This window comes from Acinetobacter sp. YH12041, assembly GCF_013419975.1.
Classification (GTDB): Bacteria; Pseudomonadota; Gammaproteobacteria; order Pseudomonadales; family Moraxellaceae; genus Acinetobacter.
Window position 1 is genome coordinate 115,343 of sequence record NZ_VOZC01000004.1, and the last position, 57,671, is coordinate 173,013.

Here is a 57,671-nt window from a genome sequence, read left to right on the forward strand (position 1 = left end):
GTTCCTTGGCATTCCCGCTTCCAGTTCTCATACTCTGATCGGTTCGATTCTAGGGGTGGGCATCATGAACTACCTGCTGAATTCAGGCGGTGGTGCTTCTGGTGTGGATATGGAGCAGGTGCTGAAAGTTGGTAAAGCATTGCTGTTCTCACCTTTGATCGGTTTTGCTTTTGCTGGGGTGCTATTCCTGCTGGTGAAAAAGATCTTTAGAAAGCAGCTTGAACTGTTTAAGCCACCTGAAGGCAATAAGCCACCGCCACCGCTGATTCGTGCCATTCTGATCTTTACCTGTACAGGTGTGAGCTTCGCGCACGGATCAAATGATGGTCAAAAAGGTATGGGCCTGATCATGCTGATCCTGATCGGTTGTGTACCTTTGGCATATTCATTAAACAAAAATCTGGATGCAGCGCATATCCAGTCTTTTGGTCAGTTGTCTGCGCAAACGGCTGATGCGATTTATCCGCAGCATGCAGATATTCCGGATGAGAAGGCTCGTGCCATCATTACCACATACATTCAAACTAAAGAATTGAATGCTGAGGTTGTTCCTGCATTGGCAAGCCTGACGGATCACTTGGGTGATAAAGTCGGTAGCTATAGCAATATTAAGGATGTTCCAGAAGCGCAAGTTTCAGAATTCCGTAACGACATGTACCTGAGTACCACAGCGTTTAAACGTCTGGATAAAGCAGAAGCTTTACCGGCAATGAGCGAGGCTCAGGAACAAACCGTCGATGAATACCGTGACAATCTGGATTCATTCCTGCAATACATTCCGACCTGGGTGAAAGTGGCAACGGCTCTGGCACTTGGCCTGGGAACGATGGTCGGCTGGAAACGAATTGTGGTGACTGTCGGTGAGCGGATCGGTAAAGAGCACATGACTTATGGTCAGGGGATGTCTGCCGAATTGGTAGCGATGTCTACGATTGCGGCTGCTGATGGCTTTGGTATGCCGGTGTCTACCACTCATGTCCTAAACTCTGCAGTTGCAGGTACAATGGTGGCGAATAAGTCTGGTCTGAATTTCAAAATGGTAAAATCGATTCTGTCTGCCTGGGTATTTACACTGCCAGCAACGATCTGTTTATCCGGTGGTTTATACTGGCTGCTGTTGAAAGTATTCTAAAAAGATTTGATGTGAAAAACGCTGCTTAGGCAGCGTTTTTTTACGGGTGATTTTTTACCTCTCCCTAACCCTCTCCTGAGAGGAGAGGGAACTTCCTTTATAATTAAAAATAATTATTAAATTCACAAAGAAAGCTCCCGCTCCCTGAGCGAGTTTAAAGCACTGCTTTAAACGAAGCGTAAGAGAGGGCTGGGGTGAGGTGAGGGTAATCAGAAGGCTAAAAGTACTTTCAATAGAAGGATTAATAGCTAATTTCAACTAAATGTAAAAAATGAGTATTTCTTAGTCTTACTTTTGAAAGATGAGAAGTGCACTTCGCAAGGTAACAAAAATCTTTTGTTAGGCTGATGATATGTCCCTATATCACAGCCTAACGGCGACATCCATGTCGCCTGACCAATAAAATTGATTTCATCTTTATTTCAGAAAAAATTACTTCTTCAACTTACCCAATAATTTTTTCGGCAGTTTATCCGTTGCAAAACCATACAGCGCAGCAAACGGTAATGCTGTACGCGCCAGATAAGCCACACGCCATAAACCACCATGATTCGCCCCAGACATCATTAACTCAAGTGGATGGTTGAGTTGTACATCAGGATTGGCCACAGATTCAGGATTACGCAGGTCGTGAATCCACAGTGCCGCCATAATCGCATTGGTGGTTTCGGGTGCAAACGCTTCTACATCAAACAGGCCGGCACCGTTAAACGCGGCTTTTAACAATGGATTCTTTGTCACTGAATAAGTCGTTGTTGAAGGGGCGATATTGATGCTCACTTGCTGCCCGTTAGCACGAGCCAATGTTGCACGCCATTGCTGAATGCGTTTAGCCAGTGCATAGTTCGGACCTTGCTCAATGACCAGACAGTCACAAACACCATAAGACTTATCGCCAACCTTAAACAGATCCTGCTTATTTGTCTGGAAAAAATGCTTGCGTGAAATCAGTGAAATGCCTTTGGTTAAAGTACTTTCCAATTTCGACAACTGCTGGTATTTGCTTTGTGAAGCCTGAACGACTTCTTCTGGAACTGCATATACATCCGTCGGGGTGCACATATACATCAGGCTGGTATTGGCTTTCTGCTCACTGACATATTTCATAATGGCATCCATCGCCATGGAAACACGTACGTGCTTTTCACCATCCAGATAAGCAATCGCCGCGAGATCCAGATCCTGTTCAAATTGAATCAGCCATTGGGCAATTTCTGGAATCTGAGTGAGCAGGTTAGTCCCCAGTTTTTCTTTTAAAATGTCCAGTGAAGTATCAGCAGGAAGCGCTTCAACTGATGGTGCATATAAAGTGGCGTTGCCTTGACTTACTGTATCCAGAATTTTACCCCAGACACGGGTATTCGGCAGGTCAATTGCGACGATATTGGCTTTCCATTTCGACAACCAGGTCAGTGGACCTGCTTCAGAAGCGGCACCAAATAGAACAGTGGTACGATCGGATAGGTCAAACCATTCCGGATGGGCAATACATTCACGCAAGGCATTGGCATGACTGGGTTCGACGATGCCAAGTTCTTCCCAAGACTGGATCTGATCTAGTAGTTCTTGTCCTTGCAACTTCTTGCCATGATAAGGTACATACCATTCCGGGGCTTTTTCTGACTGACCTTTCAGCTGGAAAGTATGCAGTTTCTGCGCAGGCAAGGACATCACATCTTTTAGTAGATGCTTTTGTCCATCACGATAAAACTCAAAACTGGCATGTGCAGTTTCCAGACCTTGCTTGGCAATACTCAGTGCTGCACCTGCGGAGCGTAATCCATCTTCAACCAGATGTTTAAAGTGTAGTGGATATTGCTTACGCCAGTTCTTTTCCTGTTGTGCTGCAGTAGCATGTACAGGATCGACTGCGCCTAAGGCTTCAGAAATAATGTTACGGCCGATTTTCGATGTGCTTGGTTTTTGTTGTGAAGCAGAAATGGGAAATTGAAGACCGTCTAGGGAAGTGGACATGCAAAATATCTCGCGACTTACAGCAATTAATATACAGATGTATACATTATCGCTGCTAAGTTGCTTCCTGGGTTGGCATTAAATTCCAGTCTTGGGTCTTAATTTATTACGAGATGTTTCAAATAAAAAGGAAGCTTGAAGCTTCCTTTTTATTAATGGGTTAAAAATTAATTCGCTGTGCCTTTGATCAGTTCTTCCAGCATGAAAGCGGTATTGTCCAAACCCGCACCGGTAATGTACCAGGCATCAGCATTCACATAGATCACTTTTTTCTCTGCCAAGGCTTTGGCATTTTTCAATACAGAGTGTTTCTGAATATTATCCTGAGCGGTGTATTTCTGGGTATTCACTGCACCACGATCCAGGACAATGATGTAATCTGGATTCTTCTCAATGGCTGCTGTAATACGCTGAATATTTTTCTCAGCTGCTTTCAATGCTTCTGGAGAGCCGGCTTCTGGACAGGGTGCATCCGACTGTTCAGAGGGATCCAAGACTGGTTTAAAACCTGCTAATTCATAGACAAAGCCAAAACGGTCATTTTCTGCATGTGGCATAAAATTTTCACCGACCGCAAACAGCATCAGTGCAGTTTTGCCTTCAGTCTGCTTTTTAAGCTGTTGCTGCAGCGTTGCGATTTTACCGAGCTTTTCAGTAGCAATTTTCTCTTTACCAAATGCACGAGCCAAGACATGGGTACGTTCCGTCAGATTGGCAATATATTGGCTAGTATCTGGAGTAAGATCTAAAGTCGGAGCAATACCTTTAACTGCCTCGGCTTTAGAAGCCGAACGGCCACCGACAATAATCAGGTCGGGTTTTGCAGTTTTTAGTACATTGAGATCCGGTTCGAACAGTGAACCAGCTTTGGTGAATTTGTCCTGCTGGTACTTGCTTAAGTTGCCTGCAAAGCTTGCTGCAGGTACCAGTTGAGCTTCCAGCCCTAGTGCATTCAAGGTATCCAGTGCAGATAGGTCATATACTGCGATCTTTTTCGGAGCTTTTTTAAGTTGAATATTTTGGTCTTTATAGTCGAAAGTGACCTGTGCAGAAACTGTAAAAGAAGTTGTCAGTCCTAATATTGTGGCAAGTACTAAAGTCTTAAATTTCATATTTATTCCTCTAAATTCGCGACAAGATTAGCATAATTTATAGAAATGAAAATCATTTTCATATGTGAGTTATTAAAAAGGGATATTTGCTATCCCTTAATCATTCAAAACTTTAGAAGGGGATTTGGGTTAGTTTATTTAGGAAATGCGGAATAAGTCGTGGTTCCAGAATAATCGTCATCACCACACCATAAGCCGCACCCCATAGATGGGCACTGTGATTGATATTGCTGTTGCCGCGCTTGCCCGACCAGATGCTATAGGCCACATATAAAACAGCAAAAATAATCGCAGGGACTGGAATAAAGAACACGAAAATCAGTTTCCATGGCTCAAATAGAATGTAAGCGAACAGAACGGCTGATACTGCACCAGAAGCACCCAGACTGGCCCAGCGCGCATCATTTTTATGTTTCAGATAACTTGGCAAAATTGCTGCAACCAGACCACCGAGATAAAACAGAATAAAGCCCAGATCATATAAATACTGGCGATAAAAACTTTCAATAATGCTGCCGAAAAAGAACAGCGTGATCATATTGAACAGTAAATGCGTGCCATCTGCATGGATAAAACCATGGGTAATGAAACGGTCATATTGACCACGTTGCATGGCAGGCGGCCAGAAAATCAGACGATTCATTACCGTTTCTTTTGAAAAAGCAATAAAAGAAACAATACAGGTGATCAGAATAATAGTGACAGTATGATTAAAAGGTAAATCAAGCATATAAGTAATTCTGGTTCTATCTATTTGACAATGATCATGCCATTAAAACAAATCTAAAGTGCGACTTTTATAATAAATCCGACAATTTTGGTTGAATTTTTATAATTACCCCGCATCTTCAGTTAAAATAGCAGCTTCAGCTTGAGGAAATTATTGTTATGTCGACTGAGAACAGCAACACTCCGGTTGCAGAAGAAATTCCAAATCTTTTGATTACACCGACAGCACAAGAGTATTTAAAGGATCTATTGGACAAACAGAATACACCAGGTATTGGCGTACGTGTGTTTGTAGAAAATCCGGGTACACCACGCGCTGAATGTTGCATGGCTTATAGTGCACCTGATGAGGTTGTACCTACAGACTATAAGCAGGAATATCCAGATTTTCCGGCCTATATTGACTCTCCGTCAATTCCATACTTGCTAGATGCAGTTATTGACTACAATAAAGACCGTTTTGGTGGTCAGCTGACTTTCCGTGCACCAAACTCTAAAGTGCCACGTGTGGGTCCTGATGCCTCTGTAGAAGAGCGTATTACATACGTGCTTCAGTCAGAAATTAACCCGGGTCTGGCAGGTCACGGTGGTAACTGTGCACTGGTCGAAGTGGTTGAAGATCCTGAACATGGCTTGACCGCAGTTCTTAAATTTGGTGGTGGTTGCCAGGGTTGTTCAGCAATTGATGTGACTTTAAAACAAGGCGTTGAAACAACCTTGAAACAGCATATTCCTGAATTGGCACGTGTAGTTGACCAGACTGACCATACCCAAGCTGAAGGTGCTTATTTCAAATAAGTCTCTAATAAAATTTAGCTTGTAAAAAATACCTCGAATGCTCGGGGTATTTTTTTATCCAAATTTAATAATGATAATAATTATCAATACTAATTGTATTTATAGTTACATTTGATACAATGCGTGACAATTTCAACATGATTTCTTCATCAAAATGACTTTGGGGCGTATAAAGCATGACTAAGCCATTCATAAAATCGACTATAGCTTTTGCTGTATTTACAGCGATGACGGGTAATACATTTGCAGTAGAAGAAACAGCTGTTCCGCAAGCTGAAGCAACAAAACTGCAAACGATTGTGGTGACTGCAACAGGCTATGAGCAGGATCTTGCTAAAGCGCCAGCATCCATTACAGTGATTGATCGTGAAGAATTAGATAAACGCGAATATAACGATATTACGGATGTATTACGTAATGCCCCAGGGGTAGTAGTTTCAGGTGCGGGATCTGCACAGACCATTAGTATCCGCGGGATGAGCTCAAACTACACTTTGTTCCTGGTAGATGGTAAACGTCAATATGGCAAGGATGTGAACCCGAATGGTGATGATGGCGGTTTTGAAAAAAATATTCTGCCACCGATTGCTGCCATTGAGCGTATTGAAATTATCCGTGGTCCTGCTTCAACGCTATACGGTTCAGATGCGATGGGTGGGGTAGTCAATATCATTACCAAAAAAGTATCGGGTGAATGGTCTGGGAATGTTGAATTAGGAACCATCGTTCAGGACAGTAACCGTTCAGGTGACATTAAAAATGGTTCTGCCTATCTGACAGGCCCTTTAATTGCAGATAAGCTTGGCTTGCAACTGGCAGTTAATAAACAAGAACGTACAGAAGATAATTATGTGGGCGGTTTCCGTGGAACAGAACGTGAAAGCTTAAATTCACGTCTGACCTATGCAATTAATGATGATCATGATGTACAGCTTGAAGCCAATTTTGTTCAGCAGGAATCGACGACATCAGTAGGAAAAACTGTAGAGCCAGTTCAAGGGGCAGAAGACTCTTTCTCGCGTAATTACCGTAATGTTTATTCAGTGACACATAATGGCCGTTATAGCGATAATTTGGACAGCTCATCCTATATTCAGTATGAAAATTCAAAGAACCCGGATCGTGGCAATACCGAGCTGGGGACTAAAGGAATCACGCTGGATACCTGGACGGCGAACAGTCAGTGGAACTGGTTATTAGGCGATCATACCTTGTCCTTCGGAGGATATTTCAAGGATGAAAAACTGGTCGATAAAGCAACGAACCGTAATCCAAATGCGCCTGAATTTAGTGAGCTTACACGCTGGTCTGCTGCTGCCTTCCTCGAAGATACCTGGAGTATGACGGATCGTTTCGATTTAACGGCTGGCTTACGTTATGACCACGATGAAAACTATAGCGGCCATTTATCACCACGACTTTATGGCGTCTATTCTGTAAATGATAATTTCGTTGTAAAAGGCGGTGTAGCAACCGGTTATAAACAGCCTGATATCCGTGCAGCTACTGAAGGCTTCTATAGCGTAACGGGTGGTGGCGGTTCTCCATTACCAACAGGTCGTGGCATTATCCGTGCCAATCCAGACTTGGAACCTGAATCAAGCGTATCGACTGAATTAGGTTTTAACTGGAAAAATGATTATATCAATACATCACTTACGGGCTTTATCACCAAATATGAAGACAGGATTACGGAAGTTCGTGCCTGTGAAACCGATACTGATGGTACAACCACAAACCGTAATAACTGGCAGAGCTGGAGCTGTTTCGAAGGGGATATTCCATTCTACTTTATCAGTGAGCGGATTAACGTCGATAAAGCAGAAATTCGCGGTGTAGAAGCAACTGTAGAAGCTGACTTGAATGATTACACGACTTTAACTGCCAACTATACCTATACCGATTCAGAGTTTAAATCAGGTGATTTTAAAGGTCAGCCACTGAACCAGATGCCGGAACATATGTTTAATATTGGCATGGATTATGATTTAAATGATGCACTGAATGTATGGAGCCGTTTGCATTATCGTTCTGAAACCTCAGCTTACCTGAGCCGTACTTCTATGGCTGAACCTAATCCTGGTTATCAGTTTGTAGATGTGGGTTTTAACTATAAATTTAGCCCGAACTTAACAGGTAAATTTGGCGTATATAACGTTCTTGATGAAAAAGCTGAAGATATTGATGGCGATCAGCTTTTGGATGGCCGTCGTTACGGTATCAGCTTGAATGCAAAATTCTAAAAATACCTAATAAAAAAAAGCCGCTTTCTAGCGGCTTTTTTTAGTCTTCAATCTTTAAAATTTTTAAAGTATTTTCTGCATAGTAGAATTTTTCCAGATAAGCACGGGCACGTTCATGCAAATAGCCCTGATGAATCATCTGCTGAATAATCGGTGTCAGCAATTCATTCAATTCATGTTGAATCAATGCTTCATCAATATTTAGATCACGCAATAACTGGTCAAAGGTATGTTCCTGATTGTGTACATACCAGGTATAAATCCCGTCATGCAGTTGCTGCTGCATATATTCTGTCTGGCGCATATGATCCCAGATCTCGTGCCCTAAACTTACCGTCTCGTTCAGATCCTGGGTTTCAATATAGTTTTTAAGCACAGAAAGTGGCATGTCTTTGATCTTATGCCAGAGATTGGCCTGAAAATGGTACAGCTTGTCATCATCAAAGTGCTGGTTCAGGACATGTTCACTCATCTGGCTAAGTTTTAAAATATTTTTTTGCAAATAACGGGCGACCGTGTTGTCCAGACTGGAATCCGTGACATTTTCCAGTACAGATTTCCCCATTTTCATAAAACGGGAAACGCCCGGCACACTCTTGGCTATTACAGAATTGTCCAGATAATCCTGAATCGAATGTTGGATCAGTTGCGTAATCATGGCCGAGAAAGCAGGGTTATTCACCACCGCTTTGATCAGGCGCTGACGGTGACCACTTTTGCTAGCCACATATTGTGCAATTTTATCAATGGTCAGTACCGGAATGACATCTGCAATTTTGGTTGTATCATTCGCTGGATGGACCAGTGCAAAACGAATATGTTCGGCAATCTGCTCAATCAGAAAAGAACTGGCAGCAGTATCCAGAATCTGCTTTTGTAGCAGCTGATTGATCAGTTCACAGCTCCACAGATCTTTAAGCGACTGCTTGCGCAACCAGAGATAAAACTCATGAAACTCGCTTTGAATGGTTTCAGATTGAGAAAATACCTGATCAAGAAAATCAAGTTGAGCATCAATCAACTGCTCAATCATCGGGTGTTTCTGCATAACTTCTCTGAAACTTAATTGAAAGGAATGAGTTTATCAGCTAGTGGATTTTTTAGGGTCTGTGTCTTGGCCAGGAAAGGCAAATAATGTTGGGCAACCTGTTTCTCTGCTTCCAGAATCGGCATATGACCAACATTATTTAAAATTACCGGAGTTTCAGCACGTTTCAATAAAGAATATAGCTCTTTCACCACTTCGACATTAATAATTCGATCCTGTTTTCCCCATAAAATTAAAGTCGGGGCTTCCACTGTACGGGTCAGACGGGCAAAGGTATCAGGCGTATACAGCCGGTTGAGCATTACCACCTGATCAATCGATTTGCTGGTTTGTTCCGAACGGGCAATCAACAGTTTTTCCTGCGCATGTCTTAACTGGTAAGGCATCGCTGGTGGATTCTGCATCAGCTGTTTGGAGACATCTTCCAGATCACCCGGTTTACTGACAATCAGGTCTTTGAGTGCATGCGGGTCTTTGGTATAAGGTGTATTGCCCATTTTATAGATGCCAGCACTATTCACTAGAAACAGGCTTTGGGTATCGAAAGGGTATTGGGATGCATAAACTGTCGCAATTGAGCCGCCTAGAGAATGGCCAGCGACATGCAGATTTTTTTCAATCTTCAGGGTTTCGACAAAGGTACGTAATTGCGAAGTGACATTGGGGACAGACAAGTCAAAATCTGCTGGAACCCGGGTATCGCCATTGCTCGGCAAATCCGGAATGATGACATGATAATAAGGTGTCAAAAACTGGGCGACACGATTCCAGTTGTCGCGTGTACCTGCCAGTCCATGAATCAGGATAATCGAGGGTTTGTTTTTTGCCCCGCCTTCACTATAACTCCAGGTCACATCACCGATTTTTAAGGTTTTAGATTGTAGACCCGCCTGGATGCGTTGCTGGCTCAGATACAGCTGTAAAACTTCGGCAGACTTGGTTTTCGGCGGCGTAAACAGATATTGGCTATGGCTCAGGCTAGATAGGCTAAGACCCAAAGCAACTAAAGTGGAATAGATAATTTTTGAGCGCAATTTTATTATTTTCTTCATTAGCACTGTCCCCTGAAAAAACTGAGCAAAAACGCTCAAAATACTTCCGTGTTATCGATTTGCAATTTATAGATGAATCAAATCGTAATCTTTCACTCATTTTAAAGCATTCCTTAATATTGTACATCTGTTAATTATTAGCTTAAGCAGAAAAACTGCCCAAAAAAAGTGATGAACTTCACAGAAAAATTCCCAGAACAAGAAATCATCAAAGAGCTAAAAATTTTACAGCTAATTTTTTTTGCAAGTGACATTCAAAAAATCTAGCAGTAAGATATTCCCACTAAAAACATCGATGGTAAAAAAGAATGCTCACAGCTCAGGAAGCTATAGATCGTCTTAAAAAGGGTAACCAGCGCTTTGTCAATGGTGAAACGCAGCATTTAAAATTATTATCGCATCAGCAACGTGCTGAAATGGCAGAAAGTCAGGAACCATTTGCTATTGTTTTAGGATGTTCAGATTCACGTGTACCTGCAGAAATGGTCTTTGACCAGGGTCTGGGTGATCTGTTTGTCATTCGGGTAGCAGGTAATATTGTTGCACCGTCTCAAGTCGGCAGTGTCGAATTCGCAGCAGAAAGCTTTGGTTGTCCGATTGTGATTGTTTTGGGTCATACGCATTGTGGCGCTATTCATTCAACAATTGAAGCATTAACCAATCCGGCAACACCGCCATCTGCAAATCTGATGTCAATCGTGAACCGTGTACGTCCATCAGTTGAGATTCTAATGCAGACTGAACTGAAAGATGACCTGAATAAACTGTCTAAACATGCAGTGCGCTCAAATGTATTTGCTTCAGTAAATCAATTACGTCATGGTTCTGCAGTTCTGGAAAGCCTGATTGCTAAAGGTAAGTTACAGGTGATTGGTGCAGAATATTCACTTGAAACCGGTGAAGTGACGTTCTTCGACTTCTAAGTAAATTTCAAAATTTGATTCAGTTAAAGGCGCCTTAGAGGGCGCCTTTAATATAAGGATAAGCATTATTTAATAAAATAGTCTGGGCTTTGGTGTTGGGATGAATCTGATCCTGTTGCATCAGACTTTTATTACCAGCGACGCCTTGCATAAAGAAGGGTAGTAGTTTGACCTTATACTGCTGACTGACCACCTTATAGTTATTTTCAAAAGCCTTACTATATGCCTGGCCATAATTTGGTGGCATTTTCATTCCAAAAACAACCACATTCGCCTTGGCTTTCTGACTTTGTTGTACCAGAGCTGCTAAATTTTTTTGAATCATTTGGGGTGGCTGTCCACGCAGGCCATCATTCCCGCCAAGCTCAATCACCACAATATCTGGACGGTGCGTCTGTAGCAGTTTCGGCAGCCTTGCCAAGGCACCACTGGTGGTTTCACCGCTCACACTTGCATTGACCACTTTATGCTGTTTCGGATAGTGTTGGTCCAAACGCTTTTGTAATAAATGTACCCAACCTTGCTGTGGTTGCATGCCATAACCAGCACTTATACTGTCACCCACAATCATAATGGTCTTTGCCGACAGACTAAAAGGAATCAGGCACAGTCCAAAGAATACCAGGCAAGGCAATACACGATTTTTCTGATTTAGATCTTTCATATAGGACACGTATGATTCAAAGCAGCAACGATTCGACCATCATGCCACAAGCGATTATTTCTGCCCAGAAATTGACACAAAAGATACAACTTTCACAAAAACAACTGACTATTTTTGAAGATCTTTCGCTGGAAATTTTGACTGGAGAACAGGTCGCCATTACTGGGCGTTCCGGTTCAGGAAAGTCAACTTTACTGGGCATTTTGGCCACTTTGGATCAGGCTAGTTCCGGGCAGTTAACGGTTTGTGGAGAGCTGGTATCGAACTTGAATGAAGAACAGCGTGCTTTAGTCCGGCTAAAAAATATTGGCTTTGTATTTCAGTCTTTCCAGCTTTTACCTCATCTTACGGCACTTGAAAATGTCATGCTGCCTTTACGTTTACAGCCAGATTTTAAATATAGCCATGCCGAACAAAAGGCGCTGGCATTGCTACAAAAAGTCGGATTAGACCGTCAGGCTCAGCAAACACCCAAAGTGCTCTCGGGTGGGGAGCAGCAACGTGTCGCCATTGCTCGTGCACTGGTCAGTGAACCCAAAATCATTTTTGCTGATGAACCGACAGGTAATCTGGATGGGGAAACTGCTCAAGAAATCGAACAGTTGCTCTTTCAGTTAAATCGTGAATTAGGCACCACGCTGGTTCTGGTTACTCATGATCCTGATCTGGCCCGACAATGCCAGCGTCATTTTGAACTGGTCAATGGTCAGCTGATTGAACATGCGAGTGGAGGCTGATATGCAGCATCTGTTTCGTCCTTTACTCAGACAAAGTTTTAATACGACAGGGATTTATCTGCTAATCATCGCGCTGACCTTAGCCATTAGTGCCACTACGGCGCTGAAGTTTAGTAATGAACAGATTCAGAACGCCGTTGCTTTACAGGCAGCCGAAATGCTGGCTGGAGATCTGGTGCTATCTGACAATGAGCCGTTGGCACAGGAATGGCGTGATCAGGCCAGGCAGCTAGATTTACAGCAGTCTGAAGTCACATTTTTCAGTACGATGGCTTATACCAATGATCAGTTTGTCATGGTGAATGTTAAGGCCATTGATCAGGCTTTTCCTTTACGAGGAGAGCTACGGGTTGAACCTGCAGCAGACAAAATCCAAGCGGGGGAAATCTGGCTAAGTTCACGGGCCATGGATCTGCTCAAGGTCAAACTGGGTGATGAGCTCAATATCGCCGATGCTAAATTTAAAGTTACTGCAAAAATTGAGCAGGATTCGAATCAGGAGCTGGGTTTTTCTGGCTTTTCGCCGACTGTGATTATTGCTCAGTCAGAAGTGGCGCGCACCAATGCGATTCAGGTCGGTAGCCGGATTGATTACCGTTTATTAATGGCGGGTAATCCAGCCGATACCCGGCAATATGAAGCTTGGTTCAAGCAGAAGATAAAATCTGAAAATGGGACTTCAGATGAAGCAGATGCTGAGGTTGAGGGACAAGAACTGGAACAGCAGGGCAGTCTACGCTTGCGTAATGCCAGCGAAGGCAATACCCGTTTAATGAAACCAATTGCCAATCTGGATACTTTTCTGCAACTGGCCAATATTCTCACCATTTTATTATGCGGGATTGCCATTGCTTTAACCGCACAACGTTATGTACAGCAGAACCAGGATCATATTGCCCTGATGCGTTGTATTGGCGCGACTAAAAATCAGATTCTAGCCGCTTATCTGGCTTTGCTGGGTTTAGTGCTTTTAATCGCCATGCTGATTGGTAGCGTGATAGGTGTTGCATTGGGTTATGGCTTGCTGCAGCTCATGCTACAGCTGATTCCAAACTTGCAGCTTGAGTTCTCTGCTACGGCGATGCTGCTGGGGCCCTTGCCAATTGCCATGCTGACCAGTGCAGTGGTGTTACTGGGCTTTGTCATGCCGAGTCTGTTTCAACTCTTAAATACTCCTCCGATTCGGGTCATTCGTCAGCAGGAAAAATCCGTCCATTCGATGTTGTGGATGTTACTGACCGGAACCTTAAGTCTGATTCTTTTCAGTGTGATTTTAACGGAAAATATCGTGCTGACAGCTTGGGTGATTGGGGCCATTATTCTGCTTTGTACTGTTCTGTATTTTACGGTCTGGAGTATTTTAAAACTGCTGCGTAATCTGAAATTCAATCTATCTGCCTATGTGCGGACACCGTATCAGACCGCTTTACAGATTACTGCCTTAGCTTTAGGACTCAGTTTGATTAGTGTGCTAGCTGTGCTACGTACCGATCTGCTCGATCGCTGGCAGCAACAGTTACCGGAAGGGACACCCAACCAGTTTGTCTATGGTCTACCGCCTTTTGACATGCCTGACTTAAAAAGTCAGTTAGAACAGAATGGCTGGAAAAGTACGCCCTTGTATCCCAATATTCGTGGGCGTCTGGTAGCGAAAAATGATCATCCTTTTGCTGCTGAACTGGTCAAAAAGAGTAATACCTTAAGACGTGAACTGAATCTGACCCAGTCGGATCGCTATCCTCAGGATAATGTGATTGTTCAGGGGGAGGCAGGATTGAAACAGCCGGGTGAGGTTTCGGTCGAAGCCAATACTGCACAAGAGCTGGGCATCAAACTGGGAGATAAGCTCAGCTTTAGCCTGCCTGAAGGCATACTTGAGGCCAAGGTAGTGAACATCAGAACGGTAGAGTGGGAAAGTTTTAGTCCAAACTTCTTCTTTATCTTTGCACCGAATACCATGGATGCCAATGCGGGCAGTTATCTGGGCAGCTTCTATGTACCGGAAACAGATAAAGATAAACTGGTGAATCTGGTTCAGCGTTTTTCCAATACGGTATTTATTGATGTCAGCCTGATTCTGGAAGAAATCAAACGGATTGTGAATGTGCTGGTACAGATCATTACTATTCTGGCTGTGCTGGTCAGTGTATCCGGTTTTCTGGTACTGATGGCCTGTCTAAATCTGCTCATGGATGAACGTAAACGTGAAGTGGCTTTGCTCCGGTCTTTTGGTAGTTCCAAACAGAAGCTGAAAACCATGATGAGTCTGGAAATTGGTTTTATCGGACTATTCGCAGGGATTGTTTCATGTCTGTTTGCGGAAGTGATCAGCGCCATTGCCAGCTACAAAATGGATCTGATCATCCAGCCTCATTGGGAAATCTGGATTATCCTGCCTGTGTTTATGACTGTATTATGTACCCTGATCGGGCGTTATCGTCTGAGTTATCTTTCCGAGATTCCACCTTTACAAAGCCTGCGTGAGATGAATCAATAAGATTCATTTCGCAGGTTGATCGGCCAACTGCTGTTGTAGCATTTGTAAAATCTCTTGCCAGAGTGGGCGGATCGGTTCAAGCAAAGCCAGATTATATTGATACAGCACGATACAGGCAGCGACGCCGAGCAGTAAGGCAACCAGACTGACCAAACGGCCACGCTGCATTTTCTGACCAAGATACCAGAGCGCTGTTAGTCCGGCCCCCATGATCATGCCGCCAATATGTGCGGCATTGTTAATTCCGCTGATCATAAAGCCCATCGCCAGGTTAAGGCCCATGATCATTACCAGCGTTTTTTTATCCAGAATAAAAGGCTGACGGGGCAACATTGGCAGTAAAGATAGAACAGTCAGGGAGGCACCGAGACCCATGACTGCACCCGAAGCACCCGCACTAACACCCGGCAATAAGCCAGGATTGGCTACACCGCCTTCGATTAAGGCATAACTGTCCTGGATACTCATATAGCCACTGAGCAAGCTACCCATCAGGCCGGCACAAATATAAAGACCTGTAAAATAGACCCGGCCAAAAATTTGTTCAGCGACACTACCAAAAATATACAGTGCCCACATATTCAACATCAGGTGAATTAAGCCAAAATGAAAAAACATGCTACTAAACAGGCGTATGGGTTCCGCTAAATACGTTAAAGGTGCATAATCTGCTCCCCAGCGAATGGCATCTGGAGAACTTGGCTGTGTGATGTCCATTCCATTCAGAACCTGCCAGCCAAACAGGCCGACATTGATACAGATCAGGAGTGCGGTCATCCACCAGAGCTGCATTTCCAGTTTGCGATGTGTTGTTGGGGGAGAATATTCAGGCATGCTATTTTTTTGCTGTGATTGTATATTTCGAATAAGCTTAACACGAAAAATTGAATTTTCAGGAGTAACGCACTGACATGAAAGCCTTTCTGACCCGCACCCTTCTCGTGATTGTCAGTGTGATTCTACTTGTTCAACTGTGGATTTTTGCAAGTTTAGCCTGGTGGCGAACCAATCCAGTGAATACCACCATGATGATGCGGATCGATTATTGGATTGAACCCTCCAAGCCCATTCAACATCAGTGGCGCCCTTATGATGAAATCAGTACCAATCTCAAGCAGGCGGTAGTGACGGCAGAAGATGGAAAATTCATGCACCATCATGGCTTTGACTGGGATGGTATTCAGACTGCACTCAGCCGTAACAAGAATGAAGGCCGTGTTGTGGCAGGAGGGTCAACCATTTCCCAGCAGCTGGCTAAAAACCTGTTCCTCGTCAACAAGCGTTCATTCCTGCGTAAAGGTCAGGAAGCTGTCGCGACCTGGATGATGGAACGCATGTGGTCTAAAGAGCGTATTCTGGAAGTGTATTTAAATTCGATTGAGTTTGGAGACAATATCTATGGAGCAGAAGCGGCAGCCAAACATTATTTTGGTAAGACTGCAGAGAGCCTGACTCGTGATCAGGCCATCTTCCTGGCAGCGATTCTCACCAATCCAAAATATTTTGAAGATCATCGTAATGCATCAGCCCTAAAAGCACGTAAACGTATGATTCAGCGTTATATGCGCTATGCTGAAATCCCTTAAATAAAAATATCAAGATAAAGCCCAAATATTTGGGCTTTTTTTATGAAAATGTCATTAATTTGAAGCATACTAAAAGCAATAAGCAAGACTTGAAAATAGCGTAGGTTTAATATGAATACGGCAGCCAGTACGACTTCGGCACCAACCGAATATACTTATAATGATCGTTACATTAATCGTGAACTGTCTATTCTGGATTTCCATTTGCGAGTGCTGGAACAGGCGGTTGATCCTCTGCATCCTTTGCTGGAACGCATGAATTTTCTACTGATCTTTTCACGTAATTTAGATGAGTTTTTTGAAATTCGTGTGGCTGGCGTCATGGAACAACTGGATTTGGGCAATGAAAGCCGCAGTCCGGATGGTTTGACGCCAAAACAAGTATTAGAGCAGATTGCCGAAACTGCACATGCCGCCATTGAACGTCAGTACCGTATTTTAAATGAAGAGATTTTGCCTAAACTGCGTGAGGAAGATATCTGCTTCTTGCGCCGTGGAGAGCTAACACCGGCACAATCGGCCTGGGTGAAAAAATATTTTCAGGAACAGGTTGCTCCAGTTCTTACGCCTATTAGCCTTGATCCGGCACATCCATTCCCACGTCTGGTGAATAAATCCCTGAATTTTATTGTGACGCTCGAAGGGAAAGATGCCTTTGGCCGTCAGATTGATCTTGCGGTTGTTCCTGCGCCACGTTCATTGCCACGTGTTGTGCGTTTACCGGATGAACTGACTGATGGTAAAGAACATCATGTGATGTTATCCGCCATCATTCATGAACATGTGTCTGACCTGTTCCCGGGCATGACCGCGACTGGCTGCTATCAGTTCCGTGTTACCCGGAATGCCGATCTGGCCTTAAATGAAGATGTTGAAGACCTGGCCAAAGCCTTAAAAGGCGAGCTAAGTTCGCGCCGTTTTGGTCGTGCAGTCCGTCTGGAAGTGACTGAAAATTGTCCGCAGCATATTTATGAATATCTGCTGGAAGAATTTGATCTGGATGAAGAACAGCTCTATAAAGTGGCAGGACCGGTTAATCTGGCGCGGTTACTGTCCAACTTCAAACGTCCACATCTACGTTATGATTCACATACGCCAATTCTGCCTAAAGTACTGAAGAAATCTGAAAATGTTTTCAGTGCCATGCAGAAGCAGGATATTTTGCTACATCATCCATTTGAATCTTTTGCTCCAGTGATTACGCTGTTACGTGAAGCGGCACGAGACCCTCAGGTGCTGGCGATCAAGCAGACACTGTACCGTAGTGGTCCAGATTCCGAGATCGTGCAGGTGCTGGCAGAGGCGGCCCGTAACGGTAAGGAAGTGACTGCAGTCATCGAGCTGCGTGCACGTTTTGATGAAGAATCTAATATTGCAGTTGCCAATGTGCTGCAAGAAGCGGGTGCTGTCGTGGTCTATGGCATTGTTGGTTATAAAACCCATGCCAAAATGATTCTGGTGGTACGCCGAGAAAATAACAAGTTGGTGCGTTATGTGCATCTGGGAACCGGGAATTATCATGCGGGCAATGCACGGATTTATACAGATTATGGCTTGTTAACCACAGACAAGGATCTGTGTGAAGATGTGCATCGTATCTTCCAGGAATTGACTGGAATGGGGAAAATGGCCAAGCTGAAAAAGCTGCTCCATGCGCCATTTACCTTGCATGCCCAGCTCATCAACTATATTGATAATGAAATAGCCAATGCCAAAGCGGGCAAGAAAGCCCAGATCATCGTGAAGGTCAATGCTTTAACTGAGCTGCAACTGATCAATAAACTTTATGAAGCTTCTCAAGCAGGTGTACAGATTGATCTGATTATCCGTTCAATTTGTTGTCTACGTCCAGGCTTGCCGGGACTTTCAGAGAATATTCGGGTACGTTCAATCGTCGGCCGTTTCCTGGAACATACGCGCGTATTTTATTTTAGCAATAATGGCAATTCCCGCATTTATTGCTCAAGCGCAGACTGGATGGATCGTAACCTGTTTAATCGTGTAGAAGCCTGTTTTCCGATTGAAGATGAAGCATTAAAGAAACGCATTTACCAGCAAGGCTTATTAAATTACCTGAAAGACAATCAGCAGGCCTGGTTGTTACAAGGAGATGGAACCTGGGTGCGTGCCCAAGTTGCAGAAGGTGAACAACCGCATAATGCACAGCGTACCTTGTTAGAAACCTTTAAATAACTCTATGCAAACTAAAAAGGCTGATAATTCAGCCTTTTTTATATTTTGTTAATTTTGAGAATGGATAAATGGATTCGCGAGTTTTTGATAGATTTTGCGAATAGCAGCATAAATCTGGTAATCGTGCAGACTTAATCTGTTTTGAATTTCGGCCAAAGTCAGGTCTTGGCTGAAATACTTTAAAATCTGTACTTCAGTCTGATTTAAAAAATGTATTTTTGTTTCCTGACTCACTAAATAACGGGCTAATTCAGGATGTAAATCGGAACCACCGCGTAGGATAATTTTCAGGCTCGCTACTATTTTTGAAACAGGATGCGATGCAATCAGATATCGATCTACGCCAGATGACAAGAATAAATTAATCATTTCAGGTGAATCATCAGCTAAAACTGCAATCAGATGAGGAATCTGGATTCGTGCTTGAATTATATTAAGATTCTTAAGTTGTGCTTTCTCATGAATCTCATATAACACTAGATTGGGAAGATACTGTTCAATATGGGATTGAGCAGACAGATGATCGGTATAGGACAGCATATCCGGTTGATAACCGAGCTGTAGCAATGCAAGATCAAGATTGGAAGAGAGCGGGGGTGGATAAGGTTGCACCAATAATACCGGTGCAGGCAAAAATGAGGCCAAAGAAATCTTATCCTGAGAGTAATTAATATACAGATGTATTTTGGCTTAAATTAGTTTCAATGCCAATCCCAAGAAATAGGGATTTAATTTTTATATATTATAAATAGTTAAAGTTTAAAAATTGGTTTTGAATCATTTTAATTGACTGAATTTATAAAAATTAAATTTATCAGAAGACACAGGCAATAAAAAAGGAGCAATCTAAGTGCTCCTTTTTTATTAGGGCTTAATTAAGCTGCATCGTGAGCAGTAATTTTTTGCAAAATTTGTAATAACACATCGAATTCGCTTTGTAGCGGTGTGCTCTTACGAGTGACCAGCGCCAGAGTACGGCTTGGTGCAGCATTAATTGGATTGATGCGCAGATCCGGATTGGCTTTGATCATATTGGTATGCAGTGCAATTTCTGGCAACAGGGTAAAACCAAGATCAGCAGACACCATTTCGATCAACGTCGGTAATGAACTTGCTTTCAGGCGATGATCATTTTTACGCTCACCAATCGGGCAGGCACTCAATGCATGATCACGCAAGCAATGGCCTTCTTCAAGCAGCATCAGGCGAGACAGATCCAGATCTTCCAGAGATTTGGCTTGAGCCGCATTCTGGTCAGATTTGTGATGTACCAGATACAGATTCTCTTTGGCAATTTCAGCAACTTTCAAGCTACGGGTATCGAAAGGTAGAGCGAGCACCACCATATCCAGATTACCATGCTCCAGTTTCTCTACAATTTTCTCACTTTGAGCTTCATGTAAATGTAGCTGGATTTTCGGTAGCTGCTGATGCACTTCATCCAGAAATTGCGACAGGATGAAAGGGGCAATGGTTGGAATAACGCCAAGATGCAGATCACCGGTTAATGGTTCACTCATTTCACGACTTAAACGCATTAAGTCCTGAGCATCAGCCAGTAGAACACGGGCACGTGCAACCACTTGTTCACCAAGCGGCGTTAAACGTACATTCTGGCGATCGCGTTCAACAAGAACGCCACCGAGTAAACGCTCCAGCTCCATAATACCGCCAGACAAAGTTGACTGGGTAACAAATGAGCGGCGAGCAGCTTCTGTAAAATGCAGCGTCTCAGACAGTGTTACGAGGTATGACAGCTGTCTTAGGGATGGTAATGCAGCCATAGTGTCCTAATGTTTATGATTTAAAATGATCAGCAAATAATTCGCTAAGATATGGAATAAAATGCGGAGGGATATCATGCCCCATTCCATCAATTAATTCAAATTTAGCCCCTGAAATTGCTTTTGCAACAGCCTTACCATGACTAGGAGGCAGCAATCTGTCACGAGCACCATGAACCACCAGGGTCTCTTGTTGGATTTGCTTGTCCAGTTGCAGCAATGAACCCGTACATAATATTGCTAAAAACTGTTGAAGTACACCCGCTGGATGGTAACTTCGCTTATATAACTTACGGGCGGTCTGAATCGCTTCCAGATGATTCACATAACCCGGCGAGCCAATAATATTAAACAGCTTCAAGCTATGATCGACAATGCCATCTTCATCTGTGGAAGCGGGTTTGTCAATTAAACTAAAGAGTTGCTTTGGAAAAGGCGGAGGTAACAGTGGCTGGTTATTACTGGTAAACAGTAAACCCATTTTTTTAACTTTGTCAGGATAACGTGCGGCCAGAATCTGGGCAATCATGCCGCCCATAGAGGCACCGAGCACATAGACCTGACCCAGTCCCATTTTTTCAATCAGAAGATGTACATCATCTGCCATATCGTACAGCGTATAAGGCGCGCCCTGATTGCCTAAACCCAGTACAAAACGGCTCATCATTTTTAAGGTGTTTAAGCGAGGCCCTTTATGGTGAATCTTGGAAGATAAACCAATATCCCGGTTATCAAAACGGACCAGATGATAGCCCTGATCAATGAGGGATTTACAGAAGAAGTCCGGCCAGTACAGCATCTGTGCCCCAAGCCCCATAATTAGCAGAATGGTCGGGTGTTCAGGATTTCCTCCGACTTCTACGTGCAATTCGATGCCATTGCCAAGATCGACCTTGGTTTCACGCATGAAAGCGGTATACGGAGAATGATTGAACTGCAGGGCACTATGCATGATGTATTTCCTGATTAAAGGACATTTCGCTTAAAAAGTGTCCTTTGTATTAAACATCTAAACTGTAGCTGGAATCAAGTCAGGAACCTGCTTGGTCAATGCCAGACGTTGTTTAGCAGCAGTGGCCCCGAGTAAGACAAAACCACGTAAAGTACCGCTAGCATCAAAGGCTTTGGCTAGCATACCGTCATCAAACTCTTCATTTTCCCAACTTACTTCGACATCAACTGGAGCGGGAAGGACAGTCAATGGCGCAGCTGGTGTTTTTACTGCTACAGGCATCGCTGGATAGTGGACTGCAGTATATTCGCCATTCAATGTTTTAGACAGGGCTCGGGCCTGCTGCATGATTGGCATGACATATGGTAAAAGCATTCCGTTTACTTCCGCACAGTCGCCTACTGCATAAATGTCCGGTTGATTGGTTTCTAGCTTCGTATTGGTCAGAATCCCGCGACTGGTATGGATATCGGCTTCTTTTGCAACAGAAATATTCGGTTGTAAGCCCACAGCAGAGAGCACCACATCAGCCACTACCGACTGGCCATTGGCAAGTGTGACCAGATAATCACCATTTTCAACTTTAGAGACTTTTTCGACTGTTGTCCCCAATACAAAATGAATGCCTGTCTCTTCAAGATTTTGCTGGAAAGCATCTGCGACATGAGCTGGTAATAAGCGACCTAAAGGCTGTGGTGCAAGATCAATCACGGTGACCTGATGATTGGTATGCTGCAAGTCATTGGCAAATTCACAGCCGATCAGGCCTGCGCCTAAAATTACTACGCGTTTATCTTCACGGGCTGCCAGATTATGACGGAAAGCTTTATAGTCAGTCAGGTTGTTGACCATATGAATGTCATCGCTCGCATCACCAGCAATGGCCAGGCGTACTGGATTGGCACCCACAGCCAGCACCAGTTTAGAATAATCCTGTGTGCTTTCCTCACCATCTTTTTCTAAAGTCAGCTGATGCTGTTCAGGATGAATCGTTTTGACCCAGGTATTTTTTTCGATGCGCATTTTCAGCTGTGCTGACATTTTTTCTGCATCACCCAAAGGGATGTGTTCTGGCGCTTTGTTTCCTGCTAAAGCATTAGAAAGCGTAGGTTTTGCATAATTAGTCGCATCATCAGCACAAATCATGACAAGTTCATGGTCTGGGTTGAGTTTGCGAAACTCACGGGCAACAGCATAACCCGCCATGCCCGAACCAATGATGACGATAGGATGCATACGATTCTCCATGCTTTTTTAAATTAGTTTTTTTCAGGTATAAAGGACATAAAAAAGACCATTCAATATGGTCTTTAAAAGAACATGATTAGATTTCAATCATTTCAAAATCGACTTTAGAAACACCACAATCCGGACAAGTCCAGTCATCAGGAATATCTTCCCATTTGGTACCAGGAACGATTCCGTCCTGAGGCCAACCTTCTGCCTCGTCATAAATCCATCCACAAACGATGCATTGATATTTTTTCATATAACTCTCCAAAACTGACCAACTGTAGCTGTCAGCTTAAAATCCACAAATGGCAAGACCCTAAAGAATATGACTTTTAATAGTAAACATATTTGGCTAAATTTTTACGCAGTTCTATTCATAAAGTAAAGCGAATAAAAGTTTAATCAGTGAAATTAACAGCAGAAAGGTCAGTCACTAGATATTTCATTACTAGAAATATATTTAAGGTGAGGCAAAGAGTTGTATTTTTAGTTTTATAAAACACGTTTCTGGCTTAGATTTTAAGTTGTAGACCAAAGTCGGGCAGAAAAAATGATTAAAATCAGTTAACTTAGACTTAGAAAAGTCTTTATTAAATATTTTTTATAATAAATTTATATATTTAAATCAATTGGTTATTATTATTTTCTGCTTTAATATTGCACAGTCGTTGTTGTTACACATTGTTAATTTAGTTTAAAATTCACTTATTCCTTTCCTTGTTTAAAGATCTCCCATGAGCAATTTGTCTACTTCTCTGTGGTCTCACATTCGTACTGTCCAGAATTTCCCAAAACCAGGCATTTGTTTCTTCGATTTGACTCCATTATTCATGAATAATCTGGGTCCATTAACTGATGCTTTGATTGACAGCATTCCTGAAGAAAAGCTAGCTGAAGTAGACAGCTTTGTGGCAGTGGAAGCACGTGGTTTCGTGCTGGCAAGCCTGTTGGCGCAGCGTACGGGCAAAGGCTTATTACTGGTTCGTAAAGCAGGTAAATTGCCGCCTCCAGTGGTAGGTGTAGGTTATAGCCTTGAATATGGTCTGGACCGTCTGGAAATGTCTGCAGAAGTTCAGGGACAAAAAGTGATTATCGTGGATGATGTACTGGCAACTGGCGGTACATTGAAAGCAGTACATGAGTTGGCTGAAAAATGTCAGCATCAGGTTCTAGGTGCGAGCATCTTCCTTGATCTGCCAGATTTACACGGTGAATTAGGCCTGGACATCTGGTCAGTACTTGATGATAAATCCCAGCCTGAAGCTGCAGTTGCTTAAGTCTGAATGATCAAAAAAGCCCCAACTATTGGGGCTTTTTTATTGCCGGATAAAATGATATTCAATTTCCTGAATCAGGTCGTTAATCTGTTCGGGATGTTCCAGACGATGATGACCACCTTCAATGGCATGAATTTGCATATAATCTTCAAGCTGTGCCTGTGCTGCATGCATATCCAAAATTTCATCGCCTAATTCCAGATAGGCCATTTGCGGAATATCATGCTGCAAATCACTGTCACAAATCGCAGGATAATCATCGCGGAAATTCGGTTGCAAGCTAGGATTCGCGATCACACAAGGGATCTGATGAGCTTGTGACATTTTTAGCGCCCAATAACCGCCCAGACTGTGTCCGACCAGAATATCCGGTTTAATGGTTTCAACCATTTCATGATAGAAATCGGCTACCGACTGGTAGCTCAGATTACGATAATCCACATCTATACAATATTTATGCATTGCATCAATTGCATGAAATTTCGTGGACTGTTTTGACGAATCCAAGCCATGAAAAAACAATATTTTAGACATATTTTTACTCATTTTTATCGGACATGGCAAAGTCGTGGTCAGGGTGTTAAGACACCACCTTCTAATATGGTCATTATTGTAAAACGTCTATTTCGAGGAAGCAGTTAGCTATTGGTCTAAGCTGATATGGGATATAAAGGCATAATTTGTGCAGAGGATTGAGGTCTTGGACTTTCATCTAACAAAAGTTGGGCAATATTTTAAAAAACCAATCATAAAATTCGAAACTGAAAATAATGCAAATCATTTGTTTTTAAAAATTTCATATATCCAGAAATTTTTCTCAAGAAAAGCCACGTGTAGGAAGTCTTTACGCTACGATTTGATGCAGATTTCTGCTATTCTATGCAACTTCTATTTTTTAACTAATCTTATCCGAGGCAGAGATGACGCAAAATAACGCTCAATCGACTTCTGAACAAATCATTTCCGAAAACGATTTAATTGCACAGCGTCATGCCAAGTTAAAGCAGATTCAAGACCACGCAAAAGAAACTGGTGTTAGCCCATGGCCAAACACATTTAAACGTGAACATTATGCGCAAGACTTACAAGACCAGTTTGCTGATAAATCTAAAGAAGAAATTGAAGCTGGCGAACACGTTCATGTAAAAGTAGCAGGTCGTGTGATGTTGAACCGCGGTTCATTCATCGTGATTCAGGATATGACCGGTCGTATTCAGCTTTATGTTCCACGTAAAGAACTTGAGCCAGAAGTACTTGCAACGATCAAAGGCCTGGATCTGGGCGATATCATTGCAGTTGAAGGTTATATCGGTCGTTCTGGTAAAGGTGACCTGTATGTTCATATCGAACATTTTGAATTACTGACAAAATCATTACGTCCACTTCCAGACAAGTTCCATGGTTTGACTGATACTGAAGTGAAGTATCGTAAGCGTTATCTTGATCTGATCGTAAATGAAGAAACCCGTAAAACTTTTGAAGTTCGTGCCAAAGTTGTTGCCGGTATTCGTAGCTTCCTGAACGACAAACGTTTTATGGAAGTTGAAACCCCGATGATGCACGTAATTCCTGGTGGAGCATCTGCGCGTCCATTTGAAACGCATCATAATGCACTGGATATGCCATTGTTCCTGCGTATTGCACCTGAGCTTTATTTGAAACGTCTGGTTGTGGGTGGTTTCGAGCGCGTATTCGAAATTAACCGTAACTTCCGTAATGAAGGTGTTTCTACTCGTCATAACCCTGAATTCACCATGATCGAATTCTACCAGGCGTATGCAGATTACAAAGACCTGATGGAATTGACTGAGCAAATGCTGGAAAAACTGGCAATTGATATTCTGGGTACCACTGATGTGCCTTATGGCGATGAAGTCTTTAGCTTCAAAGGACCATTCAAAAAGATCTCAATGTTTGATGCCATTCTTGAGCACAATCCACAGTTCACTCCAGAAAATGTCAATGACCGTGAGTTCCTGGCAAAATTCATTCAGGACGAACTGAAAGAACAGGTAAAACCAGGTTTTGGTCTGGGTAAACTGCAAACCATCGTATTTGAAGAAACGGTAGAAACTCAACTACGTCAGCCTACATTCGTGACTGAATATCCAGCGGAAACTTCTCCACTAGCTCGCCGTAATGATCAAAATCCGCATATTACAGACCGTTTTGAATTCTTTATCGGTGGTCGTGAACTGGCAAATGGCTTCTCAGAATTAAATGACCCGATTGATCAAGCTGAACGCTTCCAGGCGCAGGTCGCTGAGAAAGACGCGGGTGATGATGAAGCAATGCACTATGATGCTGACTTCATTGAAGCCCTGGAATATGGTCTGCCTCCTACAGCAGGTGAAGGGATCGGTATTGACCGTCTGGTAATGATTTTCGCGAATGCACCAAGTATCCGTGATGTAATTTTATTCCCGCATATGCGTCATAAACACTAATGACTTATTCGAAAAAAGGCAGTTTTTAAAACTGCCTTTTTTATGTGTTCAGCATTTATCTTAAATAAAATTAAAAACCCAGCACTATTTAAATCTATTTTTTTTATATTAGTGATTTCATTTTTTTGTATTTCTATCTCATTTTTCGAAGCGATTTATTATTTTAAAAGTCAATTAAATCTAGGGTTTCATATTATACTGATACAGTTTCGCCATTGAATATTGTTTTTGAAATATCTATGGTTAGGCAAAAATAAACTTGAGAATATTGATCCCATGTTTCTAAAAAAACCATTATTAAGTGTACTTCTTACGACACTTTCACTTCCTGTTTTTGCTCAAGGGCTGGTTCTGAATGATGCAAATCTTCGTACTGACTTGAACTGGTTAAACCAGCAAGGGGTGATCCAGATCAGTACCTCGACCTGGCCGCTCAGTGGTGATGAAATTCAACGTGCTCTATCCAATGCACAAGTGAGTAACAAAGTACAACAACGTGTTATTGATTCAGTTCTGGCAAAATTAACAGCAGACAATCAGCAGCTCAAAGTAGGCTTATTTGCGGAAAGTGATCCAAAAGATATTCCTCAAGCCTTTGGCGATCAGCAAAAGGCACAATTTCAGGCAGCTTTAGAGTTTAATGCAGGTGGCGAAAACTGGGATGCCAAGCTCCGGGTTAATGCCGAAAAAGATCGACAAATTGAGAATGATCAGGATGTAAATCTGGAAGGATCTTATCTAGCAGGGAAACTCTGGAATCAATGGCTGATTGCCGGCCAAATTCCGACCTATTGGGGTCCGGGACATGATGGCAGCTTGATTCGCGGCGATGCTAGCCGCCCAGTATATGGATTTATGGCACAACGTGCAGAACAAACAGCTTTTGAAACTAAATGGCTGTCCTGGATTGGACCGTGGCAATATCAGGCTTTTGCAGGACAATTGGATGATTATACTGCCGTTCCAGATGCCAAACTAATTGGTCTTCGTATAACAGCACAACCTTTATCTTACCTGGAGCTAGGTGCTTCTCGTGCGATTCAATGGGGTGGGGAAGGACGTCCTGAAAGCTTAAGTTCATTATGGGATGCTTTTGTCGGGAATAAAGATAATGGTGGTACGGGTAAACCTGACCCATCAAACCAGATTGCTGGTTTCGATGCACGCCTGAATCTGTTTCCTTTGACACAGGTACCTATGGGCTTCTATGGGCAATATGTAGGTGAAGATGAAGCGGGTGGTCTGCCTGCGAAGAAAATGTATCTGGCTGGTATAGATTATTCTGCAACTGTAAGAAATATGCCATATCAACTTTATACAGAATGGGCAGATACACGTACTAACGGCAAGGTGCGAGGTATTTCTTATAACCATACCAATTATACTGATGGTTTTTATCAGCATGGTTATCCGCTGGCACATGCTTTAGGTGGTGATGCACAGATGATCTCAGTAGGTGGTGATATCCGTTTTGATCCGATGAACCGTTTATCTGGGCGGGTATTATTTGCTGAAGTCAATCAGTCTGACCGTAGACCTGAAAATAATGCTGCTTTTGCTTTTGATGATGAAATTAAAGCACTAGATGTCACCTGGTCGCATTATATTCGTCCAGAAATGCCACTTAAAATTAATGCCTGGATAAGTGACTCAGATGTAAATGGTCAAGATGGCGGTGCCTCTATTGGAATTGAAATTCCATTAGAAAAAGGCTTGTTCAAATATTAATATTCAAGACACAACAAAATCCTGCTCATCTGGCAGGATTTTTTATATTTTCAAAAATTACAGACAAAAAAAACGCAATGATTGGGGTTGTCATTGCGTAGAAAAAGGAAGTTTCTTTCAAAACTAAATCAAGATTAACTGTGGAGAGAGTTAAATTTGATTCCTTACTGTATGTAAGTATATTAGGACTCATTCTCATGTGACTCATCAGTATTCATGTTAATAGATGTTAAGTAAGGTTAAAACTATGAAGAATCTGTGTGGAAACTTGCCTTATTTTTGCGCATTTTAGCCTTAAATAAAAAAAGCCCTTCATTTGAAGGGCTTTTTTTTAAATATTGTCTAGCTTAGAAATGGAAAACACCTAAGCCTGTTTTCACTTCATCTAAAGTGGCCTGTGTAATGTCACGGCATTTATCTGTACCCGTTTTCAAAATATCCATGATGTAATCCGGGTCTTTAGCCAGTTCCATCCGACGTTCACGAATTGGACCGATCAGCTCTTTCAGAATACCTTCCAGACGTTTTTTTACTGTACCATCACCTAAACCACCACGGCGATAATGTGCTTTCAGTTCTTCCAGTTCTTCTTTATTGGTGTCGAATGCATCCAGGTAAGTAAATACCACATTGCCTTCAACCTGGCCTGGATCTTCGATGCGCAGGTGATTCGGATCGGTATACATCGCATTGACAGCTTTTTTGATGTCTTTGTCAGAGGCATCTAGAACAATAGTATTACCTAATGATTTAGACATTTTCGCTTTACCGTCAAAACCTGGTAAGCGTCCCACATTAGAAAGCAGCGCCTTACATTCAGGCAGTAATTCACGGCCAATCTGACGGTTAAGGCGACGTACAATCTCATTGGTCTGTTCGATCATTGGAATCTGGTCTTCGCCCACCGGAACTACAGTTGCTTTAAAGGCTGTGATATCTGCTGCTTGAGCCACTGGATAGCATAAGAAACCTGCAGGAATATCACGCTCAAAACCACGCATCTGAATTTCTGATTTAATGGTCGGGTTGCGCTCTAGACGTGAAACTGTCACAAAGTTCAGATAGAGCATAGTCAGTTCGTTTAAGGCTGGCAGGCAAGACTGAACACAGATAGTAGTTTTGGTTGGATCAATACCGACAGCCAGATAATCTGTTGCTACTTCAATAATATTGCGACGTACTTTTTCAAAGTTGTCTGCATTATCTGTCAGGGCTTGAGCATCAGCGAGTAACAAATGTTGATGGTGAGAATCTTGTAAACCTACGCGAGAGCGTAATGAACCGACAAAATGGCCAAGGTGAAGCTGTCCGGTAGGACGGTCGCCAGTCAAGATTACTGGACGATTATCTTGATTACTCATTATCTATTCCAAAAAGTAGTCTGTACTACATCAATATTTTAACGAATGGCCACATTGTACGGCATTCTGTTTTTGAATGTCAGCCAGAAAAAAAAGCCGTAGTAAAAAATCTTATTAATTAAACAAGTGAATACAATATTTTTTTAATATTTTCATTAAAATATGTCTAAAGGTGATAAGGATAACAAGAATGGCGAGCAGCTTATTAATATTATTGGATGATATTGCGACTGTTTTAGACGATGTTGCCGTGATGAGCAAGATGGCTGCAAAAAAGACAGCAGGTGTCTTGGGGGATGACTTGGCATTAAATGCCCAGCAAGTCAGCGGTGTACGGGCAGAACGTGAACTTCCTGTGGTGTGGGGAGTAGCCAAAGGTTCTTTTATTAATAAGCTGATTCTTGTTCCTTTGGCTTTACTTATTAGTGTGGTTGCACCCTGGTTAATTAATCCTTTACTGATGATTGGTGGTCTATTTCTCTGTTATGAAGGCGTAGAAAAAGTCCTGCATAGCTTAAAGCATAAGAAAGCTAAGACTGAAGAAGATGCTGAGGCTGAATTCACTACGATCGAAACCGATTTGGCTACATTTGAAAAAGAGAAAATTAAGGGTGCGATCCGAACTGATTTCATTCTGTCAGCGGAAATTGTAGTGATTTCTTTGGGCACCGTGGCAGCCGCAGCTTTTACCACCAAGGTCATCGTACTGGCAGGAATTGCCATATTAATGACAGTCGGGGTGTACGGCTTCGTTGCCATGATTGTTAAAATTGATGATCTAGGTTTGTACCTGACTAAACAGGCATCCAGCTTCAAGCAAAGTATAGGCCGTGGATTGCTGGCTTTTGCCCCTAAATTGATGAAAACCCTGACGATTGTAGGTACGATTGCAATGTTCCTGGTCGGTGGCGGGATTATTGCCCATACCATTCCATGGTTTCATCATTTCACTGAAGATTCGGTTGAGTATGTAGAGCATATGCCTAGTCTGGGCAGTATCGTAGGGGCTGTTACGCCTACACTTATTAATCTGGTGATTGGTTTTGTGGCAGGGTTAATCGTATTTATCTTGATTGGCTTTATTCAAAAAATCAGATCGAAATCAAAGCAGGCATAAATCAGGCCCGTTAAAATAAGCTGACTTTAAACTATAAGGAATCTCACTATGCGCTGGAAAGGACGTCGTGTTAGTAGCAATGTAGAAGACCGTCGTGGTGGTGGTGCCAAAGCCGGTGGAATCAGTATTCTCGGGTTGATTATTGCTTTCGTGGCCTGGAAGTTTTTTGGCGTTGATCCACAGCAAGCCTATCAAACCACCAAGCAGGTCACGCAAGGGGTTTCTAGTGCAGAAACACGGGGTCTGGAAAATCCAACGCCAGAACAGCAAGAAGCGATCGATTTTGTAGGAACTGTGCTTGCCGATACAGAAGATACCTGGTCTCAAGTATTTCAGCAGCAGCTGAACCAGCAATATACTCCGCCTAAACTGGTTCTATTTAGTGGTGTGGTAAATTCTGGTTGTGGTACAGCGCAATCGGCCATGGGACCTTTCTACTGTCCGGCAGACCAGAAAGTTTATATTGATACGGCATTCTTTAAAGATATGCGTACTCAGATGGGAATTAGCGGGGAACAGAACTCAACCGAGTTATCTCGCAATGATCAGGCAGGCGATTTTGCTCAAGCCTATGTGGTAGCACATGAGGTGGGTCATCATATCCAGACCATTTTAGGTATTTCTTCACAGGTACAGCAGGCACGTCAACAAGCCACTCAAGCGCAGGGTAATCAGCTTTCTGTACGTCAAGAACTACAGGCGGATTGTCTGGCTGGGGTATGGGCTTATCATAACCATGAGCGTACGCAATTCCTGGAGCAGGGTGATGTACAGGAAGCCATGGATGCGGCACACAAGATCGGTGATGACTATCTGCAGAAAAAGGCCCAAGGCCATGTCGTACCAGACAGCTTTACGCATGGTACCAGTGCACAGCGGGTAAAATGGTTTAATACCGGTTTGAAATCGGGACAAATGTCTGCTTGCGATACTTTTAATCAAAATATCTAAAATTAAAGATCAAAAAAGGGGAGCAAATGCTCCCCTAATGATTGAATAGTTATTTTTCCAGAAAACGACTGAAGTTTTTCAAAATCTTGATACTGACAAATAAGGCAGCCAAGGCAAATAGCGAAATCGCAAAGAGAATATATTTTAAATTACTGATGTCATTATTATAAAATTGCTTCAATTCATTTCTGGAATAGCTGAGTTTAGTGATCTGACCAGTTCGACTATCTTGGAACTGAATATTTTCAATATAAAAATAATTTCTCACTTTAACTAAATTAACATTTTGAATCTGCCGGGTATGTGACTGGTTATAGTCATCAGTACATAGGGCAGTATAATGCTCACAGCTGATTTTTGCTGCATAACCATTTCCGGCAATCAGGATAAACAGCGCATTGTCTGGACGTTGATTATTAGACACCAGTACATATTGCGCTTTGGTGCTGCTTTTTAAAGGAATGCTCACGGCTTGCTGATAATATTGATCTGCTTTCAGGATCTCCTGAATTTTGGCAACACAAGTGAACATCAAGGAAAGTGTGACCAGAAAAATGACAGCAGCGAGACACAGACGGAATATAGTTTTGACAGTTTGATGCATGGAAGAAAATTTCTAAATAGAAAGGAGGAGTGAGCAATAAAGTGCTTTAAGGCTGTATGTTAAATCATCAGTTGTGAATATTGAAAAGAAACTTAACTTAATTCAAAAAAAAATGGGACTAAACTTGATCCGCTAAAATATACTGTTTTTTTAAATTTATATTTCAAGTAAATCTTTCAGCTCACGGCTGCAAATTGCCAAATCTTAGGAAACCTAATGGGAAGTTTCTTTTTTTTACAACTGTTGACGGTGGTCTTTGCTCTGTCAATTGCCACTACCATGTTCAACAAACGTGTTCTAAGTTTTCCTCAAGCCATTGGTGTGCCGATTGTTTCCGCTATTTTTGTCTTTATCTTGCAATGGTGCGCCAGCCTGTTACAGGGTAATCCATTTTTTAGCATCAATATTGATAATATTGAGAAAGCAGTTCGCCATGTCAATTTTTATGACTTCCTGATTAATGGGGTGATCTGTTTCATTCTGACTTCATCCGCATTGAAGTTTAAGGTTTCAGATTTACGCAATCACTGGCGGCCGATTGGTATTCTGGCCAGTCTGGCATTGGTTTTTTGTGCAGTTTTCTTTGGTATTGCGCTGTACGGTTATCAGTTCCTGATTGGCAACCATGTCGATATATTAGTCCTGCTATTACTCGGTGCTGCGCTCGGAGCAACGGATCCCATTGGGATTAAAGGTGTACTCAGTTCGGTACGCGCACCCCATCATTTGATCGTGAAACTGGAAGGTGAGTCGCTGTTTAATGATGCGATGTGTATTGCATTATTTATGACTTTACTGAATGTACTGCAAGGTGAAAACTTTACCGTACTCGCCGTCCTGCAAACATTGCTTTATGAAATTGTCGTGGCAGTCTTGATCGGGATCGGTTTTGGTCTGGCGATTCTACGTATTCTGCGCGGTAAGCATGAAATGGAATCACTGATATTAACTACTGCACTGTTGGCTTGTGGTTCATATCTGGTTGCTTTATTGGCGCATGCTTCTGCGCCAATTGCCTGTGTGATCGGTGGTTTGATTGTCGGGAATAAATGGAAAGAAATTCTGGCTGATGCAGATATCGGTGATGTAAACCATTTCTGGCATACGGTAGAGGGGATTATCAATTCCTTCCTGTTCACCTTGATCGGCCTGGAACTGTTCATTATTGATCTAAGCACCAGTCTGGTTCTAGGCGGAATTGTCGCTTTCATAATTCTGCATTTGGCACGCTTCCTGGCCAATTATCTGTCTTTTGCATTATTCCCTAGAATGCGTAAAAAAAGTTATAACGGCAGTTTAACCATTCTGTCCTGGGGCGGTGTACGTGGCGGGATTTCCTTAGCCCTGATTCTGGCAGTGGCCAATATTCCGCAACTGGAAGCGTATAGCAGTATTCTGATTGGATATACTTTTATTGTGGTGCTTCTTTCCGGAGTAGTTTGTGGTCTAGGTTTGCCAGCCGTAATGAATGCTTTCTATTACAACCCGAATGAAGAAACTCAAGGTTTTAAGGGCTGGTATCAGCGGATGTGCCACAAGATGAATCGTCGCGGTTTTCAGTATATTGTGGGGGAGGATGCGAATGGAAATGAAACCATCACCATCTTCCAGCCTGAGATGCTGATTGATAAGAAAGATGCCGATGGTGTAGCAACCGTGCATCATCCTGATAAAGTACAGGAAGTGAAACGTTTAGAAAATCCGGAGAATTTCTAATTGTTAGAATTTTCTATCAAGATTGAAAGCCTATGACATCAAGTGCAAGCCAGGAAATGGCACAAATGATTCTGAGTGTGGTCAGCCAGATTCCTTATGCGAAGGTAGCGACCTATGGACAGATCGCTAAGCTGGCTGGCTTGCCTAAACATGCACGTCTGGTAGGTAAGGTTTTAAGTCAGCTTGATACAGAAACCGATTTGCCCTGGCGTCGTGTCCTGAATGCTCAAGGTAAGATCAGTCTCAATAAACTGGATGAATATGGACATAATATTCAACAGCAAAAGTTAGGCGCAGAAGGAATTCTATGTGTTGGAAATCGGGTCAGCTTAAAGCAGTATCAATGGGATGGATTTGTCTGAAAGAGAAATCCCCACTTGATTGAAGTGGGGATTTTTTTATTATTTACGGATAACCATTACAGGAACATTGGCCTGTCCCAAGATGCTTTGCGCAACACTACCCAGGAACAGTTTCTTGAAGCCAGTACGGCCATGTGAGCCAATCACAATCAGATCAGTATCCAAGGATTCAGCTGCCTTGACAATTTCACTATAAATCACCTGACCTTCGAGTAGCTGGGTCTCTGCATCAATACCTGCCGCAGCAAATTTCGCTTTTGCTTCATCAAGTGTCTTCAGAATTGCAGTACGGGCACGTTCAACCAGGTCATTGGTTTGAGCTGCTGTAATGTATTCAGCAGCGATATAGGGATCAAGTGCCAGCACCTGAACCACTGTCACTTTACTGTTAAATGCTTTGGCAATTTCGACAGCTTTATCGACTGCAGCGTAGGAAGTTTCTGAACCGTCAACGGGTACTAAAATATGTTCAAATGACATTAGAATTCTCCTTATAGGAAATAAGTTTTATAAAAATATGACGCGTTAAAATCGTATACGAATTGTTGTTTATACTTTGATCATAACGCGTATTTTATAAAAATAAAACCAAGTAAATACCTCAGTATTATGTTTAACAAAGCAATAATTTTTAATGGTTGGTATATTTTATAAGTTTTTGATTTATATTTATATTTTGAGATTAAAATAATATGATTTTAGAATATTAATGAACTAACTTAAAAAAGCCATCTGATTTTAATACTGCGTTATTACCTGTAATTTTAGATTCAAAAAATCCCTGTTATATAAAACTATAGGAACAGGTTTAAAATTGAGATTTTAATAATGAAAAATCTATCAAACTGCATAAAGATAGACTGCTATTTCTAATAGTAACCTTCTATCAGCATAATTTTAGTGTTCTAAAACTTCCCTTTCCAAGGGTGGGTTAATACCGTTATTTTCTTTTTTAAATTGAGCACGATCTGTAATGGATTTCTCACATTCATTATAGTGATCAATTGCAAAGTTTTTAATTAAGGCGGAACGTCCAGACTGATCTTGGGGTATTTCATATTTAAACGCTTTTTCAGTAAGTTTTATACCAATCAGAGTATGGAGATCATTCGCTGTACCGTAGTGCTGTTTTATTTGCTGAATCATCCATTTCTGTGGTGCACCTTTCAGTCTAAAGAGCATGACTTCTTGAGCCAAACTTTTCACATCATCACATCCTGAAAAGCTGCTGCTTGGATGAATAACAGTTGCATTGGCTAAACTTATAAAACTCAATAGGAGCAGGCTTAGGTATATTTTGAATTTCGTCATCTTCAGTTTTGCTTTAATCCAGAGATGCTATTGGCCATATTTGGAAAAGTATTATAGCGATAGGAAAAGGTCCTAGATTCACTTTTTATTTTGTTTCTTCAGCAAGTTATTCTTAAAATTAAATATTATATGATACGACTTTGATTCAGATTTGGCTTTAAAAGTTGGTACCAATTTTTGTAGATTCTGTTATGGGATTTCGAATTAAATCATGATTTGTACAAAGTTTAAGAGTTTATGATTAATTTGCATAAAGACTGAACATTTGTGGTTTAAAATGCTTGACGATACAACCTGAAATTACGATAATGCGCACACAGTTTACGGCTATGTAGCTCAGTTGGTTAGAGCACCGCACTCATAATGCGGGGGTCACAGGTTCAAGTCCCGTCATAGCCACCATTTTTAAAGACCAAGCTCTCAGCTTGGTCTCTTTTTTTGTGCCATAAAAATATCAATAAAAAATTAAGAGAAAGTTCTTCTAAATATCTGTCTGTTTAAATTTTTGAATCTTCTTTTAATTTCTTAACCCTATTTATTGCTTAAAGATAAAAAAATGCCCAAGCATTTACTTGGGCATTATGGCTGATCTGGTTTAGTTAAAACTTAGATACCTGCTTTCCAACCATTAACGACCGGATAGCGACGTTCACGACCATAAGAACGCGAGCTAATACGTGGACCAATCGCACCCTGACGACGTTTGTATTCGTTAATATCCACCAGACGAATCACTTTTTTCACAACTTCAGCTTCAAAGCCTTTGGCAATGATGTCATCCTGGCTCAGATCTTCTTCAATATAAGCATAAAGAATCGCATCAAGCACTTCATAAGCCGGTAATGAATCCTGATCGACCTGATCTGGACGAAGTTCTGCTGAAGGTGGACGGGTAATGACACGCTCAGGAATCACAGGAGTTTCTGCGATGCTGTTACGGTATTTCGCCAGTTCAAACACAATGGTTTTATAAACATCTTTTAATACCGCAAAACCACCGACCATATCGCCATATAGTGTGCAGTAACCAACGGCAAGTTCAGATTTATTACCGGTTGCCAGAACCAGATTGCCGAACTTGTTAGACAGCGCCATTAATAGCGTACCGCGTGCACGTGCTTGCAGGTTTTCTTCAGTGGCATCTACAGGGGCATTGCCAAAGAATGGATACAGGGTTTGCAAGAAGCCACTTACAATCGGGTTAATCTCGGCAATACCGAAAGTTACACCCATGGTTTTTGCCTGTTCAGTAGCATCTTCTACACTGATCTGAGCAGTATAGGTATAAGGCATCATCACTGCTTGGACTTTGTCAGGGCCAATCGCATCTGCTGCGATGGCAAGAGTCAGGGCAGAGTCAATACCACCAGACAGACCCAGAATTACACCTGGGAAACCTGAACGCTGTACATAATCACGGGTTGCCATCACCAGACTTTGATAAATCTCGGCCATAGTTTCTAGCGCTGGAGTAATCGTGCCTTTGCTAAACTCTAATTTTTCTACATCATATTCAGCGATATACAGGCCTTTTTCAAAGCTAGGCGCCTGCAGAGCTACTTCGCCTGATTTATTGAGTACAAAGCTGGTACCGTCAAAGATGAGATCATCTTGGCCACCTACCTGGTTACAGTACACCAGATTGATATTCAACTGTTTGACCAGCGCAGCCATGGTATCGATACGGTGTTGCGGTTTGCCAACTTCATATGGAGAAGCATTCAGAACCAGTGCAGTATCAATATTCAATTGAGCCAGCTGTTGAACCGTAGATAATGACCAGACATCTTCACAGATCAGGACACCAAACTTGTGTCCCAGATATTCGAAGACCAGATGCTGATGTCCTTCACCAAAATAGCGTTTCTCATCAAATACACCATAGTTTGGCAATGTCTGTTTATTATAAACCCCTAAAACTTCGCCATCTTTCATAACGGCGGCTGAGTTATAGCGTTCACCATCTTCGGTTTGATTGACAAAACCAAAGACCATGACGATATCTTTTACTTCAGTCAGTTTTTCAAACGCCAGCTTTGTGCGTTTAGCCAGACTTGGACGAATTAATAAATCTTCAGCCGGATAACCTAAAGTTGAAAGTTCAGGGAAAATAATAAGATCAGCATTATCTTTTTTGGCCTGATTTGCCAAATCTATCATTGTCTGCGTGTTTGCATCTAAATTGCCCACATGTGGAGAGAATTGAGCAATCGCAATTTTAAAACTTTTCATTCCAATTAAGTCCTATTCCTATAGGTGAATACACTAAATCACTGATTTTTAAAATTCTAATTATCCAGCTGAGTGCAGTTTGATACGAACAAAATGCCAAATGGCCAAAATTAAAAAAGTCATGACCGCATGATCATTAAATCTTGATTTGCGAGCTAAAAATATCATACTTGGCTTATTTTATCGAAATTTGAGGTAGATGCTAGAGCTGTTTCAGGAGAATTGAAACAGATGCACAAAGTTATGGTCAAAAATGACTTATTATGGTGCTTTTTTATTCTGGTAAATGCACAAAAATACTCAATTGGATTTAAATAAGTTTATTTTTCATAAATAGAAATCAACAGAATACTTGAGTGAAAAGTATTCAATATCATCTGCTTATCTGATTTTTTAAAATAATATTGGGAATTTTTTTTAGAAAAATATCGCGTGCAATATCTCCCTGTTGTTCAATGTTATAGTCTAAAAAGGATTTGTTGGGATTAAATTGATATTTGTAAGGATTATATTTTCCCATACTTAAAAAATAAGCGGCTTGTAAAAAAGCGCCCTTAAACAACACATTAATATTCTGCTGATATTGATAAATATGCGCCATTTCATGAATGAAAAGCGCCTGATAAGAACGGCTTTCTTTAGAATAATCGTCCCGATAATTCAGGTTGCGGACGTGAATATAACCACTTGGTGCCATAATCACATGCTTGGATTGCCAAGGCAGGAAAGGGTGATTCATGACACGGACTGCTGAATAGTCAATCAGGTCAGCAAAGACTTGCTGGCAAAGCTTGATTTCCCCTGAAGTTAAGTTCCGGCTTTTAAACTGATCAAAACGAATCATTCTCAGGATGAAGGGAAGCAGGTAAAACAGCATTAAAACTCAATCCTTAACGATATAAGAGTAATTTCTAGAAATTTGCAGAAATTGAAAATTCTTCAGGTTTACTATTTTAAGTTTTTCACATCTTGGTTGTGTTGGTTTTTGTCAGTCATAAAAAAACCACCCAGAAGGGTGGTTTTTACGTCTTTCAACGCTAACCGAATTAACGGTTGATGTCGCGTTGAACTTCACCAGTGTAAAGCTGACGAGGACGACCGATCTTGTAAGGACCGCTGTGCATTTCTAACCAGTGGCTGATCCAACCAACTGTACGTGCAAGCGCGAAGATCACAGTAAACATTTCTGTTGGGATACCAATCGCTTTAAGGATGATACCTGAGTAGAAGTCTACGTTAGGGTAAAGGTTACGTTTGATGAAGTATTCGTCAGAAAGCGCGATACGTTCAAGTTCCATAGCAAGAGCAAGCTGTGGATCGTTGATGCCAAGAGCACCAAGAACTTCGTCACAAGTTTCTTTCATTACTTTCGCACGTGGATCGAAGTTTTTGTACACACGGTGACCGAAGCCCATGAGTTTAACTTCTTTAGTTTTCACTTTTTCCATGAAGCCAGCAACGTTTTCTACAGTGCCTATTTCATCAAGCATCTTAAGAACAGCTTCGTTCGCACCACCGTGAGCAGGACCCCAAAGTGCAGAGATACCAGCAGCGATACATGCATATGGGTTAGCGCCAGTAGAACCAGCTAAACGTACTGTAGACGTAGAAGCATTTTGTTCGTGGTCAGCGTGAAGCGTGAAGATACGGTCCATTGCTTTCGCAAGGATTGGATCTACTTTGTAGTCACGGTCTGCAGGAGTTGCAAACATCATGTACAGGAAGTTTTCAGCGTAAGTCAAATCGTTACGTGGGTAAACGAATGGTTGACCAACAGTGTATTTGTAGCTCCAAGCTGCCAAAGTAGGAATCTTAGCGATTAAACGAATCGCAGTGATTTCACGATGGTTAACATCTTCGATGTCCAGATTGTTGTGATAGAACGCAGACAACGCACCAACAACACCAACCATGATTGCCATAGGGTGAGCATCACGACGGAAACCGTTATAGAAGCGGCTTACTTGATCGTGAACCATAGTGTGGTTACGAACTTTAGCGTCGAATTCTTCTTTTTGCTCAGCTGTTGGAAGCTCGCCATTAAGAAGTAAGTAGCAAGTTTCTAGGTAATCAGCTTTAGTTGCTAACTGGTCAATTGGGTAGCCACGGTGTAAAAGAACACCTTTATTACCATCGATGAAAGTGATTTTAGACTCGCATGCAGCTGTTGCCATAAAACCAGGATCAAAAGTAAAGTGACCTGCAGCCAACACATCTTTAACGTCGATTACATCTGGGCCCAATGTGCCGCTGTAAATTGGTAATTCAATTTCTTTGCCATCAAGCTGTAAAACGGCTTTCTTGCCAGTTGCTTCAGACATTCAATAGATCTCCTGTCCTGGTGAATGTATATCCGAGTTGCCTATCAATCTTTTAATGCACAAAACGGACGGATCAAAAATTTGCTATAAGATTAGTGGCTACTGAAATTTTGTCAATTATACTTATGGATGAAAAATGACATTCTCACAGTGGTTTAGTCATTTATCTTGGTATAAAAAGTTTAATAAAATCACAGTACCAAACCTCTATAATAAGTCAAATTGAACAGAAGGTGCAGAAAAAAATATAGTCTTTGCCGTATTTGTAAGCGTTTTTTCCTAGCAAAAAATAAAGGAGAAATTGAGAAAATATTCTAAGACTGCAACTTAAAATTATATAAATCTCGTAACTTACATCGATTTCCTTAAGTTTTTACTTCAAACTTGAATTATAAATAAAAGCAATAAATTTTCTTTTTGGCTCTGTTTAATCGGCTAAAAAATAGCTCGTAAATTTGCTTCACTTTGTTTAATACAACTTAAACAAAAATAAATAAGTGTTTTTTTGAATATAAAATGTCTAAAAACATCAAAAAAACTATGATCTACAAAGAGATAAGTAGGTTTTAGTATAAAAATTCTAAATTGAGATGCCTTTATATAAATAGTCATTATTTATTTGTGAAATATATCCTTATGATTTTACTTGGGATTAATAAGGACTTAGGATCGAAATTATATTTTCGCTGTTCATCTTTAGTCTAAATCTACTTAGTCGAAGCTTGGCTAGATAACAGACTAAATTAATCAAGTTAATTATTAAAAAACAAATATCTAGAATGAGAATATGAAGATAAAGTAAGTGGGGGAGAACTTAAAGTTGTTGTTAATGATTCTTATTTAAAGGTTTTTTGTTCAAAAAGCCAAATACAGTTGTTTGTATTTTAATAGTTCACGTTTTATAATTCAGTGTCGTTTTATGTTTAGGCATGTATTTGCCTGATAATGCCAGCTTTCCTTCGAATTAATTCCAACAAACTCCGGATGGAGTTTTTAACTACAGGATGCCCGCTGTGAAAAGCAACAGACCTGTCAATTTGTCCATGGGTCAAGTTTTAGAAGTAAACTTAAAATCACCCGTGGCTATTGCATCAATTCTACACCGTCTTTCAGGTGTCATCGTATTTTTACTCGTACCGGTCCTTTTGTGGCTGTTGGATAAATCATTGTCTTCAGCAGAAGGTTTTGCTGAAGTGCAGGAAATCTTTAACGGTTTCTTTGTCCGCTTTATCGTATGGGTATTTGTAGCCGGCTTAATTTATCATTTGTTCACTGGTATTAAGCACTTACTTGCAGATATCGGCGTTGCAGAAGAACTGCAAAGCGGTCGTACTGCAGCTACTATTTCATTAATCTTGTCTGCAATCGGTATTGTTGCAGCATTTGTATGGATCGTACTCTAATGAAAAGTGCTACTGGTTTAACAGGTTCAGGTTCTCGTGATTGGTTTGTCCAACGCATCAGTGCTGTAGTTCTAGCTGTTTATACCGTTGTGGTGTTTGGTTGGATCCTACTGAATGGTGGCTTCAACTACGAGCAATGGTACGGCTTTATGATGACAGTTCCAATGAAGATCATGTCTTTGTTGGCAGTCTTATCTCTTGTTGCGCATGCATGGATCGGTATGTGGCAGGTATTCACTGACTATGTGACTACTCGTCAAATGGGTCCATCAGCATCAGGTTTACGCCTTGTACTGACTTCAGCAGTGATTATTGCTGTATTTGCATATGCGATCTGGGCAATCCAGATTTTTTGGGCGAATTGATAGGAAACAATCATGGGCGCTATAACCCCTAAAGAAGATTACACAAATATTCCACACGAAACTTTCGATGCAGTTATCGTTGGTGGTGGTGGTTCTGGTATGCGCGCTTCTTACCAACTTGCTCAAGCAGGTTTGAAAGTTGCGGTACTGACTAAAGTATTCCCAACACGTTCTCACACTGTAGCAGCGCAGGGTGGTATCGGTGCATCTCTTGGTAACATGCAAGAAGATAACTGGCACTACCACTTCTACGACACAGTTAAAGGTTCTGACTGGTTAGGTGACCAAGACGCGATCGAGTTCATGACTCGCGAAGCACCGCAAGTGGTATACGAATTAGAACATTTAGGTATGCCATTTGACCGTAACGCAGACGGTACGATTTATCAACGTCCATTTGGTGGCCACTCTGCAAACTACGGTGAAAAAGCAGTTCCACGTGCATGTGCTGCAGCCGACCGTACAGGTCACGCTCTTCTTCATACGCTTTATCAAAGCAACGTGAAAATGGGTACTCAGTTCTTTGTTGAATGGATCGCGCTTGACCTGATCCGTAACGAAGCTGGTGATGTACTGGGTGTGACAGCAATCGATCAGGAAACTGGTAAAATTGCCGTATTCCAGGCGAAAGCTACATTGTTCGCTACAGGTGGTGCTGGTCGTGTTTACCGTGCATCTACTAACGCATATATCAACACTGGTGACGGTCTTGGTATGGCAGCTCGTGCAGGTATTCCATTACAAGATATGGAATTCTGGCAATTCCACCCTACAGGTGTTGCGGGCGCAGGCGTACTGTTGACTGAAGGTTGTCGTGGTGAAGGTGCAATCCTTCGTAATAAAGACGGCGAACCGTTCATGGAACGTTATGCACCGACTCTGAAAGACTTGGCTCCTCGTGACTTCGTATCACGTTCTATGGATCAGGAAATCAAAGAAGGTCGTGGTTGTGGTCCTAAAGGTGATTATATCCTTCTTGATATGACTCACTTGGGTGCTGACACCATCATGAAACGTCTGCCATCTGTATTCGAGATTGGCAAGAAATTCGCGAACGTTGACATTACTAAAGAGCCAATTCCTGTAGTACCTACAATCCATTACCAAATGGGTGGTATTCCTACAAATATTCATGGTCAGGTAGTTGTTCCTGAGTCTCCAGAATCTGAAGCTCTAGTAACGAACTACGACAAGAATACTGATACCTATTCTACTAACCAAGAAGGTCGCAACTTCACGAAACCAGTGAAAGGCTTCTATGCGATCGGTGAATGTTCATGTGTATCTGTACACGGTGCAAACCGTTTAGGTACAAACTCACTGCTTGATTTGGTTGTATTTGGTAAGGCTGCTGGCCAGCACATCATCGACTACGTGACTAAACACCACGGTGATGAGTATGAACCGCTTCCTACAACTGTGCTTGAAAACACAATTAAGCGTGTTCGTAAGCTGGATGAATCAACAACTGGTGAGAATGCTCAAGAAGTTGCTGATGCAATCCGTGACATCGTTCAAGACCACGCGGGTGTATTCCGTACAACTGCGCTGCTTGAAGAAGGTGTAAAACAAATTCTTGCAATTGAGCCGCGTGTTCGCAACATTCACTTGAAAGACAAATCTAAAGTATTCAATACTGCACGTATTGAAGCTCTGGAAGTTGAAAACCTGTATGAAGTTGCTAAAGCGACCTTGATTTCAGCTGCTGCACGTAAAGAATGTCGTGGTGCTCACACTGTGGTAGATTTCGAATTACCACCAGATCACCCAGAGTATCCATATGGCCGTCGTGACGACGAGTGGATGAAACACACCTTGTGGTTCTCTGCTGATAACCGTCTTGAGTACAAGCCAGTGCGTTACAAACCACTTTCGGTTGATGCAATTCCACCGAAACCACGTACATTCTAATCAGGAGATTAAAGATGAGTAGAGGTACTCGTACATTTCATATCTACCGCTACGATCCTGATAAGGATAAAGCACCGTATATGCAAACTTTTAAGCTTGAACTGACTGATAAGCACCGTATGTTGCTTGATGCGCTTCTTGCATTAAAAGTACAGGACGAATCTTTGACATTCCGTCGTTCATGCCGTGAAGGGATCTGTGGTTCTGATGGTGTGAACATTAATGGTAAAAACGGTTTGGCGTGTCTTTGGAACCTGAACGATTTACCAAATGAAATCACGATTCGTCCACTACCTGGTCTTCCAGTAATCAAAGACCTTGTAGTTGACATGAACCAGTTCTACGACCAGTACAACAAGATTCATCCGTTCTTGATCAACAACCAGCCTGCACCTCCTAAAGAGCGTCTGCAGTCTCCTGAAGAACGTGAACACTTGAATGGTCTGTATGAATGTATTCTTTGTGCATGTTGTTCAACTTCATGCCCATCATTCTGGTGGAACCCAGACAAGTTCTTGGGTCCTTCAGCATTATTGAATGCATACCGTTTCATCATCGATTCGCGTGATACAGGTACTCAAGAGCGTCTGGCTCGTCTTGACGATCCGTTCTCTCTGTTCCGTTGTAAAGGTATCATGAACTGTGTATCTGTATGTCCTAAAGGCTTGAACCCTACTAAAGCAATCGGTCACATCCGTAACATGCTTCTAGATATGGCTGGCTAATTTAGACTGCAATAAACAGTTTTTCAAAAAGCACACCACTTGGTGTGCTTTTTGCTTTATAGGGCTCCATAAACGAACAGTGGTCGTGAAAACTGCTGTTATTGGTGCTGTATCTCATATGATCAAATCGGGTAATGAATCATTGCAGAACATTTTGGTCGGATTTATGCACTATTATGATGTTGTTTGAGGTATTTATGATTTTTAGATGTAATTCTGGACTGAAAAAGGTTTTCAATAATGTTATTATATAACGCAAAGTTGCAAAGGGAGTGGATTGGAAGATTTACTCTCTTTTTGTTTATCAAAAAGATGTAGGACTTTGGTCTACGCTGAATGTGTTTTTCATTTAAAGCTCCCTATGTTAGAGTAATTTCTGATAGAAGTATTTGACTAAAAAACATGCGTTCCTCGTCAAAAAAATCAATTGATTAGTCGAGATCGTGATAGCATTTAGCACAAGACTATATTTAAAAAATGTGTGGGCCGATGTACATTTTTTAAACACGGAAGAGGTTGAGAATAGTATATAAATGTAAGTCAAAGTCGCTTTAGAAAAAATATAGTTTAAATCTTTGTTTTTTCTAAGTCGATTTGCAAAAAATTGCTCGGTCACGATCGGGTATTCAATGAGTGATGATGCCGCTGAGGGGCGTTATTGTTCATTAAACATATCAAGAATTTTCTTGGTGTGGTGATAACGCCTCATGGCTTATGCCTTATGGGGGACTAATGTTGAATTATCAATTTGACATTACTAATCCTGGGTTTTGCTTAAAAAGCATCCTGAAAATGTTTTTGCAATAGGAAATGGGTCCACAAATGCAAGAAGTTGCTGACGCTCTGCGTCTTGACACTGAACTTTCCGCTGATAGTGCAGCGTATATTGAAGAACTTTATGAGCAGTACCTCACTGCTCCAGACTCAGTGGGTGCTGACTGGAGAGCGTACTTCGATAAATTCCCAAAAGGTGATCAACCACACAGCAATGTACGTGAGCAATTCCTACTTTTAGGTCGCAATTCAAGCCGTATTCAGCCTGTTATCCAATCGACAGTTAGTTCAGAGCATGAACGTCGTCAAATTGGCGTTTTACAGCTGATTGCTGCGTACCGTAACCGTGGCCACCAAAAAGCAAAATTGGATCCATTAGGTCTGGCTAAACGCGAAGTTGTGCCAGATCTTGATCTTTCTGCGCACGGTTTAACTCAGTCTGATCTGGACACTATATTCAATACCGGTAACCTTGCGATTGGTAAGGAAGCAGCGACTTTGGGCGAAATGGTCCAAGCGATGGAAGCGACTTACTGTAGCTCTATCGGTGCTGAATACATGCACATCGTGGATACCAAAGAAAAACGCTGGATCCAGCAACGTCTTGAAAGCGCACGTGGTCAATATGGACTAAGTGCTGATCAGAAAAAACATGTTCTTGAACGTTTAACTGCGGCTGAAGGTCTAGAAAAATACCTCGGTAATAAATTCGTGGGTGCAAAACGTTTTGGTGTTGAAGGCGGTGAATCTTTCATTCCTATGGTGAATGAATTGATCCAGCGTGCCGGTTCTGTAGGCTGTAAAGAAGTCGTGATCGGTATGCCACACCGTGGTCGTCTGAACCTTCTGGTTAACATCATGGGTAAAAACCCGGCTGACCTGTTTGGTGAGTTCGAAGGTAAATCACTACATAAAAAAGGTTCTGGTGACGTTAAGTATCACCAAGGTTTCTCTTCTAACGTAATGACTCCAGGTGGTGAAGTTCACTTGGCATTGGCGTTTAACCCATCTCACCTTGAAATCGTTGGACCTGTAGTTGAAGGTTCTGTACGTGCACGTCAAGTCCGTCGTAAAGACATTGGCGGTGATGACGTATTGCCAGTCATTGTTCACGGTGATGCTGCATTTGCAGGTCAGGGCGTAAACCAAGAAACCTTCCAGATGTCACAGACTCGTGGTTACACAGTAGGTGGTACAGTTCATATCGTAGTGAACAACCAGGTTGGTTTCACCACATCTGATCCACGTGATGCGCGTTCTACAGAATACTGTACTGATATCGCGAAAATGATTCAGGCGCCGATCTTCCATGTAAATGGTGATGATCCTGAAGCTGTGTTGTTTGTTGCTCAGCTTGCCCACGATTTCCGTCATACTTTCCGTAAAGACGTTGTGATCGACATGTTCTGTTACCGTCGTCGTGGTCATAACGAAGCGGACGAACCAGCTGCAACTCAGCCAATGATGTACCAAGTGATCAACAAAAAAGCGACCACTCGTACGCTTTATGCTGACAAACTGGTTCAAGAAGGTGTACTTGATCGTGCTACTGCAGATCAAATGGTTGAACAATACCGTTCTGATCTTGAAGCAGGTAAACATGTTGCCAATGCACTGGTTCTAGAACCGAACAAAAAAATGTTTGTAGACTGGACACCGTACTTGGGTCATGAATACACAGACGAGTGGGATACTACTTGCGATCTAGAACGTCTTAAAGAGCTTGGCCGCAAAATGCGTGAGCTTCCAGAAGGCTTCGTGATGCAGCGTCAGGTATCTAAAGTAATTGACGACCGTCTGAAAATGCAAACTGGTGAAATGCCGCTGAACTGGGGTGCTGCTGAAACTCTAGCCTATGCATCACTGCTAGATGATGGTTATCTGGTTCGTTTAACTGGTGAAGACGTGGGTCGTGGTACATTCTCACACCGTCATGCAAAACTGCATAACCAGGTAGATGGCTCAACTTATATTCCACTTTGCCATATCAAAGAGAACCAACCGCGTGTTGCGATCTATGACTCTTTATTGTCTGAAATGGCAGTACTGGCATTTGAATACGGTTACGCGACTACTCTTCCTAAGAGCCTGATCATCTGGGAAGCTCAGTTCGGTGACTTTGCAAACTGTGCACAGGTGGTGATCGACCAGTTCATCTCATCTGGTGAAACCAAATGGGAACGTGTATGTGGTCTGACTATGCTTCTGCCACACGGCTTCGAAGGTCAAGGTCCTGAGCATTCATCTGCACGTCTGGAACGTTTCTTGCAGCTATGTGCTGAAGACAATATGCAAGTGATGACTCCAACTACACCTGCACAGATCTTCCACGCGTTACGTCGTCAGGCAATCCGCCCGATCCGTAAACCAATGATCATCATGTCACCTAAATCATTGCTTCGTCACAAGTTGGCTGTGTCTAACCTGGAAGAACTGGCTAACGGTACATTCCAGACTGTGATCGACGAAGTAGATAACATCAACAAAGCAGACGTAACCCGTCTGGTATTGTGTGGTGGTAAGGTTTACTACGATCTGGTTGAAAAACGTCGTGAAAAAGAATTGAACAACACTGCAATTGTACGTATTGAACAATTGTATCCGTACCCAGAAGCACGTCTTGCAGAAGTTCTTGCTCAGTATCCAAACGTGAAAGAACTGGTTTGGGCACAAGAAGAACCGAAAAACCAAGGTGCTTGGTTGTTCATCGCGCCTCGTTTATATGACGATGTGATGAAAGCGGGCAAACAAATCCGTATTAGTTACGCAGGCCGTGAAGCTTCAGCTGCACCGGCGTGTGGTTCACCATACTTGCATGCAAAACAACAAGCTCAGCTCGTTAACGACGCTCTAGCGATCGATGCTGAATAATCCAGGAGATTCTAAATAATGGCAACCGAAATTAAAGCACCGGTATTTCCAGAGTCAGTTGCGGACGGTACGATCGCAACTTGGCACAAACAACCAGGTGAAGCAGTATCACGTGATGAAGTGATCTGTGATATTGAAACTGATAAAGTTGTTTTAGAAGTTGTTGCTCCTGCAGACGGTACAATTGCATCAATCGTTAAAAATGAAGGCGATACAGTGCTTTCTGCTGAAGTGATTGCACAGTTTGAAGAGGGTGCCGTATCTGGCGCAACTCAAACTCAAGCAGTTCAATCTGAAACTGAAGCATCAGTAGAGCAAGCTGCTGCAAAAACTGAAGCGGGTAATGCACCGATCGTTGAGCGTCAACAGGTTCAAGACCAGGCTCCAGCAGTACGTAAAGCATTGACTGAATCTGGTATCAATGCTGCTGACGTATCTGGTACAGGTCGTGGCGGTCGCATTACTAAAGAAGATGTTGCGAACCATCAGTCTAAACCTGCAGCGCCTGCTGCTGCACCGTTAAGCGTTGCGGTTGGCGAACGTATTGAAAAACGCGTTCCAATGACTCGTCTGCGTAAACGTGTTGCTGAACGTCTGCTTGCTGCAACTCAAGAAACAGCAATGTTGACTACGTTCAACGAAGTTAACATGAAACCAATCATGGAAATGCGTAACCAGTACAAAGAAGCGTTTGAAAAACGTCATGGTGCGCGTCTAGGCTTCATGTCATTCTTCGTTAAAGCTGCGACTGAAGCACTGAAACGCTATCCAGCAGTGAATGCGTCTATCGATGGCGATGATATCGTTTACCATGGTTACTATGACATCGGTGTAGCAGTTTCTTCTGACCGTGGTCTAGTGGTTCCTGTACTTCGTGATACAGACCGTATGAACTATGCTGAAGTTGAAAATGGTATCCGTGCATACGCTGGTAAAGCGCGTGAAGGTAAACTTGCGATTGAAGACATGACTGGTGGTACTTTCACAATTACCAACGGTGGTACTTTCGGTTCATTGCTTTCAACTCCAATCTTGAACACTCCACAAACTGCGATTCTGGGTATGCATAAAATCCAGGAACGTCCTATGGCAGTGAATGGTCAGGTTGAAATCTTGCCAATGATGTACCTAGCGCTTTCTTATGACCACCGTCTAATCGATGGTAAAGAAGCTGTAGGTTTCCTTGTAACAATCAAAGAATTGTTAGAAGAACCAGCTCGTCTGATCCTTGATCTTTAATTCTAAAGAATAAATCCATGGGCTTAGGGTGATCCTCTAGGCCCATTTTTGGAGAGAATAATGTCTCAACAATTCGATTTAGTTGTAATCGGTGGTGGCCCAGGTGGCTACGAAGCTGCAATTCGTGCTGCACAGCTTGGTTTTAAAGTTGCGTGTATCGAAAAACGTATTCATAAAGGTAAACCTTCTTTAGGCGGTACTTGCTTAAACGTAGGTTGTATTCCTTCTAAAGCACTTTTAGATTCTTCTCACCGTTATGAAGATACTGTTAAGCATTTAGATGACCACGGTATTACAACGGGTGAAGTTGCTTTCGATTTGTCTAAAATGCTGGCGCGTAAAGACAAAGTCGTTGAGCAATTGACTGGTGGTGTTGCGCAGTTACTTAAAGGTAATGGCATTGAATGGTTACAAGGTACTGGTAAATTACTTGCTGGTAAAAAAGTTGAGTTCGTACCGCATGAAGGCGAAACTCAGGTTTTAGAGCCTAAATATGTCATCCTTGCATCTGGTTCTGTACCAGTCAATATTCCAGTTGCTCCTGTAGATCAAGACCTGATCGTAGACTCAACTGGTGCGCTTGAATTCCCAGAAGTGCCTAAACGTCTTGGTGTGATCGGTGCTGGTGTAATCGGTCTTGAACTTGGTTCAGTATGGCGTCGTCTGGGTGCGGAAGTTGTTGTATTTGAAGCAATGGACGCATTCTTGCCAATGGCTGACAAAGCATTGGCAAAAGACTACCAAAAACTGCTGACCAAGCAAGGTCTTGATATCCGCATTGGTGCAAAAGTTTCTGGTACTGAAGTTAACGGTCGTGAAGTGACTGTTAAATACAGCCAGGGCGGCGAAGACAAAGAACAGACTTTCGATAAGCTGATCGTTTGTGTAGGCCGTCGTGCTTATGCTGAAGGTTTATTGGCTGAAGACTCAGGTATCAAACTGACTGAGCGCGGTCTGGTTGAGGTAAACGACTGGTGTGCAACTTCTGTTGAAGGCGTATACGCAATCGGTGACTTGGTACGTGGTCCAATGCTTGCACATAAAGCAATGGAAGAAGGCGTAATGGCTGTTGAACGTATCCACGGTCATGCTGCTCAAGTGAACTACGATACTATCATTTCTGTCATCTACACTCACCCGGAAGCGGCTTGGGTAGGTTTAACAGAAGAGCAAGCCAAAGAAAAAGGTCATGAAGTGAAAACTGGTCAATTCGGTTTTGCTGTAAATGGTCGTGCTTTGGCTGCTGGTGAAGGTGCCGGTTTCGTGAAGTTTGTTGCTGATGCAAAAACTGACCGTCTACTTGGTATGCACGTGATTGGACCTGCTGCGTCTGATATCGTTCACCAAGGTATGATCGCACTTGAGTTTGTCTCTTCAGTTGAAGATCTACAGTTGATGACTTTCGGTCACCCAACATTCTCTGAAGTGGTACATGAAGCTGCTCTTGCAGTCGATGGTCGTGCGATCCACGCGATCCAACGTAAGCGTAAGTAATTCTTCGAAGAGCGGCTCAGGCCGCTCTTTTTACATTTGGTGGTTGTTTTTGAATGAATAATCATCTAAAAATAAAGATAAGTAAAATCTAAGATCCAAAAATACCAATATTGATTGATGTGAACCAAGAAATATTGGGAAAACGTGTAATAACAAAGTCAAATAAGTAGTAAAAGGTTAATCAATGAATTTACATGAGTATCAAGCAAAAGCGTTATTAAAAAAATATGGGATGCCTGTACAAGAAGGTATTCTTGCTACCAATGCTGAGGAAACAGTACATGCTTTTGAGCAGCTTGGTGGGAAGTTTGCAGTATTAAAAGCGCAGGTTCACGCAGGTGGTCGTGGCAAAGCGGGTGGGGTAAAAGTGGTAAAGTCGGCTGAAGAAGCAGCTGAATATGCCAATCAGATTATTGGTTCACGTTTAGTGACCTATCAAACCGATGCAAATGGTCAGCCAGTCAATAGTATTTTGGTGTCTGAAGATGTGTATCCGGTCGAGCGTGAACTCTATTTAGGTGCAGTGGTAGACCGTTCTAGCCGTCGTATTACTTTCATGGCATCCACTGAAGGTGGTGTTGAAATTGAAAAAGTTGCAGAAGAAAATCCTGAAAAAATCATTAAAGTCGAAGTTGATCCTTTAGTAGGATTATTGCCATTTCAGGCGCGTGAAGTGGCGTTTGCACTTAAGTTAAAAGATAGCCAGATCAATCAATTTGTTAAAGTCATGACAGCTGCTTACCAAGCCTTTGTCGAAAATGATTTTGCTTTATTTGAAATTAACCCACTCTCTGTTCGTGAAAATGGTGACATTCTCTGTGTCGATGCCAAAGTCGGTATTGATTCAAATGCGCTATACCGTCTGCCTGAAGTTGTTGCTTTACGTGATAAATCACAAGAAAATGAGCGTGAGCTGAAAGCATCTGAATTTGACCTGAACTATGTTGCTTTAGAGGGTAATATTGGTTGTATGGTCAATGGTGCCGGTCTTGCGATGGCAACCATGGACATTATCAAGCTTTATGGTGGTCAACCAGCTAACTTCCTGGATGTAGGTGGTGGTGCAACCAAAGAGCGTGTCATCGAAGCATTTAAAATTATCTTGGCAGATTCTTCTGTACAAGGTGTCTTGATTAATATTTTTGGTGGAATTGTACGTTGTGACATGATTGCTGAGGCAATTATTGCAGCGGTTCAGGAGGTAAATGTCACTGTACCTGTAGTCGTTCGTCTTGAAGGGAACAATGCAGAGCTTGGTGCCAAGTTACTGGATGAATCTGGTTTGAAATTGATTTCTGCAAATGGCTTGGCCGATGCTGCAGAAAAAATTGTTGCTGCAGTAAAAGCTTAAGGAGTATCACAATGAGCGTATTAATTAATAAAGACACCAAAGTTTTAGTCCAAGGCTTTACAGGCAAGAACGGTACATTCCACTCTGAACAGGCTATTGCCTACGGCACTAAAGTTGTTGGTGGAGTAACACCGGGTAAAGGTGATCAATCACATCTGGATCTGCCAGTATTTAATACTATGCGTGAAGCGGTGCAAGAAACTCAAGCTGATGCTTCTGTGATTTATGTGCCTGCACCTTTTGTCCTCGATTCTATTGTAGAAGCTGTTGACTCAGGTATTGAGCTGATTGTTGTGATTACTGAAGGCGTACCAACACTGGATATGCTAAAAGCTAAACGTTATCTGGAAACCAATGGTAATGGTACGCGTCTGATCGGTCCAAACTGTCCGGGTATCATTACGCCAGGCGAGTGTAAGATCGGGATTATGCCGGGTCATATTCATCAGCCAGGTAAGATCGGCATTATCTCACGTTCAGGTACTTTGACTTATGAAGCGGTTGCACAAACCACTAAATTAGGTCTTGGACAGTCAACCTGTATCGGAATCGGTGGTGATCCGATTCCAGGCATGAACCAGATTGATTGCTTGAAACTGTTCCAGGAAGACCCGCAAACTGAAGCCATTATCATGATTGGTGAAATTGGCGGTACTGCGGAAGAAGAAGCAGCTGAGTATATCCAGTCGCATGTGACCAAGCCGGTGGTAGGTTATATCGCTGGTGTAACAGCGCCGAAAGGTAAGCGTATGGGTCACGCAGGTGCCATCATTTCTGGCGGTAAAGGAACTGCTGAAGAGAAGTTTGCAGCTTTTGAACGCGCGGGAATGGCGTATACACGTAGTCCTGCAGAGTTGGGTTCAACCATGCTTGAGGTTTTGAAAGAAAAAGGTTTGGCTTAATTTATTAAGCTGATAAAAAGCCCTCATTATTGAGGGCTTTTTATAATTGCTATAAAAGGAAATTAAAGTCTAACTAAATGATAAGTCGAAAATTGAGTATTTAGTTATCTATACCAGCTTTAGCTTTCAGGCTTTGAGTCATCCCATTGATGTCACCACCCTGAATGCCTAATTCATTCATCAGGCTATCAATCAAAGGTGCCTGGCTACGATAACGCAAAGCACTATTCACCACCTGATCGGAGAGGGCAACATTGCCGCCTTCATGATGGGCATCTGCTTGGCAAGAACCCGCATATGTGCCATGTAGGCCATTGACTTGCAGAATCTTGATGTCATCAATGTTTTCCATCGGCTTAACACTTTCACGAATGATTTCAGGTAAGTATTTCAGCATGGCTAGCCGGATTTGCATTTCCACCTGTTCAGATGACAGTACATTATTTGCTTCATTCACTGCGCGAGTACCTTCAGCATCGACTTGATACTGTTTCTCCATCGCTTGAGCAAGTAATACTTTGGCATCCGCTTCACCTTTAGCTTTCAGGCGAACTTTTTCAGCTTCGGCTTCAGCGGCAATACGAACCGCTTCTGCATCATCAGCTGCTGCCTGTTTGCCAGCTTCAGCTGCAACGGTAATGGCAATTGCATCTTTCTCAGCCTGTTCTTTGGCTGCAACCAGTTCAACTGCTTTTTGACGTTCAGCTTGCTGGATCTGACGGACAGTAACGACTTCTTCTTCCGCTTTAACCGCTTGAGCACGTGCCTGATCAGCTAAAGCTTTGGCTTCAGATTCAGCACGTGATTTTTCTGCAATCGCAATTGCACGATCCTGTTCAGCCAGTTCGATAGTTTTCTTCTGTTCAACTTGGGCTTTTTGAATAAGCTGGGCTTTCTGAATGTTTTCATTTTCAACATCACGAGCCGCCAAAATGCGTTTCAGTTCTACTTCACGTTCAGCAGCAATACGAGCTTCTTCCGCTTCACGTTTTTTTGCAGCTTCCTGAGCTGCAATTTCAGCTAACTGTTCAGCGCGGCGAATCGAAATTTCACGTTCCTGTTGCAGCTTGGCATATTCTTCTTCACGGATAATTTGTAGACGTGCTTGCTCGGCTTCCAGATTTTTGGCTTTAATGGCCAGATCTGTATCCTGTTCAATATGATTACGCTTACGGCGACGATCTTCAATCGTTTCAGTGAGTTTGGTCAAACCTTCAGCATCGAAAGCATTTTGTGGATTGAAATATTTAAAGCCAGTTTGATCTAAGCCAGTTAAAGAAACAGTTTCCAGTTCCAGACCATTTTTGTGCAGATCTTCAGATACCACTTGCTGTACTTTTTGTACGAAGTCGACCCGTTTTTCATGTAATTCTTCCATGGCCATTTCAGCGGCAACGGCGCGTAAAGAGTCGACAAATTTCCCTTCAACCAGATTCTTTAATTCATTTGGCGACATGGTCTTTTGACCAAGAGTTTGTGCTGCCGTAGCAATCGAATCAGCCGTTGGTTTCACACGTACATAGAATTCAGCCATGACATCGACACGCATGCGATCACGGGTAATCAGCGCCTGATCATCGGCACGACGGACTTCCAGACGCAAGGTATTCATATTGACTGGAATAATTTCATGTAGCACCGGTAGCACCAAAGCCCCACCACCTAGAATCACTTTTTCACCACCCCAACCGGTACGTACAAAGGAAATCTCTTTACTGGAACGACGGTATAAACGTGCAATGATTAATCCGAAGGTAATAAGGCTAACGAATATAATCCCCGCAATAATCAAAACATTATATAAATCAAAATTTAGCATTGTTATAAAGTCTCTTTGGGCAAGCTTAATTTTTATAGGAAATTGGTTTAATTAAAGTTCAATAGCCTGAAAGCCATTTTTAGTTTTTTGAGTCAAAACCACTGTCTGACCTTGATTAAATATTTCATTGCGTTCAGGTTCGACCAGCACATAATGGGTCTTACCATGCTGATCCTGAACTTTGGCCTGAGCAGGGGAGTTAGCTTTGGCATCTCCCAGAATAATCGTGGCGGTTCGTCCGATCAGTTCATCGCTATAGATCGCGATGGTTTCATCCTGAGGCAGAATTTTGGCAGCAAGCACGGACAGCCCACGTACAATCGGCATGCATAAAAATAAACAGGCAGGGGAAATAATCCATGCATTTAAAAGCTGACTGGTAAATCGTTCGAACAGGCCTTGGATCAATAAACCGCTCAGACCATAACTGGTCAGGAAAATAATGAGCCAGATAAAGAGAGGCAGGCGACCCAGATAAAGCCAGTCGAATACTTTATTGAACAGGCTGGTCTGCTGATCAATACCTACTTCCGGATGAAGCGGTTCTTCAGGCAGAAATTGTTCGAACATATTCTGGGAACCACCTCCCAGCATCAGCAAGACACATTCCAAGGCAGCAAACATCAGCATCAGGCTTAAACTGATACTAAATACAATGTTGGAAGGATGAATGAACAGTTCCCACATGAGTTTCTGTCTCTAATTATGGTTTTATAGAAATTTTATGACCCTGTTAAAGATAACAGTTATTAATAAAATTGTAAGCAAAAAACAACAAAAATCCCAATCGGGATAGCTTGATAAAATCCAAAATTTAACAATATGTGATGAGCTTTTCTTAGCTGCAAATAAATGTCGACTATTTTATAGGTGGGCGAATCTGAGGTTTTATCTCAAGAATAGAAAAGCAATTGTGTACATTTGCTTTTCTGTCCCTAGGTAGATGTATAAAAGAATTAAAGGATGGCGGTCTGGATACGGACTTTCATTTCTAGGGCTTGTTGCAGGATATAGTTCTTCATCCATTGCACCTGTTCGCCCATTGGATTGGTTTTTACTGCAGTCTCCAGAAATTTAAGTTCAGGCTGATTAAATAGTTGTTCGTCGAGAGCCTGTTCCAATGCCTGAGTATTTGCAGACAAAGGTAAGGCCACCAAGAAGAAGGCTTTAGGATAGTTATAGAAAGCATAAAGCAGGTTGAAAGCTTTTTGATCGCCTCTCAGATTGCCGGCACCTATTTCGTAACCTGCCTGCTGGTTGCTATAAGTCATACCGAGCAGGTATTCCCATTGACCGTTCAGCTTACGCAGGCCAAACTGCAGGCCAATCTGATCCGCGGTCAATTCATGCTGGATATAAATGTTTAAAGGACTGCCATCTTCAGTATAGGGTTCCTGAAGAACCAAAATATGTTGCTGGTGCTGGTAAATAAAACCGGCAAGTTTTGCCTGTTCCAGACGGGATTTTAAAGTATCTAAATCAAATTCGTTATAAGGCATACATAGTTTATAAATTGGAAGAACTAATCCTACTCTAATTTTTTTTCACCACGATGTGAACTGTCCGTTTAGATGATTAATATATCATTTCATTGCTAAAAGTAATCTTCCAGAGTGCTTTGACTAAACAATCAATTGTCTTTATTTAGCTAAGCTATCAGATTCATAAAAACTGATAGTTGATATTAGTGAATTTTTATATGACGTTTTAATATATGAATATCACAAAACAAGCAATCGTTATGAAAAGTTAATCACTATAATGAATATAAATTTTATAAAGTGTAATAAGTACACGTGTAATACGCAGGTTGTCCATGTCATTAAATGAGGAAAGACTTACTCATCTTAAACAGCTTGAAGCTGAGAGTATTCACATCATTCGCGAAGTTGCTGCCGAGTTTGAAAATCCGGTTATGCTTTATTCAATCGGTAAAGATTCAGCAGTCATGCTGCATTTAGCACTGAAAGCGTTTTATCCTGCAAAACTTCCATTCCCGCTACTTCATGTAGATACCGGCTGGAAATTCAAAGACATGATCAAGTTCCGTGACAACATGGCCAAAGAACATGGCTTTGATCTGATCGTGCATCAGAACAAAGAAGGTCGTGATGCGGGCGTAAACCCATTCGACTATGGTAGCTCTAAATATACTGACATTATGAAAACCCAAGGCTTGAAACAGGCACTGGATAAATATCAGTTTGATGCTGCTTTCGGTGGTGCACGTCGTGACGAAGAAAAATCACGTGCCAAAGAACGTGTTTATTCATTCCGTGATTCTAAACACCGTTGGGATCCGAAAAACCAGCGTCCAGAACTTTGGAACCTTTACAATGGTAAAGTGAACAAAGGCGAAAGTATTCGTGTATTCCCGCTGTCTAACTGGACTGAGCTGGACATCTGGCAATATATCTACCTAGAAAATATCAAACTTGTTCCATTGTACTTAGCTGCTGAACGTCCAGTCGTTGAGCGTAATGGTACACTGATCATGGTTGATGATGAGCGTATGCGCCTGAATCCAGGCGAAGTGCCACAAATGAAATCGGTTCGTTTCCGTACTTTAGGTTGTTACCCATTAACGGGTGCGGTTGAATCAACTGCAACAACTTTACCGGAAATTATCCAGGAAATGCTTTTAGCGACCACATCTGAACGTCAAGGCCGTATGATCGATCATGACGAAGCAGGTTCGATGGAAAAGAAAAAGCAGGAAGGTTACTTCTAAGA

At 42.1% G+C, this 57,671-nt stretch carries 48 protein-coding genes and 1 tRNA gene (1 of these 49 cut by a window edge); 26 read left to right on the forward strand and 23 right to left on the reverse strand.

Translation table 11 applies throughout. The features are described from left to right. Positions 1 to 1,132, forward strand: partial view of an inorganic phosphate transporter gene (locus tag FTU00_RS04425; RefSeq protein WP_180179188.1) — the 3' portion only. It extends 488 nt beyond the left edge of the window; only the last 1,132 of its 1,620 coding nucleotides appear in the window; its start codon lies beyond the left edge, outside the window; it ends in the stop codon at positions 1,130 to 1,132. 432 nt (positions 1,133 to 1,564) lie between these two features. Here FTU00_RS04425 and FTU00_RS04430 read toward each other — a convergent pair whose 3' ends face one another. The 3 genes from FTU00_RS04430 to FTU00_RS04440 form a co-directional block, all read right to left on the reverse strand. Further along, positions 1,565 to 3,106, reverse strand: a complete 1,542-nt coding sequence (locus tag FTU00_RS04430; protein ID WP_180179189.1) for a hypothetical protein — start codon at positions 3,104 to 3,106, stop codon at positions 1,565 to 1,567. A gap of 167 nt (positions 3,107 to 3,273) precedes the next feature. Continuing rightward, positions 3,274 to 4,218, reverse strand: coding sequence for an ABC transporter substrate-binding protein (locus FTU00_RS04435; protein WP_180179190.1), 945 nt, complete (start codon positions 4,216 to 4,218; stop codon positions 3,274 to 3,276). Between the two features lie 112 nt (positions 4,219 to 4,330). Beyond that, positions 4,331 to 4,948: a rhomboid family intramembrane serine protease gene (locus tag FTU00_RS04440; RefSeq protein WP_004783040.1), complete on the reverse strand. Its 618-nt coding sequence runs from the start codon at positions 4,946 to 4,948 to the stop codon at positions 4,331 to 4,333. 158 nt (positions 4,949 to 5,106) lie between these two features. On the opposite strand from FTU00_RS04440, the gene nfuA reads away from it, so the two are divergent. Both nfuA and FTU00_RS04450 read left to right on the forward strand, forming a co-directional pair. Then, positions 5,107 to 5,745, forward strand: a complete 639-nt coding sequence (gene nfuA, locus FTU00_RS04445; RefSeq protein ID WP_004783039.1) for a Fe-S biogenesis protein NfuA — start codon at positions 5,107 to 5,109, stop codon at positions 5,743 to 5,745. 176 nt (positions 5,746 to 5,921) lie between these two features. After that, positions 5,922 to 7,988, forward strand: a complete 2,067-nt coding sequence (locus tag FTU00_RS04450) for a TonB-dependent receptor domain-containing protein (protein ID WP_180179191.1) — start codon at positions 5,922 to 5,924, stop codon at positions 7,986 to 7,988. Positions 7,989 to 8,028: 40 nt separating this feature from the next. Here FTU00_RS04450 and FTU00_RS04455 read toward each other — a convergent pair whose 3' ends face one another. Together FTU00_RS04455 and FTU00_RS04460 are read right to left on the reverse strand one after the other, a co-directional pair. Next, entirely contained in the window at positions 8,029 to 9,036 is a 1,008-nt protein-coding gene (locus FTU00_RS04455; RefSeq protein WP_180179192.1) for a hypothetical protein, read from the reverse strand. Between the two features lie 14 nt (positions 9,037 to 9,050). After that, positions 9,051 to 10,088, reverse strand: coding sequence for an alpha/beta fold hydrolase (locus FTU00_RS04460; protein WP_180104497.1), 1,038 nt, complete (start codon positions 10,086 to 10,088; stop codon positions 9,051 to 9,053). A 308-nt stretch (positions 10,089 to 10,396) separates the two neighbouring features. Here FTU00_RS04460 and FTU00_RS04465 point away from each other — a divergent pair, with 308 nt between their 5' ends. After that, positions 10,397 to 11,011, forward strand: coding sequence for a carbonic anhydrase (locus FTU00_RS04465; RefSeq protein ID WP_004783034.1), 615 nt, complete (start codon positions 10,397 to 10,399; stop codon positions 11,009 to 11,011). A gap of 34 nt (positions 11,012 to 11,045) precedes the next feature. Here the strand turns inward: FTU00_RS04465 and FTU00_RS04470 are convergent, their stop codons facing one another. Continuing rightward, positions 11,046 to 11,675 (reverse strand): arylesterase, encoded by a 630-nt coding sequence (locus FTU00_RS04470; protein WP_179992124.1) that lies wholly within the window; start codon positions 11,673 to 11,675, stop codon positions 11,046 to 11,048. Positions 11,676 to 11,686: 11 nt separating this feature from the next. Here FTU00_RS04470 and FTU00_RS04475 point away from each other — a divergent pair, with 11 nt between their 5' ends. Both FTU00_RS04475 and FTU00_RS04480 read left to right on the forward strand, forming a co-directional pair. Further along, positions 11,687 to 12,412 carry an ABC transporter ATP-binding protein gene (locus tag FTU00_RS04475; RefSeq protein ID WP_180179193.1) on the forward strand — a complete coding sequence of 242 codons (726 nt, stop codon included), beginning with the start codon at positions 11,687 to 11,689 and terminating at the stop codon, positions 12,410 to 12,412. A gap of 1 nt (position 12,413) precedes the next feature. Then, the gene (locus FTU00_RS04480) at positions 12,414 to 14,909 is read left to right on the forward strand and encodes an ABC transporter permease (RefSeq protein ID WP_180179194.1); all 2,496 of its coding nucleotides are present in this window, start codon (positions 12,414 to 12,416) and stop codon (positions 14,907 to 14,909) included. A 3-nt stretch (positions 14,910 to 14,912) separates the two neighbouring features. On the opposite strand, the gene FTU00_RS04485 is transcribed toward FTU00_RS04480, so the two are convergent. Next, the gene (locus FTU00_RS04485) at positions 14,913 to 15,743 is read right to left on the reverse strand and encodes a rhomboid family intramembrane serine protease (protein WP_180010748.1); all 831 of its coding nucleotides are present in this window, start codon (positions 15,741 to 15,743) and stop codon (positions 14,913 to 14,915) included. A gap of 77 nt (positions 15,744 to 15,820) precedes the next feature. Between FTU00_RS04485 and mtgA the strand changes: the two genes are divergently transcribed. Together mtgA and ppk1 are read left to right on the forward strand one after the other, a co-directional pair. After that, complete coding sequence (mtgA, locus tag FTU00_RS04490; RefSeq protein WP_180002266.1) at positions 15,821 to 16,495, forward strand: monofunctional biosynthetic peptidoglycan transglycosylase; 675 nt, start codon at positions 15,821 to 15,823, stop codon at positions 16,493 to 16,495. A gap of 111 nt (positions 16,496 to 16,606) precedes the next feature. Then, complete coding sequence (gene ppk1 / locus FTU00_RS04495; RefSeq protein ID WP_034704182.1) at positions 16,607 to 18,688, forward strand: polyphosphate kinase 1; 2,082 nt, start codon at positions 16,607 to 16,609, stop codon at positions 18,686 to 18,688. 48 nt (positions 18,689 to 18,736) lie between these two features. Here ppk1 and FTU00_RS04500 read toward each other — a convergent pair whose 3' ends face one another. The 5 genes from FTU00_RS04500 to rubA all read right to left on the reverse strand — a co-directional run bounded on the left by FTU00_RS04500 (position 18,737) and on the right by rubA (position 22,913). Next, positions 18,737 to 19,333, reverse strand: coding sequence for a DNA-binding response regulator (locus FTU00_RS04500; protein WP_159122824.1), 597 nt, complete (start codon positions 19,331 to 19,333; stop codon positions 18,737 to 18,739). A gap of 230 nt (positions 19,334 to 19,563) precedes the next feature. Next, the gene (gene oxyR, locus FTU00_RS04505) at positions 19,564 to 20,472 is read right to left on the reverse strand and encodes a LysR family transcriptional regulator OxyR (protein ID WP_005234587.1); all 909 of its coding nucleotides are present in this window, start codon (positions 20,470 to 20,472) and stop codon (positions 19,564 to 19,566) included. A gap of 13 nt (positions 20,473 to 20,485) precedes the next feature. Continuing rightward, entirely contained in the window at positions 20,486 to 21,424 is a 939-nt protein-coding gene (estB, locus tag FTU00_RS04510) for an esterase EstB (RefSeq protein WP_034704187.1), read from the reverse strand. Positions 21,425 to 21,481: 57 nt separating this feature from the next. Beyond that, positions 21,482 to 22,660: a rubredoxin reductase RubB gene (gene rubB / locus FTU00_RS04515; protein WP_180179195.1), complete on the reverse strand. Its 1,179-nt coding sequence runs from the start codon at positions 22,658 to 22,660 to the stop codon at positions 21,482 to 21,484. Positions 22,661 to 22,748: 88 nt separating this feature from the next. Continuing rightward, entirely contained in the window at positions 22,749 to 22,913 is a 165-nt protein-coding gene (gene rubA / locus FTU00_RS04520) for a rubredoxin RubA (RefSeq protein WP_004783011.1), read from the reverse strand. Positions 22,914 to 23,391: 478 nt separating this feature from the next. On the opposite strand from rubA, the gene FTU00_RS04525 reads away from it, so the two are divergent. Beyond that, positions 23,392 to 23,934 carry an adenine phosphoribosyltransferase gene (locus FTU00_RS04525; protein ID WP_180179196.1) on the forward strand — a complete coding sequence of 181 codons (543 nt, stop codon included), beginning with the start codon at positions 23,392 to 23,394 and terminating at the stop codon, positions 23,932 to 23,934. 39 nt (positions 23,935 to 23,973) lie between these two features. Here the strand turns inward: FTU00_RS04525 and FTU00_RS04530 are convergent, their stop codons facing one another. Beyond that, on the reverse strand, positions 23,974 to 24,468 hold the full coding sequence (locus tag FTU00_RS04530; RefSeq protein WP_034704192.1) for a YqiA/YcfP family alpha/beta fold hydrolase: 495 nt from the start codon (positions 24,466 to 24,468) through the stop codon (positions 23,974 to 23,976). A gap of 386 nt (positions 24,469 to 24,854) precedes the next feature. Between FTU00_RS04530 and lysS the strand changes: the two genes are divergently transcribed. Both lysS and FTU00_RS04540 read left to right on the forward strand, forming a co-directional pair. Further along, positions 24,855 to 26,381, forward strand: coding sequence for a lysine--tRNA ligase (gene lysS / locus FTU00_RS04535; RefSeq protein ID WP_004783006.1), 1,527 nt, complete (start codon positions 24,855 to 24,857; stop codon positions 26,379 to 26,381). A 276-nt stretch (positions 26,382 to 26,657) separates the two neighbouring features. After that, positions 26,658 to 28,109 (forward strand): capsule assembly Wzi family protein, encoded by a 1,452-nt coding sequence (locus FTU00_RS04540; RefSeq protein WP_180179197.1) that lies wholly within the window; start codon positions 26,658 to 26,660, stop codon positions 28,107 to 28,109. 347 nt (positions 28,110 to 28,456) lie between these two features. Here FTU00_RS04540 and trpS read toward each other — a convergent pair whose 3' ends face one another. Next, positions 28,457 to 29,470, reverse strand: coding sequence for a tryptophan--tRNA ligase (gene trpS / locus FTU00_RS04545; protein WP_005234596.1), 1,014 nt, complete (start codon positions 29,468 to 29,470; stop codon positions 28,457 to 28,459). 190 nt (positions 29,471 to 29,660) lie between these two features. On the opposite strand from trpS, the gene FTU00_RS04550 reads away from it, so the two are divergent. Further along, positions 29,661 to 30,587 (forward strand): DUF808 domain-containing protein, encoded by a 927-nt coding sequence (locus FTU00_RS04550; protein ID WP_180002271.1) that lies wholly within the window; start codon positions 29,661 to 29,663, stop codon positions 30,585 to 30,587. A 48-nt stretch (positions 30,588 to 30,635) separates the two neighbouring features. Continuing rightward, positions 30,636 to 31,538, forward strand: a complete 903-nt coding sequence (locus FTU00_RS04555; RefSeq protein WP_179992117.1) for a neutral zinc metallopeptidase — start codon at positions 30,636 to 30,638, stop codon at positions 31,536 to 31,538. A gap of 49 nt (positions 31,539 to 31,587) precedes the next feature. Here the strand turns inward: FTU00_RS04555 and FTU00_RS04560 are convergent, their stop codons facing one another. Continuing rightward, entirely contained in the window at positions 31,588 to 32,142 is a 555-nt protein-coding gene (locus FTU00_RS04560; protein WP_180048186.1) for a hypothetical protein, read from the reverse strand. A 216-nt stretch (positions 32,143 to 32,358) separates the two neighbouring features. Here FTU00_RS04560 and FTU00_RS04565 point away from each other — a divergent pair, with 216 nt between their 5' ends. Together FTU00_RS04565 and FTU00_RS04570 are read left to right on the forward strand one after the other, a co-directional pair. Then, complete coding sequence (locus FTU00_RS04565) at positions 32,359 to 33,858, forward strand: sodium:proton antiporter (RefSeq protein WP_180048187.1); 1,500 nt, start codon at positions 32,359 to 32,361, stop codon at positions 33,856 to 33,858. 65 nt (positions 33,859 to 33,923) lie between these two features. Continuing rightward, on the forward strand, positions 33,924 to 34,220 hold the full coding sequence (locus FTU00_RS04570; RefSeq protein ID WP_180179242.1) for an MGMT family protein: 297 nt from the start codon (positions 33,924 to 33,926) through the stop codon (positions 34,218 to 34,220). A 39-nt stretch (positions 34,221 to 34,259) separates the two neighbouring features. On the opposite strand, the gene FTU00_RS04575 is transcribed toward FTU00_RS04570, so the two are convergent. Beyond that, complete coding sequence (locus FTU00_RS04575; protein WP_180048188.1) at positions 34,260 to 34,700, reverse strand: universal stress protein; 441 nt, start codon at positions 34,698 to 34,700, stop codon at positions 34,260 to 34,262. Between the two features lie 417 nt (positions 34,701 to 35,117). Beyond that, positions 35,118 to 35,531 carry a hypothetical protein gene (locus FTU00_RS04580; RefSeq protein WP_180179198.1) on the reverse strand — a complete coding sequence of 138 codons (414 nt, stop codon included), beginning with the start codon at positions 35,529 to 35,531 and terminating at the stop codon, positions 35,118 to 35,120. Positions 35,532 to 35,856: 325 nt separating this feature from the next. Between FTU00_RS04580 and FTU00_RS04585 the strand changes: the two genes are divergently transcribed. After that, positions 35,857 to 35,933 (forward strand) — tRNA-Met (locus FTU00_RS04585). Positions 35,934 to 36,137: 204 nt separating this feature from the next. Here the strand turns inward: FTU00_RS04585 and FTU00_RS04590 are convergent. The 3 genes from FTU00_RS04590 to gltA form a co-directional block, all read right to left on the reverse strand. Continuing rightward, positions 36,138 to 37,763, reverse strand: a complete 1,626-nt coding sequence (locus tag FTU00_RS04590) for an NAD+ synthase (protein WP_180179199.1) — start codon at positions 37,761 to 37,763, stop codon at positions 36,138 to 36,140. Between the two features lie 373 nt (positions 37,764 to 38,136). Next, the gene (locus FTU00_RS04595) at positions 38,137 to 38,640 is read right to left on the reverse strand and encodes a hypothetical protein (protein WP_179992114.1); all 504 of its coding nucleotides are present in this window, start codon (positions 38,638 to 38,640) and stop codon (positions 38,137 to 38,139) included. A 169-nt stretch (positions 38,641 to 38,809) separates the two neighbouring features. Beyond that, complete coding sequence (gene gltA / locus FTU00_RS04600) at positions 38,810 to 40,084, reverse strand: citrate synthase (RefSeq protein WP_004782984.1); 1,275 nt, start codon at positions 40,082 to 40,084, stop codon at positions 38,810 to 38,812. 1,004 nt (positions 40,085 to 41,088) lie between these two features. On the opposite strand from gltA, the gene sdhC reads away from it, so the two are divergent. From sdhC to sucD, 9 genes are all read left to right on the forward strand, one after another. After that, on the forward strand, positions 41,089 to 41,487 hold the full coding sequence (sdhC, locus tag FTU00_RS04605; protein ID WP_034705238.1) for a succinate dehydrogenase, cytochrome b556 subunit: 399 nt from the start codon (positions 41,089 to 41,091) through the stop codon (positions 41,485 to 41,487). Beyond that, positions 41,487 to 41,852 carry a succinate dehydrogenase, hydrophobic membrane anchor protein gene (sdhD, locus tag FTU00_RS04610; protein ID WP_004782980.1) on the forward strand — a complete coding sequence of 122 codons (366 nt, stop codon included), beginning with the start codon at positions 41,487 to 41,489 and terminating at the stop codon, positions 41,850 to 41,852. The genes sdhC and sdhD overlap by 1 nt, the downstream gene beginning before the upstream one ends. Positions 41,853 to 41,864: 12 nt before the next feature. Further along, on the forward strand, positions 41,865 to 43,763 hold the full coding sequence (locus FTU00_RS04615; RefSeq protein ID WP_004782979.1) for an FAD-binding protein: 1,899 nt from the start codon (positions 41,865 to 41,867) through the stop codon (positions 43,761 to 43,763). Between the two features lie 14 nt (positions 43,764 to 43,777). Further along, positions 43,778 to 44,488, forward strand: coding sequence for a succinate dehydrogenase iron-sulfur subunit (locus FTU00_RS04620; protein ID WP_004782977.1), 711 nt, complete (start codon positions 43,778 to 43,780; stop codon positions 44,486 to 44,488). 822 nt (positions 44,489 to 45,310) lie between these two features. Beyond that, on the forward strand, positions 45,311 to 48,133 hold the full coding sequence (locus tag FTU00_RS04625; protein ID WP_005234618.1) for a 2-oxoglutarate dehydrogenase E1 component: 2,823 nt from the start codon (positions 45,311 to 45,313) through the stop codon (positions 48,131 to 48,133). 18 nt (positions 48,134 to 48,151) lie between these two features. After that, entirely contained in the window at positions 48,152 to 49,372 is a 1,221-nt protein-coding gene (gene odhB / locus FTU00_RS04630) for a 2-oxoglutarate dehydrogenase complex dihydrolipoyllysine-residue succinyltransferase (RefSeq protein WP_005234619.1), read from the forward strand. Positions 49,373 to 49,432: 60 nt separating this feature from the next. Beyond that, a complete protein-coding gene (gene lpdA, locus FTU00_RS04635; RefSeq protein ID WP_004782973.1) occupies positions 49,433 to 50,866 on the forward strand; it encodes a dihydrolipoyl dehydrogenase in 1,434 nt (477 codons plus the stop codon). 184 nt (positions 50,867 to 51,050) lie between these two features. Continuing rightward, positions 51,051 to 52,217 (forward strand): ADP-forming succinate--CoA ligase subunit beta, encoded by a 1,167-nt coding sequence (gene sucC / locus FTU00_RS04640; RefSeq protein WP_180179200.1) that lies wholly within the window; start codon positions 51,051 to 51,053, stop codon positions 52,215 to 52,217. Between the two features lie 11 nt (positions 52,218 to 52,228). Further along, complete coding sequence (sucD, locus tag FTU00_RS04645) at positions 52,229 to 53,119, forward strand: succinate--CoA ligase subunit alpha (protein WP_180179201.1); 891 nt, start codon at positions 52,229 to 52,231, stop codon at positions 53,117 to 53,119. A 100-nt stretch (positions 53,120 to 53,219) separates the two neighbouring features. Here sucD and FTU00_RS04650 read toward each other — a convergent pair whose 3' ends face one another. The 3 genes from FTU00_RS04650 to FTU00_RS04660 all read right to left on the reverse strand — a co-directional run bounded on the left by FTU00_RS04650 (position 53,220) and on the right by FTU00_RS04660 (position 56,437). Beyond that, on the reverse strand, positions 53,220 to 54,938 hold the full coding sequence (locus tag FTU00_RS04650) for a flotillin family protein (RefSeq protein WP_180179202.1): 1,719 nt from the start codon (positions 54,936 to 54,938) through the stop codon (positions 53,220 to 53,222). 51 nt (positions 54,939 to 54,989) lie between these two features. Then, positions 54,990 to 55,625: a YqiJ family protein gene (locus tag FTU00_RS04655; RefSeq protein ID WP_180179203.1), complete on the reverse strand. Its 636-nt coding sequence runs from the start codon at positions 55,623 to 55,625 to the stop codon at positions 54,990 to 54,992. A gap of 269 nt (positions 55,626 to 55,894) precedes the next feature. Next, positions 55,895 to 56,437 (reverse strand): hypothetical protein, encoded by a 543-nt coding sequence (locus FTU00_RS04660; RefSeq protein ID WP_180179204.1) that lies wholly within the window; start codon positions 56,435 to 56,437, stop codon positions 55,895 to 55,897. 317 nt (positions 56,438 to 56,754) lie between these two features. Here FTU00_RS04660 and cysD point away from each other — a divergent pair, with 317 nt between their 5' ends. Continuing rightward, a complete protein-coding gene (cysD, locus tag FTU00_RS04665) occupies positions 56,755 to 57,669 on the forward strand; it encodes a sulfate adenylyltransferase subunit CysD (RefSeq protein WP_034170514.1) in 915 nt (304 codons plus the stop codon). Positions 57,670 to 57,671 lie beyond the last annotated feature (2 nt).

What these genes read in the sequence shown, in the direction of transcription:
- FTU00_RS04565 (WP_180048187.1), top strand. Translation starts at nt 32,359, where the DNA reads ATGGGAAGTTTCTTTTTTTTACAACTGTTGACGGTGGTCTTTGCTCTG.
- FTU00_RS04540 (WP_180179197.1), top strand. Translation starts at nt 26,658, where the DNA reads ATGTTTCTAAAAAAACCATTATTAAGTGTACTTCTTACGACACTTTCA.
- odhB (WP_005234619.1), top strand. Translation starts at nt 48,152, where the DNA reads ATGGCAACCGAAATTAAAGCACCGGTATTTCCAGAGTCAGTTGCGGAC.
- FTU00_RS04470 (WP_179992124.1), bottom strand. Translation starts at nt 11,675, where the DNA reads ATGAAAGATCTAAATCAGAAAAATCGTGTATTGCCTTGCCTGGTATTC.
- FTU00_RS04460 (WP_180104497.1), bottom strand. Translation starts at nt 10,088, where the DNA reads ATGAAGAAAATAATAAAATTGCGCTCAAAAATTATCTATTCCACTTTA.
- FTU00_RS04475 (WP_180179193.1), top strand. Translation starts at nt 11,687, where the DNA reads ATGATTCAAAGCAGCAACGATTCGACCATCATGCCACAAGCGATTATT.
- sucD (WP_180179201.1), top strand. Translation starts at nt 52,229, where the DNA reads ATGAGCGTATTAATTAATAAAGACACCAAAGTTTTAGTCCAAGGCTTT.
- sdhD (WP_004782980.1), top strand. Translation starts at nt 41,487, where the DNA reads ATGAAAAGTGCTACTGGTTTAACAGGTTCAGGTTCTCGTGATTGGTTT.
- FTU00_RS04435 (WP_180179190.1), bottom strand. Translation starts at nt 4,218, where the DNA reads ATGAAATTTAAGACTTTAGTACTTGCCACAATATTAGGACTGACAACT.
- FTU00_RS04530 (WP_034704192.1), bottom strand. Translation starts at nt 24,468, where the DNA reads ATGTCTAAAATATTGTTTTTTCATGGCTTGGATTCGTCAAAACAGTCC.
- FTU00_RS04465 (WP_004783034.1), top strand. Translation starts at nt 10,397, where the DNA reads ATGCTCACAGCTCAGGAAGCTATAGATCGTCTTAAAAAGGGTAACCAG.
- FTU00_RS04440 (WP_004783040.1), bottom strand. Translation starts at nt 4,948, where the DNA reads ATGCTTGATTTACCTTTTAATCATACTGTCACTATTATTCTGATCACC.
- estB (WP_034704187.1), bottom strand. Translation starts at nt 21,424, where the DNA reads ATGCATAGTGCCCTGCAGTTCAATCATTCTCCGTATACCGCTTTCATG.
- FTU00_RS04450 (WP_180179191.1), top strand. Translation starts at nt 5,922, where the DNA reads ATGACTAAGCCATTCATAAAATCGACTATAGCTTTTGCTGTATTTACA.
- FTU00_RS04570 (WP_180179242.1), top strand. Translation starts at nt 33,924, where the DNA reads ATGATTCTGAGTGTGGTCAGCCAGATTCCTTATGCGAAGGTAGCGACC.
- FTU00_RS04620 (WP_004782977.1), top strand. Translation starts at nt 43,778, where the DNA reads ATGAGTAGAGGTACTCGTACATTTCATATCTACCGCTACGATCCTGAT.
- lysS (WP_004783006.1), top strand. Translation starts at nt 24,855, where the DNA reads ATGACGCAAAATAACGCTCAATCGACTTCTGAACAAATCATTTCCGAA.
- nfuA (WP_004783039.1), top strand. Translation starts at nt 5,107, where the DNA reads ATGTCGACTGAGAACAGCAACACTCCGGTTGCAGAAGAAATTCCAAAT.
- FTU00_RS04595 (WP_179992114.1), bottom strand. Translation starts at nt 38,640, where the DNA reads ATGCTGTTTTACCTGCTTCCCTTCATCCTGAGAATGATTCGTTTTGAT.
- rubB (WP_180179195.1), bottom strand. Translation starts at nt 22,660, where the DNA reads ATGCATCCTATCGTCATCATTGGTTCGGGCATGGCGGGTTATGCTGTT.
- FTU00_RS04615 (WP_004782979.1), top strand. Translation starts at nt 41,865, where the DNA reads ATGGGCGCTATAACCCCTAAAGAAGATTACACAAATATTCCACACGAA.
- FTU00_RS04655 (WP_180179203.1), bottom strand. Translation starts at nt 55,625, where the DNA reads ATGTGGGAACTGTTCATTCATCCTTCCAACATTGTATTTAGTATCAGT.
- FTU00_RS04480 (WP_180179194.1), top strand. Translation starts at nt 12,414, where the DNA reads ATGCAGCATCTGTTTCGTCCTTTACTCAGACAAAGTTTTAATACGACA.
- FTU00_RS04625 (WP_005234618.1), top strand. Translation starts at nt 45,311, where the DNA reads ATGCAAGAAGTTGCTGACGCTCTGCGTCTTGACACTGAACTTTCCGCT.
- FTU00_RS04550 (WP_180002271.1), top strand. Translation starts at nt 29,661, where the DNA reads ATGGCGAGCAGCTTATTAATATTATTGGATGATATTGCGACTGTTTTA.
- gltA (WP_004782984.1), bottom strand. Translation starts at nt 40,084, where the DNA reads ATGTCTGAAGCAACTGGCAAGAAAGCCGTTTTACAGCTTGATGGCAAA.
- lpdA (WP_004782973.1), top strand. Translation starts at nt 49,433, where the DNA reads ATGTCTCAACAATTCGATTTAGTTGTAATCGGTGGTGGCCCAGGTGGC.
- FTU00_RS04525 (WP_180179196.1), top strand. Translation starts at nt 23,392, where the DNA reads ATGAGCAATTTGTCTACTTCTCTGTGGTCTCACATTCGTACTGTCCAG.
- cysD (WP_034170514.1), top strand. Translation starts at nt 56,755, where the DNA reads ATGTCATTAAATGAGGAAAGACTTACTCATCTTAAACAGCTTGAAGCT.
- trpS (WP_005234596.1), bottom strand. Translation starts at nt 29,470, where the DNA reads ATGAGTAATCAAGATAATCGTCCAGTAATCTTGACTGGCGACCGTCCT.
- sdhC (WP_034705238.1), top strand. Translation starts at nt 41,089, where the DNA reads ATGCCCGCTGTGAAAAGCAACAGACCTGTCAATTTGTCCATGGGTCAA.
- ppk1 (WP_034704182.1), top strand. Translation starts at nt 16,607, where the DNA reads ATGAATACGGCAGCCAGTACGACTTCGGCACCAACCGAATATACTTAT.
- oxyR (WP_005234587.1), bottom strand. Translation starts at nt 20,472, where the DNA reads ATGGCTGCATTACCATCCCTAAGACAGCTGTCATACCTCGTAACACTG.
- FTU00_RS04580 (WP_180179198.1), bottom strand. Translation starts at nt 35,531, where the DNA reads ATGACGAAATTCAAAATATACCTAAGCCTGCTCCTATTGAGTTTTATA.
- FTU00_RS04650 (WP_180179202.1), bottom strand. Translation starts at nt 54,938, where the DNA reads ATGCTAAATTTTGATTTATATAATGTTTTGATTATTGCGGGGATTATA.
- FTU00_RS04590 (WP_180179199.1), bottom strand. Translation starts at nt 37,763, where the DNA reads ATGAAAAGTTTTAAAATTGCGATTGCTCAATTCTCTCCACATGTGGGC.
- FTU00_RS04485 (WP_180010748.1), bottom strand. Translation starts at nt 15,743, where the DNA reads ATGCCTGAATATTCTCCCCCAACAACACATCGCAAACTGGAAATGCAG.
- FTU00_RS04555 (WP_179992117.1), top strand. Translation starts at nt 30,636, where the DNA reads ATGCGCTGGAAAGGACGTCGTGTTAGTAGCAATGTAGAAGACCGTCGT.
- FTU00_RS04560 (WP_180048186.1), bottom strand. Translation starts at nt 32,142, where the DNA reads ATGCATCAAACTGTCAAAACTATATTCCGTCTGTGTCTCGCTGCTGTC.
- mtgA (WP_180002266.1), top strand. Translation starts at nt 15,821, where the DNA reads ATGAAAGCCTTTCTGACCCGCACCCTTCTCGTGATTGTCAGTGTGATT.
- FTU00_RS04430 (WP_180179189.1), bottom strand. Translation starts at nt 3,106, where the DNA reads ATGTCCACTTCCCTAGACGGTCTTCAATTTCCCATTTCTGCTTCACAA.
- rubA (WP_004783011.1), bottom strand. Translation starts at nt 22,913, where the DNA reads ATGAAAAAATATCAATGCATCGTTTGTGGATGGATTTATGACGAGGCA.
- sucC (WP_180179200.1), top strand. Translation starts at nt 51,051, where the DNA reads ATGAATTTACATGAGTATCAAGCAAAAGCGTTATTAAAAAAATATGGG.
- FTU00_RS04660 (WP_180179204.1), bottom strand. Translation starts at nt 56,437, where the DNA reads ATGCCTTATAACGAATTTGATTTAGATACTTTAAAATCCCGTCTGGAA.
- FTU00_RS04455 (WP_180179192.1), bottom strand. Translation starts at nt 9,036, where the DNA reads ATGCAGAAACACCCGATGATTGAGCAGTTGATTGATGCTCAACTTGAT.
- FTU00_RS04575 (WP_180048188.1), bottom strand. Translation starts at nt 34,700, where the DNA reads ATGTCATTTGAACATATTTTAGTACCCGTTGACGGTTCAGAAACTTCC.